At 72.3% G+C, this 57,671-nt stretch carries 48 protein-coding genes; 27 read left to right on the forward strand and 21 right to left on the reverse strand.

The features are described from left to right. Positions 1-153: 153 nt before the first annotated feature. Positions 154-885: a VIT1/CCC1 transporter family protein gene (locus tag QMF80_RS19275; protein ID WP_502962881.1), complete on the reverse strand. Its 732-nt coding sequence runs from the start codon at positions 883-885 to the stop codon at positions 154-156. Positions 886-951: 66 nt separating this feature from the next. On the opposite strand from QMF80_RS19275, the gene QMF80_RS19280 reads away from it, so the two are divergent. Together QMF80_RS19280 and QMF80_RS19285 are read left to right on the forward strand one after the other, a co-directional pair. After that, positions 952-2,079 (forward strand): PP2C family protein-serine/threonine phosphatase, encoded by a 1,128-nt coding sequence (locus tag QMF80_RS19280; RefSeq protein ID WP_283454945.1) that lies wholly within the window; start codon positions 952-954, stop codon positions 2,077-2,079. A 95-nt stretch (positions 2,080-2,174) separates the two neighbouring features. After that, complete coding sequence (locus tag QMF80_RS19285) at positions 2,175-2,534, forward strand: hypothetical protein (RefSeq protein WP_283454947.1); 360 nt, start codon at positions 2,175-2,177, stop codon at positions 2,532-2,534. A 3-nt stretch (positions 2,535-2,537) separates the two neighbouring features. Here QMF80_RS19285 and QMF80_RS19290 read toward each other — a convergent pair whose 3' ends face one another. After that, entirely contained in the window at positions 2,538-2,792 is a 255-nt protein-coding gene (locus QMF80_RS19290; RefSeq protein ID WP_283454949.1) for a hypothetical protein, read from the reverse strand. Between the two features lie 118 nt (positions 2,793-2,910). Here QMF80_RS19290 and QMF80_RS19295 point away from each other — a divergent pair, with 118 nt between their 5' ends. From QMF80_RS19295 to QMF80_RS19315, 5 genes are all read left to right on the forward strand, one after another. Continuing rightward, the gene (locus QMF80_RS19295; protein WP_283454950.1) at positions 2,911-3,282 is read left to right on the forward strand and encodes an ArsC/Spx/MgsR family protein; all 372 of its coding nucleotides are present in this window, start codon (positions 2,911-2,913) and stop codon (positions 3,280-3,282) included. A 423-nt stretch (positions 3,283-3,705) separates the two neighbouring features. After that, positions 3,706-4,110, forward strand: coding sequence for a hypothetical protein (locus QMF80_RS19300; RefSeq protein WP_283454952.1), 405 nt, complete (start codon positions 3,706-3,708; stop codon positions 4,108-4,110). Positions 4,111-4,333: 223 nt separating this feature from the next. After that, positions 4,334-4,759 (forward strand): dihydrofolate reductase family protein, encoded by a 426-nt coding sequence (locus tag QMF80_RS19305; RefSeq protein WP_283454954.1) that lies wholly within the window; start codon positions 4,334-4,336, stop codon positions 4,757-4,759. A gap of 4 nt (positions 4,760-4,763) precedes the next feature. After that, the gene (locus tag QMF80_RS19310; RefSeq protein WP_283454956.1) at positions 4,764-5,606 is read left to right on the forward strand and encodes an alpha/beta fold hydrolase; all 843 of its coding nucleotides are present in this window, start codon (positions 4,764-4,766) and stop codon (positions 5,604-5,606) included. 408 nt (positions 5,607-6,014) lie between these two features. Beyond that, positions 6,015-6,548 (forward strand): hypothetical protein, encoded by a 534-nt coding sequence (locus QMF80_RS19315; protein ID WP_283454958.1) that lies wholly within the window; start codon positions 6,015-6,017, stop codon positions 6,546-6,548. Positions 6,549-6,888: 340 nt separating this feature from the next. Here QMF80_RS19315 and QMF80_RS19320 read toward each other — a convergent pair whose 3' ends face one another. Together QMF80_RS19320 and QMF80_RS19325 are read right to left on the reverse strand one after the other, a co-directional pair. Then, on the reverse strand, positions 6,889-7,203 hold the full coding sequence (locus tag QMF80_RS19320; protein ID WP_283454960.1) for a hypothetical protein: 315 nt from the start codon (positions 7,201-7,203) through the stop codon (positions 6,889-6,891). Next, positions 7,169-7,546: a hypothetical protein gene (locus tag QMF80_RS19325; RefSeq protein WP_283454962.1), complete on the reverse strand. Its 378-nt coding sequence runs from the start codon at positions 7,544-7,546 to the stop codon at positions 7,169-7,171. The genes QMF80_RS19320 and QMF80_RS19325 overlap by 35 nt, the downstream gene beginning before the upstream one ends. A gap of 403 nt (positions 7,547-7,949) precedes the next feature. Here QMF80_RS19325 and QMF80_RS19330 point away from each other — a divergent pair, with 403 nt between their 5' ends. The 4 genes from QMF80_RS19330 to QMF80_RS19345 all read left to right on the forward strand — a co-directional run bounded on the left by QMF80_RS19330 (position 7,950) and on the right by QMF80_RS19345 (position 13,859). Further along, positions 7,950-10,538 (forward strand): helix-turn-helix transcriptional regulator, encoded by a 2,589-nt coding sequence (locus QMF80_RS19330; RefSeq protein WP_283454965.1) that lies wholly within the window; start codon positions 7,950-7,952, stop codon positions 10,536-10,538. A gap of 509 nt (positions 10,539-11,047) precedes the next feature. After that, positions 11,048-11,995 (forward strand): RNA polymerase sigma-70 factor, encoded by a 948-nt coding sequence (locus tag QMF80_RS19335; RefSeq protein WP_283454967.1) that lies wholly within the window; start codon positions 11,048-11,050, stop codon positions 11,993-11,995. An 81-nt stretch (positions 11,996-12,076) separates the two neighbouring features. Next, positions 12,077-13,282 carry an NAD(P)/FAD-dependent oxidoreductase gene (locus QMF80_RS19340; protein WP_283454969.1) on the forward strand — a complete coding sequence of 402 codons (1,206 nt, stop codon included), beginning with the start codon at positions 12,077-12,079 and terminating at the stop codon, positions 13,280-13,282. Positions 13,283-13,319: 37 nt separating this feature from the next. Continuing rightward, positions 13,320-13,859 (forward strand): hypothetical protein, encoded by a 540-nt coding sequence (locus tag QMF80_RS19345; protein WP_283454971.1) that lies wholly within the window; start codon positions 13,320-13,322, stop codon positions 13,857-13,859. Positions 13,860-13,890: 31 nt separating this feature from the next. Here QMF80_RS19345 and QMF80_RS19350 read toward each other — a convergent pair whose 3' ends face one another. Beyond that, positions 13,891-14,865 carry a Gfo/Idh/MocA family protein gene (locus QMF80_RS19350; RefSeq protein WP_502962882.1) on the reverse strand — a complete coding sequence of 325 codons (975 nt, stop codon included), beginning with the start codon at positions 14,863-14,865 and terminating at the stop codon, positions 13,891-13,893. A gap of 210 nt (positions 14,866-15,075) precedes the next feature. Here QMF80_RS19350 and glnII point away from each other — a divergent pair, with 210 nt between their 5' ends. The 3 genes from glnII to QMF80_RS19365 all read left to right on the forward strand — a co-directional run bounded on the left by glnII (position 15,076) and on the right by QMF80_RS19365 (position 18,158). After that, positions 15,076-16,095: a glutamine synthetase gene (gene glnII / locus QMF80_RS19355; protein ID WP_283454973.1), complete on the forward strand. Its 1,020-nt coding sequence runs from the start codon at positions 15,076-15,078 to the stop codon at positions 16,093-16,095. A 102-nt stretch (positions 16,096-16,197) separates the two neighbouring features. Beyond that, positions 16,198-17,208 (forward strand): DUF6891 domain-containing protein, encoded by a 1,011-nt coding sequence (locus tag QMF80_RS19360; RefSeq protein WP_283454975.1) that lies wholly within the window; start codon positions 16,198-16,200, stop codon positions 17,206-17,208. A 347-nt stretch (positions 17,209-17,555) separates the two neighbouring features. Continuing rightward, positions 17,556-18,158, forward strand: a complete 603-nt coding sequence (locus QMF80_RS19365; protein ID WP_283454977.1) for a winged helix-turn-helix domain-containing protein — start codon at positions 17,556-17,558, stop codon at positions 18,156-18,158. A gap of 96 nt (positions 18,159-18,254) precedes the next feature. On the opposite strand, the gene QMF80_RS19370 is transcribed toward QMF80_RS19365, so the two are convergent. Both QMF80_RS19370 and QMF80_RS19375 read right to left on the reverse strand, forming a co-directional pair. Beyond that, positions 18,255-19,733 carry a PepSY-associated TM helix domain-containing protein gene (locus QMF80_RS19370; protein WP_283454979.1) on the reverse strand — a complete coding sequence of 493 codons (1,479 nt, stop codon included), beginning with the start codon at positions 19,731-19,733 and terminating at the stop codon, positions 18,255-18,257. A gap of 60 nt (positions 19,734-19,793) precedes the next feature. After that, complete coding sequence (locus QMF80_RS19375; protein WP_283454981.1) at positions 19,794-20,570, reverse strand: hypothetical protein; 777 nt, start codon at positions 20,568-20,570, stop codon at positions 19,794-19,796. An 87-nt stretch (positions 20,571-20,657) separates the two neighbouring features. On the opposite strand from QMF80_RS19375, the gene QMF80_RS19380 reads away from it, so the two are divergent. From QMF80_RS19380 to QMF80_RS19400, 5 genes are all read left to right on the forward strand, one after another. Next, entirely contained in the window at positions 20,658-21,248 is a 591-nt protein-coding gene (locus tag QMF80_RS19380) for a rhomboid-like protein (protein ID WP_283454983.1), read from the forward strand. Between the two features lie 35 nt (positions 21,249-21,283). Next, positions 21,284-22,078, forward strand: coding sequence for a tyrosine-protein phosphatase (locus QMF80_RS19385; protein WP_283454984.1), 795 nt, complete (start codon positions 21,284-21,286; stop codon positions 22,076-22,078). A 155-nt stretch (positions 22,079-22,233) separates the two neighbouring features. Further along, positions 22,234-24,174: a hypothetical protein gene (locus QMF80_RS19390; protein WP_283454986.1), complete on the forward strand. Its 1,941-nt coding sequence runs from the start codon at positions 22,234-22,236 to the stop codon at positions 24,172-24,174. A gap of 109 nt (positions 24,175-24,283) precedes the next feature. Further along, positions 24,284-25,183 carry a metal-dependent hydrolase gene (locus tag QMF80_RS19395; protein ID WP_283454988.1) on the forward strand — a complete coding sequence of 300 codons (900 nt, stop codon included), beginning with the start codon at positions 24,284-24,286 and terminating at the stop codon, positions 25,181-25,183. After that, complete coding sequence (locus QMF80_RS19400) at positions 25,183-26,229, forward strand: PDR/VanB family oxidoreductase (RefSeq protein WP_283455153.1); 1,047 nt, start codon at positions 25,183-25,185, stop codon at positions 26,227-26,229. The genes QMF80_RS19395 and QMF80_RS19400 overlap by 1 nt, the downstream gene beginning before the upstream one ends. 63 nt (positions 26,230-26,292) lie before the next feature. Here QMF80_RS19400 and QMF80_RS19405 read toward each other — a convergent pair whose 3' ends face one another. Both QMF80_RS19405 and QMF80_RS19410 read right to left on the reverse strand, forming a co-directional pair. Continuing rightward, on the reverse strand, positions 26,293-27,375 hold the full coding sequence (locus tag QMF80_RS19405) for an outer membrane protein assembly factor BamB family protein (RefSeq protein ID WP_283454990.1): 1,083 nt from the start codon (positions 27,373-27,375) through the stop codon (positions 26,293-26,295). A gap of 289 nt (positions 27,376-27,664) precedes the next feature. Continuing rightward, complete coding sequence (locus QMF80_RS19410) at positions 27,665-28,153, reverse strand: hypothetical protein (protein ID WP_283454991.1); 489 nt, start codon at positions 28,151-28,153, stop codon at positions 27,665-27,667. Between the two features lie 108 nt (positions 28,154-28,261). Between QMF80_RS19410 and QMF80_RS19415 the strand changes: the two genes are divergently transcribed. Together QMF80_RS19415 and QMF80_RS19420 are read left to right on the forward strand one after the other, a co-directional pair. Then, complete coding sequence (locus QMF80_RS19415; protein ID WP_283454994.1) at positions 28,262-28,984, forward strand: TetR/AcrR family transcriptional regulator; 723 nt, start codon at positions 28,262-28,264, stop codon at positions 28,982-28,984. 10 nt (positions 28,985-28,994) lie between these two features. Next, complete coding sequence (locus QMF80_RS19420; RefSeq protein ID WP_283454997.1) at positions 28,995-29,531, forward strand: GNAT family N-acetyltransferase; 537 nt, start codon at positions 28,995-28,997, stop codon at positions 29,529-29,531. A 25-nt stretch (positions 29,532-29,556) separates the two neighbouring features. On the opposite strand, the gene pulA is transcribed toward QMF80_RS19420, so the two are convergent. Together pulA and QMF80_RS19430 are read right to left on the reverse strand one after the other, a co-directional pair. Next, on the reverse strand, positions 29,557-34,923 hold the full coding sequence (gene pulA, locus QMF80_RS19425) for a pullulanase-type alpha-1,6-glucosidase (protein WP_283454999.1): 5,367 nt from the start codon (positions 34,921-34,923) through the stop codon (positions 29,557-29,559). Positions 34,924-35,026: 103 nt separating this feature from the next. After that, entirely contained in the window at positions 35,027-36,730 is a 1,704-nt protein-coding gene (locus QMF80_RS19430; RefSeq protein ID WP_283455001.1) for a carbohydrate-binding module family 20 domain-containing protein, read from the reverse strand. A 237-nt stretch (positions 36,731-36,967) separates the two neighbouring features. Here QMF80_RS19430 and cutA point away from each other — a divergent pair, with 237 nt between their 5' ends. Then, complete coding sequence (gene cutA, locus QMF80_RS19435) at positions 36,968-37,294, forward strand: divalent-cation tolerance protein CutA (RefSeq protein WP_283455003.1); 327 nt, start codon at positions 36,968-36,970, stop codon at positions 37,292-37,294. A 9-nt stretch (positions 37,295-37,303) separates the two neighbouring features. Here cutA and QMF80_RS19440 read toward each other — a convergent pair whose 3' ends face one another. Next, positions 37,304-38,548, reverse strand: a complete 1,245-nt coding sequence (locus tag QMF80_RS19440) for a helix-turn-helix domain-containing protein (RefSeq protein WP_283455005.1) — start codon at positions 38,546-38,548, stop codon at positions 37,304-37,306. Positions 38,549-38,849: 301 nt separating this feature from the next. Here QMF80_RS19440 and QMF80_RS19445 point away from each other — a divergent pair, with 301 nt between their 5' ends. Next, complete coding sequence (locus tag QMF80_RS19445) at positions 38,850-39,062, forward strand: hypothetical protein (protein ID WP_283455007.1); 213 nt, start codon at positions 38,850-38,852, stop codon at positions 39,060-39,062. A gap of 117 nt (positions 39,063-39,179) precedes the next feature. Here the strand turns inward: QMF80_RS19445 and QMF80_RS19450 are convergent, their stop codons facing one another. From QMF80_RS19450 to QMF80_RS19470, 5 genes are all read right to left on the reverse strand, one after another. Beyond that, positions 39,180-40,193 (reverse strand): LacI family DNA-binding transcriptional regulator, encoded by a 1,014-nt coding sequence (locus QMF80_RS19450; RefSeq protein ID WP_283455009.1) that lies wholly within the window; start codon positions 40,191-40,193, stop codon positions 39,180-39,182. Continuing rightward, on the reverse strand, positions 40,181-41,806 hold the full coding sequence (locus QMF80_RS19455) for a glycoside hydrolase family 13 protein (RefSeq protein WP_283455011.1): 1,626 nt from the start codon (positions 41,804-41,806) through the stop codon (positions 40,181-40,183). Before QMF80_RS19455 ends, QMF80_RS19450 begins: the two co-directional genes overlap by 13 nt. Positions 41,807-41,850: 44 nt before the next feature. Then, on the reverse strand, positions 41,851-42,684 hold the full coding sequence (locus tag QMF80_RS19460; protein ID WP_283455155.1) for a sugar ABC transporter permease: 834 nt from the start codon (positions 42,682-42,684) through the stop codon (positions 41,851-41,853). A gap of 83 nt (positions 42,685-42,767) precedes the next feature. After that, positions 42,768-43,790 (reverse strand): carbohydrate ABC transporter permease, encoded by a 1,023-nt coding sequence (locus tag QMF80_RS19465; RefSeq protein ID WP_283455013.1) that lies wholly within the window; start codon positions 43,788-43,790, stop codon positions 42,768-42,770. 7 nt (positions 43,791-43,797) lie between these two features. Further along, on the reverse strand, positions 43,798-45,072 hold the full coding sequence (locus QMF80_RS19470; RefSeq protein WP_283455015.1) for an extracellular solute-binding protein: 1,275 nt from the start codon (positions 45,070-45,072) through the stop codon (positions 43,798-43,800). A gap of 616 nt (positions 45,073-45,688) precedes the next feature. On the opposite strand from QMF80_RS19470, the gene QMF80_RS19475 reads away from it, so the two are divergent. Both QMF80_RS19475 and QMF80_RS19480 read left to right on the forward strand, forming a co-directional pair. Beyond that, positions 45,689-46,711: a LacI family DNA-binding transcriptional regulator gene (locus QMF80_RS19475; RefSeq protein ID WP_283455017.1), complete on the forward strand. Its 1,023-nt coding sequence runs from the start codon at positions 45,689-45,691 to the stop codon at positions 46,709-46,711. Between the two features lie 128 nt (positions 46,712-46,839). Continuing rightward, positions 46,840-47,751 carry a phosphatase PAP2 family protein gene (locus QMF80_RS19480; RefSeq protein WP_283455019.1) on the forward strand — a complete coding sequence of 304 codons (912 nt, stop codon included), beginning with the start codon at positions 46,840-46,842 and terminating at the stop codon, positions 47,749-47,751. Here QMF80_RS19480 and QMF80_RS19485 read toward each other — a convergent pair. Next, a complete protein-coding gene (locus QMF80_RS19485; protein ID WP_283455021.1) occupies positions 47,748-48,467 on the reverse strand; it encodes a class I SAM-dependent methyltransferase in 720 nt (239 codons plus the stop codon). The two genes, QMF80_RS19480 and QMF80_RS19485, sit on opposite strands and share 4 nt — an antisense overlap. Before the next feature lie 275 nt (positions 48,468-48,742). Then, positions 48,743-51,730, reverse strand: a complete 2,988-nt coding sequence (locus QMF80_RS19490) for a bifunctional [glutamine synthetase] adenylyltransferase/[glutamine synthetase]-adenylyl-L-tyrosine phosphorylase (protein WP_283455023.1) — start codon at positions 51,728-51,730, stop codon at positions 48,743-48,745. Positions 51,731-52,646: 916 nt separating this feature from the next. On the opposite strand from QMF80_RS19490, the gene QMF80_RS19495 reads away from it, so the two are divergent. Continuing rightward, positions 52,647-54,746 carry a PIG-L family deacetylase gene (locus QMF80_RS19495; RefSeq protein WP_283455025.1) on the forward strand — a complete coding sequence of 700 codons (2,100 nt, stop codon included), beginning with the start codon at positions 52,647-52,649 and terminating at the stop codon, positions 54,744-54,746. An 84-nt stretch (positions 54,747-54,830) separates the two neighbouring features. Here QMF80_RS19495 and cpt read toward each other — a convergent pair whose 3' ends face one another. Beyond that, the gene (gene cpt, locus QMF80_RS19500) at positions 54,831-55,364 is read right to left on the reverse strand and encodes a chloramphenicol phosphotransferase CPT (protein WP_283455027.1); all 534 of its coding nucleotides are present in this window, start codon (positions 55,362-55,364) and stop codon (positions 54,831-54,833) included. A gap of 171 nt (positions 55,365-55,535) precedes the next feature. Between cpt and QMF80_RS19505 the strand changes: the two genes are divergently transcribed. Further along, the gene (locus QMF80_RS19505) at positions 55,536-56,120 is read left to right on the forward strand and encodes a hypothetical protein (RefSeq protein WP_283455029.1); all 585 of its coding nucleotides are present in this window, start codon (positions 55,536-55,538) and stop codon (positions 56,118-56,120) included. A 60-nt stretch (positions 56,121-56,180) separates the two neighbouring features. Here the strand turns inward: QMF80_RS19505 and glnA2 are convergent, their stop codons facing one another. Next, entirely contained in the window at positions 56,181-57,542 is a 1,362-nt protein-coding gene (gene glnA2 / locus QMF80_RS19510) for a gamma-glutamylpolyamine synthetase GlnA2 (protein ID WP_053682889.1), read from the reverse strand. Positions 57,543-57,671: the final 129 nt, after the last annotated feature.

Genomic DNA, 57,671 nt, shown 5'->3' on the forward strand with positions numbered 1-57,671 from the left:
CGGGCCCGGCGCCTCACGCGCCGGCGAGGCTGGGGGCTGGGACGAGGTGGCCCCCGGCCCGCCATGCCAGACGGCGAGGCTGGGGTTGGGCCGAGGTGGCCCCCGGCCCGCCATGCCAGACGGCGAGGCTGAGAGGGCCCCGTCGGGCCGGGGTCAGGTGGAGCCGAGCCAGGTGCCCACCACGTAGGTGACCGCCATGGCCAGCGCGCCGCCGGCGACGTTACGGGCCACCGCCCTCGGCACCGGCGACGCCCCCAACCTCGCACTGACCCACCCGCACAGCGTGAGCGCCCCCAGCACCGCCCCCACCGTCACCGGCACCCGCCACCCCGCATCCGGCAGCACGATCGCCAGCAGCGGCAGCAGCGCCCCCGCCGTGAAGGCGACCAGGCTCGCCAGCGCCGCGTGCCACGGGTTCGCCAGCTCGTCGGGGTTGATCCCCAGCTCCACCCGCGCGTGCGCCCGCAGCGCGTCCCGCGCCGTCAGCTGCTCCGCCGCCTCCCGCGCCACGTCCTCGCTCAGCCCCCGCGCCACCAGCAGCCCGGCCAGTTCGGCCAGCTCCGCTTCCGGTTGATCCGCGAGTTCCCGCCGTTCCAGTTCTAGCGCGGCCCGCTCGGAATCCCGCTGGGAGCTGACGGACACGTACTCCCCCGCCGCCATCGACAGCGCGCCCGCCAGCAGTCCGGCGACCCCGGCCGCCAGGATCGCCGAGCGGCTCGTCGTCGCCCCGGCCACACCCACCACCAGCCCGGCCGTGGAGATGATCCCGTCATTGGCACCCAGCACCCCGGCCCGCAGCCAGTTCAGCCGGGTACTGATCGCCCCGCTCGGCGATCCCGGCCCCGGCCCCGGGGCCGGTCCCGTTCCCTCGTCGTTGTCCGTCACGGGTCCACTCTCGGGCACCCGGCGGCCCGGCGTGCGCTGGCACGCGCCGGGGACCAGGGTGGAGGGGTGAGACGCGGACGCGAGGAACCGGGCTGGCTGCGCGGGGAGCCGCCACCGCGCTGGGCCCGGTTCGCGCCCTCCGTGGCCATGGTGGTGCTGGTCGCCGCCCAGGCACTGACCCCGGGCAACATCGAACTGGGCTTCTTCCTCGCCGGACTCCCCCCGGTGGCGGCGTTCTCGTACGGGGCCACCGGCACCGCGTTCTTCGCCGCCCTCGTCCTGGCCCTGCTCGGGCTGCCCGGCCTCGGCGTCGCCCACCCGCGGGGCGCCGACCTCGCGACGGTGGCCGCGATCTGCCTGCTCAGCGTGGTGATCGCCTGGGTCCGCAAACGCCGGGACGCCCAGCTGGTGAGCGTACGGACCGTGGCCGAGGCGGCCCAGCTGGCGGTACTGCCGCCCGTACCGCCCCGGGTCGGCACGGTGCGCTGCGCCGGGCTGTACCGGGCCGCCCAGCACGGCACCCTGGTCGGCGGGGACCTGTACGACGTACGGGCGGGCCCGTACGGGGTCCGCGCCCTGGTCGGGGACGTCCAGGGCCACGGCCTGGCGGCGGTCGCCACGGTGGCGGCGCTGCTCGGCGCGTTCCGCGAGGCGGTCCTGGACGACGGCGGGCTGACGGCCGTCGCGGCGCGCCTGGACCGCCGGCTGCGCACCGACGCCGAGAACGCCTCGGACACCGAGGTGTTCGCGACCGCCCTGCTACTGGAGTTCACGCCCGCCCTGGACCTCGTACGGATGGTCTCCTGCGGCCATCCCCCGGCCCTGCTGCTGCGCCACGGCACGGTGACGGAGCTGGAGGTGGAACCGGGCCCACCGCTCGGTCTGGGGCTCGCCGACCTCACCCCGCTCCGGGTGAGCGTCGTGGCGATGCGCCCCGGCGACCGGCTCCTGCTGCACACCGACGGCGTGACGGAGGCCCGGGACGCGACCGGGGCGTTCTACCCCCTCGCGGACCGGATCCCGGCGCTGCTCCGGGGTACGGGCGGCCCGGGGGACCTGGCGGGGCTCGCGGAGGCGGTGTGGCGGGACCTGGCCCGGTTCACCGAGGGCGGTCCACGGGACGACGTGGCGCTGCTGGCCCTGTCCGTGCCGGGGGACGGCGCGGCGGCGGTACCGATGACAAGTCAGCTCTGATCGTGTGACCAAACGATGACCACTCCCCTTTTGGCGTATCCGCCGTGATTCCCTCGTGATCACACACCACCGAAGCCGGAAGGCGGGGACGGATCATGAGGGCGCCGCACAAGTACCACCAGCGCATAGCCGCGATCACGGCCGTCGCGGCCGCCGTCGGACTGCTCGCCGGTGCGGTGTTCCCCGACATCGACGGCGCCGACGACCCCGGCCGCTCCGGCGGGAACGCCCGGACCGGCTCGGTCATCGAGGCCCCCGCCACCACCGGCCGGATCTCCTCGGGCCCCGTCCGCACCGGCGGGGACGACGTGGAGACGGTCCACGTCGCCCTCGCCGAAGGCGCCGGGCGCGCCGAGTCCGCCGAGGCCCTCGGAAGGCTGCTGCCGTGGCTCGCGGGCCAGGTGCCGGGCTCCGGCTCCGGCCGCGCCCTTCCGAAGGTCCTCGACGTCGCGTGAGGGTCAGCTCGCGGCGCGGATGAACGAGCGGACCAGCTTGCAGGTGAGGTTGGACGGCCGGTGGATGCCCACCCGAGCGGCCATCGTGCGGATCTTTCGGTTCGTCGCACGCTGAGCGTCGTACGTCCCCGTGTCGAGCAGGGATATCGCCAGCCGCATCGCCTTGAGACGGCGGTTGTGGCTCTCGTACCACTCGCGGGGCAGGCCCGCGGGCAGTGGCTTCTTCTTGGGCATCGAAATGATCGCGGCAGCGGCCATCTACAGCCTCCCAAACGGTAGTTGGCTTCCTGTCGTGCTTCTTTGATTTTACCGGGGACCACTGACAAAAGCCCCTGGCCAGACCCGTCCGCGACCGGACCGGCCTAGGCTTCCGGCCATGGAAATCTGGATCAACCCCGCCTGTTCGAAGTGCCGCGGCGCGCTCACCCTCCTCGACGCCGAGGGCGCCGACTACACGGTGCGCCGCTACCTGGAGGACGTGCCGTCCGAGGACGAGATCCGCACGGTGCTCGGCCGCCTCGGCCTGGAGCCCTGGGACATCACGCGTACGTCCGACCCGCTCGCCCAGGAGACCGGTGTACGGGAGCTGCCGCGCGAGGCGACGGACGCGGCGCGCGCCCGCTGGATCAGCCACCTCGCCGCGCATCCGAAGCTCATCCAGCGCCCGATCATCACGGCCGACGACGGCACGGCGATCGTGGCCCGCACGGACGAGGCCGTCCGCGAGGCCCTCTCCCGCCGCACCTGAGGGCTGCCGAGGAACTGCACTCTGCGGCGGCGCTGGCGGCCGTCGAACGCGGCCACGACCTGACGGGTGTTCACCGGCGCGGGCGGCACGGCGCGGTGGCCGAAGAATACTGTTTCCCCATTCGCATGGGCCCCGAACCCGGCCCTTACACCCAGGGGGGTACGGGGCCGACCCCAGGAGGAGTAGGCGGGGATCAACCCGTGGTCGGTCGCAGGTAATCGGCTGACGCGCATACATTCCCTCTCGTGGCGTACAGCGGGAGACCAGCGCACGACCGGTCCGGCATCTGCCCGAAAGCAGTTCGGGAATAGTTCCCTTCGAGGACAGTTTCGTCACATCAGTCCGAAGTTAATTCGCAGAACAGCCGACTGAATCCACCCGACGCCCGTTCAACTTCTGTTCTGCTCCAACAAAGGCGATCAAGTGACCACACGTTCCACTCTCCTCAAGGCCGGTACGGCCGTGGCAGCACTCGCTTCCGTCGTAGCCCTCGGCGCCACACCCGCGCACGCCGCAGGAACGGACAAATACAAGTCCGCAAGCTGCGGAACGGGCGGCATCAAGGTCTGGTACCGCGACTACGGGACGTCCACCATGCTCAGGGAAATCACCTGGGACGGAGACAAGTTCTCGTTCGCGAACTCCTTCTGGCGCGCTGACGACGGCAAGAAGACGTTCCAGTCCTACGACTCCGTGAACAACCTCAACTGGAAGATCAGCGACCAGCAGACGAGCGACATCGCGGTGGCGAAGACCCGTAAGCCGTACGTGAAGGCGGCAATTCACGGACCCTTCGGCACCTGCGACGTCTACATCAACCTCTTCTGAGCACGAGGGTGTCTATTCCGGCCAGAATAGACACCCTCCGTTTTCCAGCCGAGCAGGCCCTCGGACGCCCCTGCCAGCGGGCATACGCGCCTCTGAGGGACTCGGGGGCGATCGTCCGACGTACGTCCGACGTGCCGCCCCGCCTCGCGCTGTCGAGTTCACATCCGCCACACGCTTTCTGCGTGAGCGATGAGTTCGGGCGGCGGATCGGGTCTGCCCTGGCATGACTCGACTCATCGCTGACATCTCGGTCTCTCCCGACGGCTTCGTCACCGGGCCCGGCCCCAGACCGGACGACGGTCCGGGCACCGGCGGCGAGACCCTGCACACGTGGGCGTTCTCCGACGACCCCGACCGGACGTTCGTCACCACCGGCCTGCCCGACGCCGTCGCCGCCGCGCGCGAGCGGGCCGAGGCGGCGTCGTCGGACACCGGCAAGGACCTCGACGTCATCCACATGGGCGGCGGCGCCACGATCCGCTCGGCGCTCGACGCCGGGCCGGTCGGCGCCCTGACACCGCACCTCGCACCCATCGTGCTGGGCGCCGGGACACCGCTGTTCACCAGCGGAGCGCCACGCACGCTGGTGCAGCCGAGCGTAATCTCGGCATTGACCGCGACGCACCTGACCTACGACGTCTCCCGGTGATCCGATGACCACTGTCCACGCCAATGAGATCGCCTCGGGCATCGAGTCGTTCGGTGACGACGACGCGCCACTCGTCCTGCTCGCGGGCGGGACGACGATGCTCTCCTGGCCCGACGCGCTGTGCGAGCGCCTCGCCGCCGGCGGACGCCGTGTGGTGCGCTACGACCTGCGCGACAGCGGGGAGTCGACGACGACGGACCCGCAGGCGCCCGGCTACACCCTGCGCGGCCTCGCCGCCGACGCGGCGGCCCTTGCTGACGCGCTCGGCGGGGAGCCCGCGCACCTCGCGGGGATCGGGGTCGGCGGGATGGTCGCCCAGGTGGCCGTGCTCGACCATCCGGGCGCGTTCTCGGCGCTCACCCTGGTCGGCACCCGCGCGGTTGCCCCCGGCCCGCCCGACGATGACCTCCCCGGCCATGACCAGGCGACGATGAGCCGCCTGTTCGCGCGTCCGCTGCCCGATTGGACCGACCGCGAGGCGGTCGCGGAGTTCGCCGCCGTCGGCGCGGAGATCCTCGGCGACGACCCGGTCGCCGCGCGAGCCGTCGCCGCGCGCGTCTGGGACCGAACCCCCGGCACCGCGCCCCCGGTCCAGATGGCCAACCAGATGGGCATGGTCTTCTCCCGGCTCGACTGCAATCCCCGCTGGCGCGAGCGCCTGCCCGAGATCGAGGTCCCCACGCTCGTCGTCCACGGCCGCCGCGACCGGTTCTTCCCCGTCGGCAACGGTGAGGCGATCGCGCGCGAGATCCCCGGGGCACGGCTGCTCGTCCTCGAAGGGGCCGCCACGGCGATCCCCGATGCGGCGGTCGGCGAGGTCACCGAGGCGATGCTGCCGCTCGGGTAAGGGGACGACGGGCGCCGTGCGGGTCTGGCCTCCACGCAGCAGTGGCGTCGGAGGCCCGATCCGGCCGCGCGCCCGCGATCGGCACATCGTCTGGCAACTCCTGCCGTTGGCGCTCGAGTCGGTCTCCGGACAGGCCTGTCGGCGCCGTCTGGAGTGGTGGCAGAGGGCTGAGGCTTCGGCCGGCTCCACCGATGCCCGGAAGCCCTGCTCGGTGACAACAGTTACGACCCCGCCCTAGATCGTTTCAGGAACTGGTACGCAACCCGACGGACCACGCGAAGTTCTGGGGCTGTACGGGGGAAAAGGCAGCCCCTTCAGCGTGCCTGATGATCGTTCAACCCCTGCCGTCGCCATCCTGTCGACTGGGTCTCAAGATCCGGAATCCAGGGACGACGAAAGGTCGGTCGAGTGAAGCTCACCAAGCGATTTGTTGCGATCAGCACCGCTGCGACGGCAGTGGTTCTCTTCAGTGCCGGCGGCGCCCAAGCTCAAGACCACGGGGAATTCCTCTCGTTTCTCGGCACCACGACATTCCAACGTGTCTCCTACGCGGTGCAGGTCGGCGACGGCAACACCTACATCGGCACGCAGAACATCAACACCAACAACAACACGGGCGGAGGCACGAACAACAACAATAACAATAACGGTGGAGGTGTGAACAACAACAATAACAACAACAACGGCGGCAAGGGCCCGAACAACAACAACAACAATAACGGTGGCGGAGCGGCGAACAACAACAACAATAACAACAATGGCCTGAGGGGTGGAGGCACCCACCCTCACGACGACGCGCAGATTCCGGGCGACGGAGAAGTCCTCTCGCTCCTGGGCAACGCGGCGCTCACTAACCTTCAGACCTGCTACCCGGTGGCCCCCGTCGGACAGAGCAGCACCTTCGTCACCGAGGCCCTGAAAATCAGCTGCAATCAGAACTGAGGGTGACGGCCTGGCGGTAAGCGACGGAAATGGCGCGGCAGGCGTAACAGACGCCGGGCAGGCGCCGGACCTTCCCCCGGGATGGCAGCGCAGGAACCGCGGTCAGATCTCTAGGCGTCCCAACGTCGGGAGGGCCGCCCACTGTGCGGACAGTGGGCGGAATCCATGGCTGCCGGGAAGCCGCGATGCCGCTCGCAAGCGTTTTCCGTCGATGCCGCCGATCAGCCCGAGGGCGTACGAGCACTGAGCCGCGGGCAACCGCCTCCGTCCACCGCAGGGCGCGCACGTGAAAGTCCGGCGGCCAGGTGACTTCGAACCACCGACCGCCGGACTTTGACGTTCAGTTGTTATTGTTGTTGTTGTTGGCTCCGGTCCCGCCACCGTTGTTATTGTTGTTGTTGTTGGCTCCGGTCCCGCCACCGTTGTTATTGTTGTTGTTGTTGGCTCCGGTCCCGCCACCGTTGTTATTGTTGTTGTTGTTGGCTCCGGTCCCGCCACCGTTGTTATTGTTGTTGTTGTTCGCTCCGGTCCCGCCACCGTTGTTATTGTTGTTGTTGTTGGCTCCGGTCCCGCCACCGTTGTTATTGTTGTTGTTGTTCGCTCCGGTCCCGCCACCGTTGTTATTGTTGTTGTTGTTGGCTCCGGTCCACGCCACCATTGTTATTGTTGTTGTTCGCACCCTTGCGGCAGTTCTTGCTGCTGCTGTTGTTATTGTTATTGTTGTTATTGCCTCCGCCACCGCCGTTGTTGTTATTGTTATTGTTGTTGTTCGCACCCTTGCGGCACTTGTTGTTGTTGTTATTGTTGTTGTTGTTTCCTCCTCCGCCTCCGTTGTTATTATTGTTGTTATTATTCCCGCCATTGTCGCTCGGCACCGCCGCGTGAGTCACTGCGGGCGTCGGGGCAGCAAATGCGACGGAGGGCACCACGGCGCCTCCCACGGCCAGAGCAGCCGATGCGGTCAGGATGGCCGCACGCTTGGCGACTTTGTTGAGCATGACGATTCCCTTCCATCTAAACCCTGCCGATTCGCAACCCCATTCCGGCGCCGGAGACGACTCGACGGCAACCCGATCAGATGCTCCTTGCGCTCTCTGACCTGGATTCGTTGCCGGCGTCATTTCGGAGGCGCGGGGGTGGACAGCGTGCTGGGCACGGGGCCGGTTTGTACCGCGAACCAGAGAGATCCCGAGTTCTGAGCTCTGCCACCAGGGTGCGCCGCCGTAGCCGGGGGCACATCGGGCGAACACCCCAATTTCCACCCCGGCCCACCCCAAATTCCCCTGCGCCACGCCCCACATCCCACCTCGGCCTCCTGCGACACCGGCGCAGCGGCCGCACCCGTCGCGGTCGCTATGGATCTTTTGCACGGCCCCGGCCCAGGGGGGAAAATGGCGGGTGATGGACCTGCTAGAGCGAGAGGTCGTGCTCCAGGCCCTCGTCGGCCACCTGCAAGCGGCCGTGAGCGGCCCTGGACGTCTGGCCCTGTTGCGCGGCGAAGCCGGAATCGGCAGGACCACCGTCGTCCGCCATCTGGCGCAGCTGGCCGATCCGCACATCCGGGTCCTCGTCGGCTCGTGCGACCCGCTGACCACGCCCCGCCCGCTGGGCCCGCTGATGGACTTGGCCCCGGACCTGGGCCAGGCCGTACGCACTGCCCTGGCCGGAGTACTGGCCGGCTCCTGCCGTACGGATGAGGTCTTCGACTGCCTGCTCGCCGACCTCCGCACCTGTCCCAGCCTGCTGGTCGTGGAGGACGTCCACTGGGCCGATGAGGCCACCTTGGACCTGCTCCGTTACCTGGTCCGGCGCCTGCCGAGCGTTCCGGCCCTGATGGTGGTCACCTACCGCGACGACGAGATCGGCCGCACCCACCACGTGACCGGCCTCCTCGGCACCCTGGCCGGCTACCCGTGGGTGTACCGCCACGATCTGGCTCCCTTGAGCCGCCGGGCCGTGGCCCGGCTCGCCACCGGACACGCCATCGACGCCGAGCAGCTCCATCACGTCTCCGCCGGGAACCCGTTCATCGTGACCGAGGTCCTGGCCGCTCCCGCCGATCCCATCCCGGCCACGGTGCGCGAGGCCGTCGCCGGCCGGCTGGCCGGCCTGTCGGCCGCCGCGCGGACGGTCGTCGACGTGCTGGCCGTCCTGGGGCGCCGGGTCTCGCTGCAGCTGCTGGCCAGCATCCTGCCGGCCCCGGAGGAGGCCCTCGACGAGGCCGTGGCCTGCGGAATCGTGTGCACTGACGGGCAGCGCACCGAGTTCCGCCACGAACTGACCCGGCTGGCGGTGCTGGATGCCGTCCCCGCCGCCTCCCGTCTGCGGGTACACCGGCGGGTTCTGGAGGTCATGCGGTCCGGTCCGGTCGCCGCGCAGGATCTGGCGCTGCTGGCCGATCATTCCGAGGGCGCCGGTGATCCGACCGCCGTGTTGGAGTACGCGCCCGCGGCGGCCGCCCACGCCGCCTCCTCGGGCGCGTACCGGGAAGCAGCCGCCCAATACGCCCGCGCCCTGCGGTACGCCGACCGCCTGCCACCCGATCGGTTGGCCTCCCTGCTGGAGGGCCATTCCCGGGCCTGTCTCCTGTCCAGCCGACTGGACGAGGGGATCGCCACCCGGCGTACCGCCGTGCGGCTGCGCCGGGAGCTGGGCGACCAGCTGCGCGAGGGGGAGGACCTGCGCTGGCTGTCGTGCTGGCTGTGGCCGGCGGGCCGGGGCGCCGAAGCCAGACAGACCGGCCTGGACGCCGTACGGGTGCTCGAAGGGATGGGGCCGAGCCAGGAGCTGGCCCAGGCGTACCTGAACCTCTGTCAGCTGGCCTGCTACGGCCACGAGAGGGTAGAGGTGACCGCCGCCTACGCCGAGAAGGCCATCGTTGTGGGTGAGCGCTTCGGCGATGCGGCGGTACCGGTCCAGGCACGCTTCCATGCCGCGGCGGCACGCATGCTGGGCGAAGGGTGCGGCTGGGAGGACTGCGAACACGCGCTGTCCAGCGCGATGGCCCAGGATCTGCCAGTGGACTCGGGGCTCTTGGCACTCGTCACGTGCTGGTTCGCCGCGCTGCGGCGTGATGCCGCCCGCACCACCGCGGCCGTGAGCCGGGCGGAATCGTATTGCCTCGATCGTGACCTGCGGTCCTACCTGCTGTGCGCGAGGGCCTGGGGCAGCTGGGGGCTGCTGAACCAGGGCTTGTGGATCCCGGCCGCCGACGCCGCACAGGCGGTCCTGTCCCATCCCGGCTCACCACCGGTCGCCCGGTCCGTGGCCCTGACCGTCCTGGGCCTGGTGCAGGCCCGTCAGGGCAAGGCCCGGGTGTGGCCGCTGCTGGAGCGAGCGGCGAGCCTGGCCGACTCGGACTGCCTGCTGGACACGGGCCTGGGGTGGGAGGCACGGGTCGAGGCTGCCTGGCTGGTCGGTGATCACGAGCTGGTGCGGACGGAGGCCGGGCGCGGTCTGGCGGCGTTGGCGGATCGCACCCACCCCTGGCTGTCCGGACCCTTGGCCTGCTGGATCCAGCGCGCCGGAGGAACACCGCCGCAGGTGCCGGCGGCCGGGCCCTACGCGCTGGAGCTGGCCGGCGACTGGGCCGGCGCCGCGGCGCAGTGGGACCGGCTCGGCTGCCCCTACGATGCCGCGCTGGCCCGGCTGGCCGGCGACACCCCCGCGCTGCACCAGGCCCTGACCGCCTTCGAGGCCCTCGGCGCCCGGCCGGCGGTGGTGCGCACCCGCGCCCTGATGCGTACCCGCGGTGTCCGCCCGGCCCAGGGTGGTCCCCGGTCGGCGACCCGGGCCAATCCGTACGGGCTGACCAACCGTGAGCTGGACGTCCTGAAGCTGCTGGATGAGGGCCTGTCGGATGCCGAGATCGCCGCCCGCCTCTACATCACCCCCAAGACCGCCGGACATCACGTGGGCGCGGTACTGACCAAACTCGGCGTCCACACCCGCCACGAAGCCGCCCGCAAGCTCCACCCTTCCGAGCACTGACAGGGCTCAGGTGATGAGGATGAAGAAAACAGCCTTCAGGCGTACCGGCCTCGCGGCCGCCGCTTCCTGCTGCATGACACTCGGCGCGTGGGGCGCGTCGGCGAGTGACGCGGGCGCCGTGTCACAGACGTCGCGGGCCGCGCCTGCGGCGTCGGCGCCCCAGTGCTATGCGGCGCGGGGCGACCCGGGCCGGGTCGTGTGCTACCGGACGTCGTGGAAGGCGGAGTACCGGAACGGCGACATCGTCTACATCCCCAGGCTCATACAGGTGCCCACCCCTTCACCTCCACCGCCCGTCACCGCCGTGGACAGCCTCGACGACATTCGTCCGGGCGGCGGACCCGGCAGCGGCCCCGACCCCGGGAGCAGCGGGTGATGTCGCCGGTCAGCGGGAGCGCGGGGTGCGACACCCGCGGGGGCACGCCGAGCACCGCGCCCGGCCGAGCACCGCGCCCGGCCGGTCACGGCGCGGGTGGACGCGGCCCGCACGCGTGACCGACCATGGCCCGATGTCACTGAGCACGCACCAGGCCGAGCTGTTCGAGAGTTCCCGGGGCCGCCTGGAGGCGATCGCCTACCGGCTGCTGGGGTCGGCCGGTGACGCCGAGGACGCGGTGCAGGACACGTACCTGCGGTGGCACGCTGCGGACCGGCGACTGATCGAGACGCCCGAGGCGTGGCTGACGAAGGTCCTCACCAACCTCTGCCTCAATCAGCTCACTTCGGCGCGGGTCAGGCGGGAGAGCTACGTCGGGCACTGGCTCCCGGAGCCGGTCCTGGCCGGGGACCCGATGCTCGGTCCGGCCGACACCGCCGAGCAGCGCGAGTCGGTCTCCCTCGCGATGCTCCTCCTGATGGAGCGGCTGTCGCCCAATGAGCGCGTGGTGTACGTACTGCGCGAGGCGTTCGGGTACGCGCACCGCGAGGTCGCGGAGATCCTCGAACTCACCGAGTCCAACTGCCAGCAGATCTACCGGCGGGCCAAGCAGCACCTCGCCACCGACCGGCCCCGCACCGAGATCGACGCGGCCGCCGCGCGCAAGGTCGTCGAGGAATTCCTCGCCGCGGCCCTCAGCGGCGACACCGAGCCGCTGATCCGGCTGCTCGCCGACGACGCGGTCAGCGTGGCCGACGGCGGCGCCCGGGTCCAGGCACTCAGGATCCCAGTCATCGGTGCGCTCCGCATCGCGCGTTACCTGCGCGGCCTGTTCCGTCCGACTCCCGCCAAGCGCGCCAGTATCGGCGGCACCGCCGCCGCCCTGCACATCGCCGTCGTCAACGGCGCTCCCGCCCTGCTGATCGCGGCGGGCGAGCGGATCGTCGGCGTCATCTGCCTCGACGCGACCCCGGACGGCGTCGGGGCGATCCGCATCCAGGTCAACCCCGACAAGCTGGAGCGCATCACCCGCCGGTGGGCGGCCGAAGGCACCCATCAGGCCCTGGCAGAGATCTGGTGACCCACGTCACCATCGGATCCTGTCAGGGATCGCGCGGCTGTCCGGTTCAGGAGGTGAGTCCAACCGGATAGGGAGCCAGCCATGAAGCACCGCATCGTTGTCCTCGGAGCCGGGTACGCCGGAGCCATCACCGCCGGCCGCCTCGCCAAGCGCCTGCACCGCGACGACGTCGAGATCACCCTGGTCAACGGCGAGGCCGACTTCGTCGAGCGGGTGCGTCTGCACCAGCTCGCCGGCGGCCAGGACCTGCCGCGCCGCCCGCTCCGCGACGTGTTCGCGGGCACCGGCGTGCGGGTCCGGACGGCGTGGGTCACCGCGGTCGACGCGGACGCCAAGACCGTCGGCCTCACCGGCGGGGACGGCGAAGCCGAGACCCTCGGCTACGACACCCTCGTGTACGCCCTGGGGAGCGCCATCGCCGACCACGGCGTCCCCGGTGTGGCCGAGTACGCCCACGACGTCGCCGGGAAGCACGGCGCGCTGCGGCTGCGGGCACGGCTGGGCGAGCTGGAGCCGGGCGCGGCCGTACTGGTCGCGGGCGGCGGCCTGACCGGCATCGAAGCGGCCACCGAGATCGCCGAGGCGCACCCGCACCTCAGGGTCGCCATCGCCGCCCGCGGCGGCGTCGGGGACTGGCTCAGCGACAAGGCCCAGCGGCACCTGGGCGCCGTCCTCGACCGGCTCGGCATCACGGTCCACGAGCAGACCGAGATCACGCGCGTCGCGGCGGACGGCGTGGTCACCCGCGGGGACGGGGAGATCCCGGCCCGAGTGACCGTGTGGGCCGCCGGTTTCACCGTGCACCCGATCGCGGCCGCCACCACCCTGGAGGTGTCCGGCACCGGACGGATCGTCGTCGACGCCACCATGCGCTCGGTCTCACACCCCGATGTGTACGCCGTCGGGGACGCCGCGTTCGCCGAAGGAGCGGGAGGGGAACCGCTGCGGATGGCCTGCGCGACGGCGAACCCGATGGCGTGGCGGGCCGCCGACGCCCTGGCCGCGCGGCTGACCGGCCGCAGGGTTCCCGAGACCACGATCGGCTACTCGGCCCAGTGCGTCAGCCTCGGACGGCGCGACGGGATCTTCCAGCGCGTCACCCGTGCGGACCGGATGACGTCCAGCGTCGTCACGGGCCGGGCCGCCGCCCGCATCAAGGAGTTCATCTGCGCGGGCACGGCCTGGGGGATCGCCCACCCGACCATGATGCTGCCGAGCCGCCGCCGCCACGTCGTGGCGAGCGCAGCCGCCACCCACCGGCTTCCTGCACCCCATCTCGTACGCTAACCGCTCAAAGGGGGCCTCTATCCCACAAAGGAGACCCATGAGCGAGAGCACCACCCCCGCCGCACCCCCGCCCGCATCCCCGTCCCCGCTCCCCCGGCCCCGCCGGGGCGCCGACTGGATGTTCGGCGGGGTGTACGGGACCGTGCTGGCCAGTGGGCTGTTGGCGGCGCTGGACCACAAGGGGGGTCCGTACACCCCCTACTACGACGCCAGCTGGGTGCTCGTGACCGCCGCTACCGCCGGGCTCGCGCACGGGTACTCGCACCACATGACCACCCACCAGGACGGCTCGGCCAAACACCGGTGGCGGCTGCTCGTGCGGGCGTTGTACAACGAGTGGCCGATGATCGCCGCCACCCTGCCCACCGTGCTGCTGCTGGTCCTGGCCGGGCTGGCCGACTGGGACTCCCCCGGGGTGACGGCCGTCGGGCTCGGGGGGAACACCGCGCTGCTGTTCGCGTGGGGGTCCACGGTCGCGGTGCGGGTGGGTTACCGGCTCACCTCGGCGCTGCTCATCGGCGCGGCGGACGCCACGATCGGGCTGGTGATCATCGTGGCGAACGCGCTCATCAAGTAGCCGGGGCACACGGCCCCGCACCGCCCCGGGGCTACCCCTGCGCCCGGCTCGCCTCCCCCGGGCCCTCCTCCCCCAGGCCCGCTTCCGCTTCCGCCAGGATCTCCGTCAGCCGGGCCCCGAACGCGGCGTCCCGGGCGTCCGGGACGCCCGTGCGCGCCGAGGTCAGGAGGGCGTCGAGGGCGCGGCCGTACGCGCCCGGTACGTCGCTCCAGTCCGGGAGGCTGAAGACGCCGGCCGCGCCGCGCAGCTCCAGGCCGACCCCGGCGGCGGCCGTGGGCGCGCCCAGGCCGAGGGTGGCGGTGCTGGCCGCGCCGGAGGTGTGGCGCAGGGTCAGCTGGACGACGTCGGAGGGGCCGCGCGTGGCGCTGACCCGGACCACGTCGCCCAGGACCGGGATGAGGACGGACAAGGCGTGGGGGCCCACGTCCCACAGGCCGCCCTTCTGCTTCCGCCACGGCGAGTCGGCGTACTCGTTGGGCGCGCCGTCCGGCGGGAAGAGGGCGCCGAGCCAGTAGGCGTTGGCGGTGAACCAGCCGTCGCGGGCGGCCTGTTCCTCGACCCATCCGGCGGTCGGCCGGGCGAAGCGCAGGGTGAGGAAGACGATGGAGGCGACCTGGTGGCGGGCGGCGGCGTCGGCGACGGCGCGGGCCCGGGTGACGTCGGTGGCCACGGGTTTGTCGAGCAGCAGGTGGCATCCGGCGGCGGCCGCCCGGACGGCGAGCGGGGCCTGGACGTCGGGGGGCAGGGCGAAGGCCACGGCGTCACACTCAGCGAACAACTCGTCGGGGTCTTCGTACACCTTCACCCCGTACTGGCGGGCCAGTTCGGCGGCGGCCTCGGGGCGTCGGCCCCAGACTCCGGCGAACTCGGAGCCGGTGTGGGCGGTGAGTGCGGGGGCGTGGGTGCGGCGGGCCCAGGGGCCCGTACCGAGCAGCCCCACGCGGGGCAGGGGCCCGTCGGGCCGGTCGGAGGCGCCCGCGGAGGGGTCGTCACTGGCTGAAGTCAAATCATACGAAATGCTCACGCACTCAGTCTGCCCCACGCGCGGCCCCACCGGTCGGGCGCGCCACCCTCTCCCGCACAACCCGCCCGACCTGCGACGCGAACTCCGGTAACACGGGGTTCACACACGGGCAACGGAAGAGAAATCGCGAGCGGGCACGCTGCGGTCATCACCGCAGTCACCGCAGTACCCGCAGAGTCTGAGGACGGTCCCGTGAGCTACAAGGCTGAGTACATCTGGATCGACGGCACCGAGCCGACGGCCAAGCTTCGCTCCAAGACGAAGATCATGACGGACGGCGACGCGCTGCCGATCTGGGGCTTCGACGGATCGAGCACGAACCAGGCCGAGGGCCACGCCTCCGACCGGGTGCTCCAGCCGGTGTTCTCCTGCCCGGACCCGATCCGCGGCGGCGACAACATCCTCGTCATGTGCGAGGTACTGAACATCGACATGACTCCGCACGAGTCGAACACCCGCGCCCTGCTGCGCCCCGTCGCCGAGAAGCACGGCGCGCAGGAGCCGATCTTCGGCATCGAGCAGGAGTACACCTTCTTCGACGGGATCCGCCCGCTCGGCTTCCCCGTCGGCGGTTTCCCGGCCGCGCAGGGCGGCTACTACTGCGGCGTCGGCTCGGACGAGATCTTCGGCCGTGAGATCGTCGAGAAGCACCTCGACCACTGCCTCGCGGCGGGTCTGAGCATCTCCGGCATCAACGCCGAGGTCATGCCCGGCCAGTGGGAGTTCCAGGTCGGCCCGGTCGGCCCGTTGGAGGTCTCCGACCAGCTGTGGATCGCGCGCTGGCTGCTCTACCGCACGGCCGAGGACTTCAACGTGTCCGCCACCTTGAACCCGAAGCCGGTCAAGGGCGACTGGAACGGCGCGGGCGCGCACACCAACTTCTCGACCAAGGCGATGCGCGAGGACTACCGCGCGATCATCTCGGCGTGCGAGTCCCTGGGCGAGGGCTCGAAGCCGCTGGACCACGTCAAGCACTACGGCGCGGGCATCGACGAGCGGCTGACCGGTCTTCACGAGACCGCCCCGTGGAACGAGTACAGCTACGGCGTCTCCGACCGCGGCGCCTCCGTCCGCATCCCGTGGCAGGTGGAGAAGGACGGCAAGGGCTACATCGAGGACCGCCGCCCGAACGCGAACGTCGACCCGTACGTGGTCACCCGCCTGATCGTGGACACCTGCTGCACCGCCCTGGAGAAGGACGGTCTGGTCTGAGACCGGCCCCCCCACCGCCCCCGCAGCACTGACGACGGCGCCCGAACTGCCCCCGGAGGCAGGCCGGCGCCGTTGTCAGTCGGACGTGCCACTGTGGTCCCCATGACAGCGATCAGGATCCAGACGGAGCGCGGCGAGACCTACAGGCCGTCCGCGCCCGGTGCGGCGGCCCGACTGGCGGAACTGGCGGGGCGCATCGGCGCGGACGGGGACCACTTCCTCGTCGTCGAGCGGATCCCGAGCGACCCGGACTTCTTCATACAGGTCTGGCACGACGCTGACGAGGCGCCCGAGACGGACGGCGCTGACGAGGCGAACGGCGAGGACGCCCGGGGCGGCTACCAGTTGGAGTACCGCGACGGGGGACCCGACCGGCACTTCCGAACCTACGCGCACACCGCCGCCGAGGTCGGGGAGTTCATGGCGGGCTGGGCGCGGCGCGACAAGGGCTGGGAGCTGGGCCGGGACGGGTCGGCGGCGCCGGTCTGGGAGGTGGCCCGCTTCGCCGCGGAGGAGGAGCCGCCGCCGCTCGCGGACGACCTGCGCGAGCAACTGGAGGAGCGGGTGCGGCTGTCGCTGCGCTGCGGCTACGCCGACCGCGCGGAGCTGGCCGAGCTGGCCGAGGACTACCTGGTGAAGGACGGGGTCCACCCGGTCTCGCTCGCGCAGGCGCAGCAGTTGGCGCTGCGGCTGTGGCGGGAGCGGGTCGCGGAGCAGGCCGGATGGGGGGACGGGGAGACCGGTCCCGACCGGCTGGCGCGGGCGTTCGCGGCACTGGAGGCCTCGGGGATCACCGCGCGGGAGAACTTCACCTGCTGCCAGCGCTGCGGCCTCGCGGAGATCCGGGGTGACGGGGCGGCGGACGCGCGCGGGTTCGTCTTCTTCCACAGCCAGTCCACCGAGGGCGCGGCGCAGGGCGGTGACCTCTACCTGTACTACGGGGGCCACGCGCCGGAGGGGCAGGGCGAGCCCGCCCCGGAGCTGATGAGCTCCGTGGGCCGGGAGGTGGTCGCCGCCCTGGACGGGGCGGGCCTGAGCTGGGAGTGGGACGGATCTGCCCACGATGCGATATCCGTGACCGGCCTGGACTGGCGGAAGAGACTGACGAATTGAGAGTTTGTCCCAGATTGCCCGGGGTTTATATCTCCATGATCACGGAATGTGAGATTCCGATCCACTAAGTGAGACGGGGTCTGCCCCGGGCGCGGGACATCTGCTTGAATGGCCGCATGGCCGGCTATCCGCACAACTCCTCGACAGGTCGCAGCGACCTCGAGCCGTTCTGGCCTTCCCGTCAGGATCACGATTTCGACCGGGTGTGTTGCCGCGCGAAGAACGCGCCGGCCCTCTAAAGCCTTCCGGAACCTCTGCACCAGACCTTCCCGAAGGCCTTCGGTCCGCGCGGTACGACACAGACGTACGTCTCCTGCCGACACTCCGCGTGAAAGAGCTGACCACTCATGGCGAACACCCGTTCCCTCATCACCGCCGCCTCCGCCGCGACCGCCCACCGCCCCTACCCGCCCAGTACGAGCCCCAGCCCCCGCCACCGGCTGCGCGCCGTCGACCGGGACGAGGTCGCCCGCGTGGTGGACCTGCTGCCGCCCGGTGCCACCTGGATGCCCGCGCCCCAGCACACGCTGCCGACGCTGCCGGGCCAGCCGCCGATGATCGGCTACCTGGTGCTCGTACCGGCCGACCAGCAGCCGCCGGTCTCGTTCGCGCCCCCGTTCGGCACGGCGCCCCTCGGCTCGGCGGCGCGGGCGTCGACGATCACGGGCGACGCGCTCGTACGGATCGACTCCGAGCAGCGCACGGCCGAGGTGGACGGCGAGGTGCTGGACCTCACGTACCTGGAGTTCGAGCTGCTGGCGCACCTGGTGGCGCACCCGCACCGGGTCCACAGCCGTGACCAGCTGGTCACCACCGTGTGGGGCTACGGACACGTCGGCGACGGCCGGACCGTGGACGTCCACATCGCCCGGCTGCGGCGGAAGTTGGGCGTGGCGCACCGCGGTGCGATCCAGACCGTGCGCCGGGTGGGCTACAAGTACGCCCCCTGAGCGCTCGTGCGCAGTCGGCGGAAGTGAACTGAACTGGTACCGACGGTGGGCCCGTGCTTCGCGAGGGGAGGCACGGGGCCACCGTTCGGCGTCGTCTCAGCGCGTGCCGGAAGACCTCGCGTCGGCGGGCTCCGCACCGGAGGCGCCCGTCCTGCGGCGGCCCACCGCGCCGAGCACCATGTCCACCGCCAGGAAGCCCAGCAGGCTGATCCCGAGCATCGGCACGAACCACCCGACCACCGCGGTCACCGCGGCCAGCGGCAGCAGCACCGTCACCGGCGCCTTGCGCCAGGCCCCGCGCGGCTGGACCCGGCCGACGGACAGCGCCCGGTCCTTGGTGGGCCTGCGCAGCCACCACATGCGGTAGCCCAAGAACACCAGGAGCATCACGGCGAGGGCGAGCGCGGCCAAGGCGAGCTGGTTGACCAGCCCGAACAGCAGCCCCATGTGGCCGTCGATGCCGAACCGGGTCAGTTTCGCGAGCACCGGGTAGTCGGCGAAGCGCAGTTCGTCCATGACCGCGCCGTCGGCCGGGTCGACCGAGACCGCGTCGAGGTGGACGGGGGCGGTGCGGTCCCGCTCCTTGACGACGTACCCCTTGCCCTGGGCGGGCACGGTCACCTGGAGCTGCTCGGTGACCCCGGCCGCGCGGGCCGCGGCGACAGCCGCGTCGATCCCGACGTCGGGCCCGACCGGCATGATCATCTGACCGTTGGCGTCGATCTGATGGTTCGCGTGCTCGTCACCGCCGTCGTCGGCGCCGCCCTTGACGTTGGCGGAGACGGACGGGGTGGCGCCGCCGAGCCGGTCCTGGAGCTGCCCGATGTTCTCACCGGCGTACTTCGACCAGGTCAGCCCGGTCGCCGACAGGGCCACCAGGCCCACCGCGGCCCACAGTCCGACGGTCCCGTGCCACGACCGCGTCCGGCGCCGCCCGCTCGCCCCGCGGTCCGGAAGGACGAGGTCCGCCCGGCGCTTGCGGGCCCGGCCGATCCACAGGGCGAGGCCGCCGAGTGCGACGACCCAGAGCCAGCTCGCCGCCAGTTCGCTGTAGTTGCGCCCGATCTCGCCGAGCTGGAGGTTGGAGTGGAAGGCGCTGAGCCAGGCGCGCAGCGGGAGCGCGTCGCCGACGGTGGCGAGGCTGCCGCGTACGTCCCCGGTGTACGGGTCGACGAAGACCGTGAGCGTCTCGCCGTCCGCGAGCCCGGGGCTCTTCATGACGACGCGGGTGGTGGCGTCCGCCTCGGGGGCGGGCCAGACGCTGGTGACCTCGCCCTTCGGCGCGGCGCCCCGGGCCGCGGCGACCTGCGCGCTGAGCGGCAGCACGCTCTGGCCGACGCGGTCGACGGTCAGCTCCTGGGAGTAGACGATCTTCTCGGCCTGGAAGGAGAGGGCGTACATCAGCCCGGTCGTGGCGGCGACGAAGAGCAGCGGGGCGATGAGCAGCCCGGCGTAGAAGTGCGTGCGCAGGACGAGCGGGCGCAGGGCCGCCCAGGCGCCGCGGCGCGGTGGGTGGGGAACGGGGGCAGGGGTGGGCGCGGGAACGCGGGCGTCCCTGATGTCCTCAATGGACATGACGGTCCTAGGGGTTGGCGAGACAGGGGAAACCGGCCCCAGGTCTCGCCGGACCGCCGGTCAGGCGCGGGCAGGACGGCCGGGGGCCGTGGCGCGGACGTGCGGCATCCCGGGCGGACCCCGCCGGACGACGTCATAGGCGTGCACGGCCCCGCGCGGCACGCGCGGCGGCTCCGGCGCGCGACGGCGCGCGGGGCGGGCGGGGGTGTGCGGGCGGTGCGCCCGTAGGATCCCCAGCGCCCGGCGCAACGGCGCGGCAGCAACCACGGCGAGCGCCCCCAGCGCGCGGGCCAGCCGGAAGACGGCGGCCTCGCCCCGGGCCAGCCAGAGCGCGCAGAAGAGCGCGGCGAGGACGTGGGCGGCGATCATCCCGAGCCCACCGTGCCCGCCGAGGGCGGCCATGGCGCCCATCCCCTCCATGCCGCCCATCCCGTCCACGCCGGGCATGGAGCCCATGCCCGGCATGGCGTCCATCGTGGCCATCGGGTCCGCGGCGGTGATCGGGGCGGCGGCGGTCAGGGCGCCGTGGTCCATGCCGGACATGTCCGTGGGAGCGTGGGCCGTCGGCGGCGGCGCGTGCGGCTCGCCCACGGCGGAGAACAGCAGGTGCAGCGCCCCCTGTACGACGAGCAGCGCGCCCCCGATCGCCGCGCTCCCCCGCCGCCGACCGGCGGCCCACCAGGCGAGGGCGCCGGTCACGCCGAAAGCGGCCAGCAGGCCCGGAACCGGAAGGTCGTGGCCGGACATGTACGCGTGTCCCAGCGCGGCCAACGCCACACACACCGCCGCGAACATCGCGGCCCGCGTGCGGCGCAGCGGCGCCGGGGCTGGTGACATGGTCCGCTCATGGTCCCACCCGGTGGCCCGCACGCGAACGCCGGTACCGGTTGCGCGGGGCACCGGCCCATGGCTGATCATGATCCGGTGAATCCACTACTGCTGGGGCCGGTCTACACCGGCGGGGTGCAGCTCGGGGCGTACGCGTTGGAGCGCCTCGGCGAGCGCGAGCGGGAGCAAGTGCTGCGGGGCTGCTCGACCAATGTCGACAACCTCGCGGCCGGGCGCTGGGAGACGTTGCTGAGCAGCGCGTTCGTCATGGAGGAGCCCATGCCGCTGCCCTACGCGCTGCTGCTGCTCGCCGTGCTCGGGTACGCCGAGTACGCGTACGGCGCCTGGTGGACCGCCGGGGTGTTCCTGCTCGGGCACGCCGGGGCGACGCTGCTCGTCTACGGCATGCTGCGGGCGCGGCGGCCCGGGTCGGACACACGGCGGGCGGTCGACGTGGGCACCAGCTACGGCTTCAACGCGGTGCTCGGGACCCTCACCTCGGCGCTGCCGCGCGGCGCGGTGCGGAACGCGGCCCGCGCGGGACTGCTGGCGCTCGCGCTGCGGCCGGTGCTGCGGCGGGAGCGGACGTTCACCGACGCCGGGCACCTGGTGGCACTGGGGCTGGGCGTCGGGATCTCGCTGGCCGTCGATTACCTTTCACCGGCAAAACATTCGAAAATATACTGAAGCCGCCCATCCGTTCGACGCTGGAGTTGCCCACGATGACCGCCACCTCGTCCACCACCGTCGCCAACCTGCGCGACCTCGGCGGCACCCCGCTCTCCGGCGGCCGTACGGTCCGTCCCGGCCTGGCCCTGCGCTCCGGTCAGCTCGACCGGCTCGACCTCGTCGCGGATCCGGTGATGGCGGCGCTGGGGGTGCGCACGGTCATCGACTTCCGCACCGACGCCGAGCGGCTGGACCACCCCGACGTGGTGCCGGAGGGGGCGCGGGTGCTGGTGGGCGACGTACTCGCCGACAAGGTGAACTCGGGTGCGATGCCGGCGGCCGCGCAGCTGAAGGACCTGCTGTCGGACCCGGTGGTGGCGGAGCAGCACCTGGGCGGGGGCAGGGTGGAGGCGCTGTTCGCGGAGACGTACCGGTCGTTCGTCAGCTCCGGCTCCGGGCGGGACGCGTACCGGATGCTGCTGACGGAGCTGGCGGACGAGGCGTCCGGGCCGGTGCTGTTCCACTGCACGGCGGGCAAGGACCGTACGGGGTGGGGCGCGACGGTGGTCCTGTCCCTGCTGGGGGCGGACGACGACACGCTGATGGCGGAGTACCTGTCGGTGAACCCGGCGGTGCGGAAGGCTTTCGCGCCGATGATCGAGGGCTTCACCGCGGCGGGCGGCAACCCGGACATCGCGATCGCGCTGATCGGGGTGGTGCCGGAGTACCTGGGGGCGGCGCTGGACGAGGTCGCGGTGCGGTACGGGTCGATGGAGAAGTACGTCCGGGAGGGCCTGGGCGTCCCGGACGACACGGTGGCCGCCCTGCGCACCCGCCTCATCGCCTAGCGGCGAGCCGTCGCAATGTCCGGGGGCGCCGGCTCCCCGCGGGGCTGAAATGGCCCGGCCGGGGCGAGGTGGCACCCGGGGCGAAACGGGGTCGGCGCTCGGACGGGGGGCCGCCGGGTGGGTGACCTGGCGGGGATTCGCTCGTTCTGCTGAATGTGACTGCGCCGGACACCGCCACCCGTACCCGCCCGCATCCCCTCGACGCCGGAGTCGACGTCGAGCGGGCCGAGGCCGCCATCGTCGAGCACTACCCGCGGCTCGTGCGGCTCGCGTACCTCGTGCTGCCGCCCTCCCTCGGGCGCAACCGCCGCGTGCTCACCGCCCACTCGCTCACCCAGCGGGCCCTGCCCCGGGGCCGGGAGGGGGCCGGGGCCACGCACGGGCTGGTGCCGTTCCAGCGCGGGGCGCAGGACGCCGACCCGGGGTCCGACGCCGGATACGCGTACGTCCGGCTGCGGGTGCTGCGCGCCGCGCTGGAGGCCGGGCTGCCGCTGACCTTCCGCGCCCTGCCCCACCGCGCGCAGCTGCCGCCCGCCCTGCCGCAGGTGTGGGGGCTGCGGCTGTTCCCCCGTTCCGGCGGGGCCGAGGAGCTGGCCCTGGACCAGTGGCTGGCCACGCTCGACGGGCCCGCCCGGGCCGCCTGCGTGCTGCGCGCGCTGGAGCGGCTGTCCGAGGTGGACGTGCTGTGCGTCCTGGCCGAGGCCGGGGTGGTGGACCCGCAGGCCGCGCTCACCGCGGCCGGGGGGCCGGAGAACGACGCCCTGTTCGGCTCCGCCGAGTTCGACCCCTGCGTACTCCAGGCCCGCCCGACCGATCTGCTGCGCCGCCGCCGCTGGGTGCGCGGGTCGCTCGCCGCGGGCGCCGCGCTGCTGGTGTGCGGGGCGCTGCTCGGGCTGCCGGGCGGAGGCTGGGGTTCCGACGGGGCCGCCGCGCCCTCGTACGCCCGCAACGCCGCCGCCGAACAGGCCCTGGATCCGGCCGAGGTGACCCGCGCGGCCGCGACCGCCTGGCGTACGTCCGACCGCGCCGACTTCGCCGGCTGGCCCGCCCGCGGCGGCCGGGTGGACGACAAGGAGCTGCTGCGCCGGGCGCTGGCCGTCTGGGCCCGGCCGGGCGCCTCGGTGATGGTGTCGGCCACCCCCGGCACCCCCTCGGGTCCGCCGATGGGCCCGCCGCAGCTGCTGTTCGCGGGCGCGGTGGACCAGGCGGTGGTGGTGCTGATGTACGACGGGCTGCGCGTGGTGCGGTACGCGGAGCCGGTCTCCGGCACCTCCGGCGCGGCCCTGGACTTCGCCCGTACCGACGGGGCTTCGGCGGAGACGGCCACGGCCCTGGTGCTGAGCCGGGTGGACGGCAACGTCCGGTACCTGACGGCGCCGTGGGTGACGGGGGCGTCCGTACGGGACCTGCTCAAGCCCGCCGAGGCCCCGGCCGTGCTGCGGCTGACCCCGGAGGGGATCACCGCGCCCGTGCCGGGTCCGGCTCCGGCGGGCTCCTGCACCAGTTGGAACGCCCTGGCCCTGGACACGGCGGCCGGGCCCCGGCTGGTCACCGACCTGGGCGAGCTGACCCCGGCCCGGCTGACCTCGGGCGCACCGGGCGCAGCCAAGGACGTGACGCAGACGGCCGAGCTGAGCGAGTGGTCGCGTATCGCGTGCCTGCTGCCCTCGGTCCGCTCGCACGGCGTGCGTACGGTCAACTCGTGGCCGTACGCCCGCCAGCCGCTCCCGGAGGGCAACGGCACGGCGGCCTGGCTGTGCACCCGGGCGGAGACCTGGCGGGGCACGGCGGACCGGGTGCAGGCGCAGTTCCTGGCCCCGGGCGCGCAGGTGGCGGCGCAGGCGGCCAAGGCGGAGGGCTCCCCGGCGTGCGGGCCGCGGGAGCCCCGGGTCCTGGCGGGCGTGCTGTGGAAGTCGCAGGGCGGCCACTGGTACGTACTGGCGGCGGGCACGGCCCAGTTCACCTCCCTGTCGGTGACGGGCGGGGCGACCGGGACGGCGACGGGCACCCGGCTGGCGGTGAAGGCGCCGGAGGGCGCGCAGGTGGAGCTGTCCGGGAAGCTGACGGACGGTACGAAGGCGGGTGTCCTGCGGTAGGACCCCACGACGGCCCGCCGGGGGCCCGGCAGTGACCCGGCGGGCCCCCGGCGCGGGAATCCGTGCACAGGGGTGTTGCGCGGGCGCTACCCATCAGTACATTGACGCCATGTCTAATACGCCGTCCGCACCTGCACCCGCACCCGTGGCGTCGGAGCACATAGGGCTCAAGGCCCGGAACGTGTCCTTCTCCTGGGAGGACACCCCGCTGCACTGGCTCCCCGGCGACCCCTTCGCCGGGCACACCATGAACGTGCTGCACCTGCTGCTCCCGGCGGGCGAACGGTGGTTCGTCCACGTGTACAAGCAGGTACTGCCATACATCACGGACGAGCGGCTGCGGACGGACGTGATCGGCTTCATCGGCCAGGAGGCCATGCACGCCGCCGCGCACGACGACGTACTCCCCCACCTCAAGCGGCTGGGCCTGGATCCCACCCCCTACACCGCGCAGGTGGACTGGCTCTTCGAGAAGCTCCTCGGGGACCGCACCCTGCCGCCGGGCCGGGCCCGCGAGTGGTGGCTCAAGGAGCGGGTGGCGACGATCGCGGCGATCGAGCACTACACCGCCTTCCTCGGGAACTGGATCCTGAACGCCGACGAGCTGGACCGGCGGGGCGCGGACCCGGTGATGCTGGACCTGCTGCGCTGGCACGGGGCGGAGGAGGTCGAGCACCGGGCCGTGGCCTTCGAGCTGTTCATGCACATCGACGGCAGCTACCGCCGCCGGGCCAGGACCTGGGCGACCGCCTTCACCGCGCTGGTGTTCCTCTGGCAGCGCGGCGCCCGCTTCTTCATGGAGAACGACCCGCACCTGCCGCACGCGAAGGCCTCCTTCGCCCGGTTCTTCCAGGCCGGGCAGCAGGGCGTACTGCCGTCCACGGGCGCGATGCTGAAGTCGATCCCCTCCTACCTGTCCCGTTCCTACCACCCCTCGCAGGAGGGCTCGACGGCCCAGGCGGAGGCCTACCTGGCCACCTCGCCCGGCGCGAACGGCGGCGCCCGGTGATGCGGCGCGCGGCCACCGCGACCGCCGTGGCGGGGGCGGCCTGGCTGGCCAAACGGGCCCTGCGGCGGCGGATCGAGCGCTCGCCCCTGTGGCCGCTCCCGGCCCTGGAGCGGCCCGTCTCGGGGCACTCGCCGCGCCGGACCCTGCGCGCGCTGATCGTCTCCCGTACGGAGCCGGTCGAAGGGGTGCTCCACCTGGTCCTGGAATCCGCCGAGCTGCCGCCGTGGAGCCCGGGCGCGCACATCGACATCACGCTCCCGTCGGGGCTGGTGCGCCAGTACTCGCTGTGCGGGGACCCGGCCGCCTCCGGCCGCTACACCCTCGCGATCCGCCTGATCGAGGACGGGCGCGGGGGCTCGCGCGAGGCGCACGAGCAGCTGACGGAGGGCTCGGAGCTGGAGCTGCGGCCGCCGCGCAACCGGTTCGAGCTGGTCCCGGCCCGCTCCTACGTGTTCGTCGCGGGCGGGATCGGGATCACCCCGGTCCTGCCGATGCTGCGCGCGGCCACGGCGGCGGGCGCCGGGTGGACCCTGCTGTACGGCGGGCGGTCCCGGGCCTCGATGCCGTTCCTGGACGAGCTGGCCGAGTACGGGGAACGGGTCACGGTGGTCGCCGAGGACGAGGCGGGCCTGCCCGACCTGGCCTGGCTGGGCGGGCTCCCGGCGGGCACCCCCGTCTACTGCTGCGGGCCGGACCCGCTGATGGCGGCGGTCACGGCGGCGGCCGGGCCGGGCGTGGAGGTCCGGCTGGAACGGTTCGCCCCGGCCGCCGCGTCCGGGGCGGAGCAGCCGTTCACGGTGACCCTCCAGCGCTCGGGACGCACGGTCGAGGTGGCGGCGGACAGCACCACCCTGGCGGCGGTGCGGCGGGCGCTGCCCCACACCCCGTACTCCTGCGAGCAGGGCTTCTGCGGGACCTGCCAGCACCGGGTGCTGGCGGGCGAGGTGGACCACCGCGACGACCTGCTCACGGACACGGAGCGGGGGACGTCGATGCTGCTGTGCGTGTCCCGGGCCCGGGGCGGGCACCTGACCCTGGACCTGTAGCGGGCGGCGTTCACCGCCCCGTCGCCCCAGGCCGACGGGGCTCACCCCGGGGATCCGCCCACGTCAGCCCGCGGCGCGATGGAAACTGGATCCCACGACACCGCCGTACCGATCGATCTCGTAGGGCGGCGCGCCGGCCGACGTCTGACGATCCTGTCCCGTCGCGCCGTCCAGCACGATCGGCTCGTCGCCCACCTCCCCGTACACGGCGCCGTGCCAGAATCCGTCGACCTTCGCCACCTTCCGTCCGGAACCGTCGGGCAGGGCCCACCGCTTCTTAACCGAAGCGGCGTCGAACACCGTGATCCCGCGGTCCGCCGCCCCGTATCCGTACCTGGAGCACAGGACCAGGGACTGTGCGTCGTAGCGGCAGCGCCAGCCCCTGCCGTCGAGCGCCACTCGCTGCTCACCGCTGACGGCGTCCACGACGAGCGTCTTGTCCGTGAGGGTCGCGCTCAGCAGCCGGGGCGCGGCCGCGGCCGGCTGCCGCGCCCCGGCCACGGTCCACCGCTGTTCGCCCGTGGCCGCGGCGAGTCCCAGCAGCCTTCCTTCGCCGTACCCCGTCTCCTCACCGCCGGCGACGACGCCGTCGGCCAGGGCCACGGCGCGAAAGGCAGACTTCTTCCAGCGGACGGTGCCCGCGGCGGGTTCGACGGCATACGTCGTATCAGCCGCGGTGACGAGCGCCGTGACGGCGTCGACTCCCACGATCTGCGGCGCGAGGATCTCGTCGGCCCCGATGGGCGCGGCGCCGAGCCCGGTGGCGCTGGGAGCGGCCGCGATCTCGGCCGACCACGCCGTCCTGCCGCTGGCCGTATCAACGGCCAGCACCTCGATCACGGCTCGATCCGGCGTCGTCCCCGCACCCTTCACCTCCCTGTTCCAGGCGGCGTACACCGTTTTGCCGTCGGCCGAGACGAGGGGAGCGGCGCGGTTGCTTCCGAACCCGCCCTTCTCCGCGGGGTACTTCGTGCTCACGTTCCATCGAGGCGCACCCCCCTCGGTGTCGATCGCCTCAAGCCCCTCCTCGGCGGTGACGTAGGCGACCCCGTCGGCGAGCGTGACCGCGGGCCGTGCCGCTCCGCCGCTCGTCGTACTCGGCTGGCGCGCATGCGGCAGTTCGACCGCGGGCCCGCCGAAGCGCACGGGCGGGTCGAACGCCGGACGGATCGGTTTCCCCGTCGTCGCACGGGACGGTTCCGCGGACTCGCCGGACGACTTCGCGTCCGATGAGCCACCGTCTCCACAAGCGACCAACGCCGTTGCCCCCAGCGCGACTCCCGCCGCGGCAACGGCCCATCGTCGCATCCTGCCTGTCCGGCCCATCGCTCCCCCTTCTCACAACTCTCATGGTCACGGCGACCATAACGGTTGGCCTCCCGGGGAAACCGAAGAGTTCTCCGACCACCCGACCGCGACCCTGTACGGGAGAGGGTCAGGGCGCGCCGCTGACGGCGGATCCGCCGCCGGCCCCCGTGGCGGTGGAGTGGCTCCACGCGGCGGAGCCGAGCCACCACAGCGTCACCGCCAGCACGAGGAAGCCGATGACTGTCAGGAGGGCCGCGGTCACGGGCCGGCGGTAGCCGTCGGCGACGGCGGCGAGCAGGAGCAGCACGCCGCAGGGCAGGAAGAAGACCAGGCCCAGCATGAAGCCGAACACGCCGAAGAAGAGGTAGAGGGCGCCCACGATCAGCGCCGCCAGGCGGAACTCCGCGCGACGGCGGAACACGAGGACCGGCAGCACCAGCGGGGTCGCGGGCACGAGGCACACGATCCCGACGTCGAACTCCAGGCACCCGAGGAAGGCCACGAACGCCCCGAAGAACGCGGCGCCCAGCGCCAGCGCGCGCTGCTCCCAGGAGGCCCCGTTCCCGCCCTCCCGGATCCTCCGGGCCCACCCCGCGGCTCCCGGCATGCCGGTCATCGCCGTACCCCCGTTCCGGACGCAAGAGCATGAGTGTTGAACGCGTTCAGTTGAACGCGTTCAAGATAGCGGATGCCAGCTGGGACGCACTACCCGTAGGGTGTTCGCATGACAACCGGGGTGCGACGCAGAATGGGTGTCGAGGAGCGGCGGCAGCAGCTGATCGGCGTGGCGCTGGAGCTGTTCAGCCACCGGTCCCCCGACGAGGTGTCGATCGACGAGATCGCCGCGGCCGCCGGGATATCCCGGCCGCTCGTGTACCACTACTTTCCGGGCAAGTTGAGCCTGTACGAGGCCGCGCTGCGGCGCGCCGCCGACGAGTTGGCCGCCCGGTTCACCGAACCCCACGAAGGCCCGCTGGGAGCCCGGCTGCTGCGGGTCATGGGGCGCTACTTCGCCTTCGTGGACGAGCACGGCCCCGGCTTCTCGGCCCTGATGCGCGGCGGCCCCGCGGTCGGCTCCAGCCGGACCAACGCCATGATCGACGAGGTCCGGCAGGCCGCCTACGAGCAGATCATCGGCCACCTCGGCGTCCAGCGGCCGCCCGCCCGGCTGGAGCTGGTCGTGCGCTCATGGGTCTCGCTCGCGGAGTCCACCGCGCTGATCTGGCTGGACGGGCGCAGGATCCCGCGCGCCGAGCTGGAGTTGCAGCTCGTGCACGATTTCGCCGCGCTGGCCGCGGTGAGCGCGGCCTACGACGAGGAGATGGCCGGGCTGCTGGTGCGCATCCTGACGGACGAGCCCGCCGACGGACCGTTCGGTGAACTGGTGCGGCGGCTCACGGCGTTCGTCCCCGTCACGCCCGCGCGACCGGTCCCGCACCCGCGGTGATAATGACCGCGTGATCATTGATGACGGGATCTTGTTCCGGCAGGCCGAGGAGAAGGACGCGGCCACGCTGGTGGCGCTGTACGACCGGGCCGCGCGGTGGATGCGGGCGCAAGGGATCGACCAGTGGAAACCGGGAGAGAAGGACACCTCGCACTTCCGCGCCCGGATGCGCGACGGCGAGGTGTGGATCGGCGCCGACACCGACGGGCGGGTGTGCGGGGCGTACGAACTGTGGTGGTCCGACGAGGAGGCCTGGGGCGTCCAGCCGCCGGTCGCCGGGTACGTGCACCGGCTGATGGTGGAGCGCGAGGCCGCGCCCGCCGGGGCCGGGCGGCGGCTGCTCGAACACGCGGAGCGGCGCATCGCCCGGGCCGGGCTGGAACGCGTACGGCTGGACTGCGTCTCCACCAACCCCCGACTGCTCGCGTACTACCAGGGCGCGGGCTACCGGGTGGTCGGGGAGTTCCCGTCGAAGCAGGCCTCGGACGGGCGACTGTACGGGGTGATCCTGCTGGAGAAACGGCTGGACCGCCTCACCGTGGTCTGACCCCGCGGGAGTCACGTCATGCGGCTCAGCGGGCCCCCTTCGCCGTGAAGACGGCCACCGTGCGGGCCGGGACGGTGAACTCGCCGGTCGTGGCGTCGTACGCCGAGGACTTCACCACCGGATCGGCGCCCGTGGCCTGGCGCGGATGGAGGACGTACGGGCGTCCCGCGAGGGCGCCGGCGCGCTGGTGCTGGGTGGCGGGCGTGGCGTTGAAGACCACCACCAGGTCCCCGAGGGTCATGGTGATCACCCCGGGGGTCTCCGCCGGGCCCGCGAGCGGGAAGGCCAGCTGCGACTGGACCGCCGCCGTGCTGGTCAGGGCGAAGGCGGGTTCCGTGGTGCGGATGCCCAGCAGGTCACGGTAGGCGGCCGAGGCTCCCGTGGTGTCCGCGCAGGACGGGGCCGGGGCCGTCAGCAGGGGCGCGGCGTAGGGCCACTTGGCGCGGTTGTCGGCGGCGGGCGGCAGGCCCCGGCCGAAGCCGTTGCCGTCGCGGCAGTCCCAGTGGATGGCGTTGAACCAGTCGCCGCTGTCGAAGGAGTTGCGGTCCAGGGACTTCGATCGGAGCAGGTCGGTCCCGGCCTGGGAGAGCGAGGGGCCCTGGGAGAGGGTGGCCGTGGCCATGGCGAGGACCTGCGCGCGGGCCTGGTCGGCGGTGGAGGTGGCGGGCGGGAGCTTGAACTTCAGGGCGTCGTACAGCGATTCGTTGTCGTGGGCGTCGGCGTAGGCGAGGGCGTCGCCCGGGGCCGCCGCGTATCCGGCGCCCTGGCCGTTGTAGTCCAGCTGGGCGCCGGTGATCCGGCGCCCGGTGCTGTCCGTGAAGGCGTACCCGGCGAGGTTGCCGGTGAGGCCGACCTTGATCAGGTCCTGGGCGTGCCGGAGCCGGCTGAGCTGCTGTTCCGGGGTGCCGTTGGCGGGGCTTGCGTTGGGGTCGGTGTACAGGCCGGAGGCGAAGCCCTGGACGCGCGGGTCCTCGTCGAAGGGGCCGCCGCCGCGGACGGCGTCGCGGGCGCGGTCGGAGAAGGTGGCGATGCCGGTGCCCGCCATGTTCTTCTGGGTGGCCTGGACGAAGCGGGCGTCGTCGGCGACCTCGCCGAAGTTCCAGCCCTCGCCGTAGAGGACGATCTTCTTCCCGTCGACCCCGTCCTTGGCGGGGGTGAGCGCGTCGAGGGCGGCGCGCACGGCGAGGATGTTCGCCTTCGGCTGGTGGCCCATGAGGTCGAAGCGGAAGCCGTCGACCTTGTACTCCTTGGCCCAGGTGACCACCGAGTCGACGACGAGGCGGCCCATCATGGCGTTCTCGGTGGCGGTGTTGGAGCAGCAGCTGCTGGTGGCGACGGAGCCGTCGGCGAGCAGGCGCTGGTAGTAGCCGGGGACGACCCGGTCCAGGACGGAGAGGTCGGACTGGCCGGAGGCGGCGGTGTGGTTGTAGACCACGTCCATCACGGTGCGCAGGCCGGTGCTGTTGAGGGACTGGACCATGCGGCGGAACTCGACCGTACGGGCGGTGCCGTTGGGGTCGCTGGCGTACGAGCCTTCCGGGACGGTGTAGTGGAGCGGGTCGTAGCCCCAGTTGTAGGCGTCCTTGGCGGCGGCGGCCGCCACGCAGGCCTGCTGCTCCTGGGAGTCGGGGGCGTAGACCGTGAGGTCGCAGGCGGGGGTGGTGCGGTCGGCCGGGTTCTCGGGGATGGTCGCGATGTCGAAGGCGGGCAGGAGGTGGACGTAGGAGGTTCCGGCGGCGGCGAGTGAGCGCAGGTGCTTCATACCCGCCGAGTCGGCGTCGGTGAAGGCCAGGTACTGGCCGGGGTGCTTGCTGGTGGGGTCGGCGACGGAGAAGTCGCGGATGTGGAGTTCCTGGATCTGGGCCGAGGTGAAGGGGACGGGCGCGGGTTTGCGCAGCTCGCGCCAGCCGGGCGGCTGGAGCGCGGGCGCGGCCAGGTCGGTGACCAGGCTGTAGGTGGAGTCGGTGGTCAAGCCGGTGGAGTAGGGGTCGGTGACCAGGTTGCGCACGACCCGCTGGACGCTGGGGGCCCAGACGGTCACCGCGTAGCGGTAGCGCTTGCCCGCCCAGGAGCGGTCACCGTCCACCGACCAGACGCCGGTGGCGTCGTCGCGGCGCATGGGGACCGTACGGGCGCCGCCGTCGAGTTCGAGGGCGACCTGCTGGGCGGTGGGGGCCCAGAGCGCGAGCCGGGGGCCGCGGGCGGAGAAGGTGGGACCGAGCGGGGTGGTGTTGGCGTACAGGTCGTCGAGTACGCCCGCCAACTGGACCCCGGTGGCGGCGAGTACGGCGCCGCTCGCGGCCCGGGCACTGGCGACGAGCTGGCCGCGCGGGGCGTCCCGGACCCGGTCGCGGTCCCGGGGGTCGACGGTGAAGGCGGGGTACGCCGCCAGGTGCGGGAACTTCTGCTTCTGCGCGTCGGTCAGTGCGGCCGGGGCCAGTCGCAGCCACTGCGCGCGCTCGGCGCCGGTGAGGGCGCCGCCCGCGGCCTTGACCGTGCCCTCGCGGGAGGCGAGGAGCTGGACGGAGGCGGCGGCGGGCGGGGCCTTCCAGGCGAGGGTGTCCCGGTCGATCCAGACGGCCTCGGCCTTGGTGAGGTCGAGGGCGGCGGCGGATCCGGCGGGCTGCGGCAGCAGGTACTTCTGCCGGCCGGCGAGCAGCCAGGCCTCGTGGCCGGTGGCCTTGAGGTCGAGGGACTGGTCGGTGGGCAGGTCCTTCTCGTCGCCCTTGTGGAGGATGTAGCTGAGCGAGGTGGCGCCCGGGGCGAGCGGGACCTCGTACACCGCGCCGTAGGAGTCGGTGCGGACGGGGAGCAGCGGCTTCGACCAGTCGGTGGGGGTGGCGGCGCCGGTCCAGACGTGCAGGCCCCAGCCGTCGTAGGCGCCGTCGGCGCGCTTGAGGTGGAGGACGGCCTTGTCCTGGTCCTGCGGCGGGTAGCCGGGGCGGTCGGTGCGGGCGGCTTCCTTGCCCTGCTCCAGCCAGATCTCGCCGGTCTTGCTCACCTCGATGGTGCGGTCGGCGGCGACGTCCTTGGCACCGCCCTTGTCGATGACCAGGTAACTGACGCTGCTGGCGCCGGGCTTGAGCTTGACGTAGGCGAAGGCGCCGTAGGCGTCGCGACCGGTGAAGTCGTGCCCGGCGGGCCAGGTGGTGGTTTCCCCGTCCGCGAGGTCGCCCCAGGCGTAGAGCCGCCAGTTCGTGTAGTCGCCGTCGGGGCGGTTGTAGTGGACGACGGCGTAGTCGCGCTGGGTGGCGGCGGGGACCTCGGGCGGCGGGGCCTGCCCGGCGACGGAGGCGGCGAGGGCGCTCGCGGTGCGGCCGGAGGCGTCGATGACGACGGCCTTGTAGCGCAGCGGGGTGCCCTGGGGGGCGGTGACGTGCTGGGTGACCTTGTACGGGGCGTGGTCGGCGGAGCCGAGGACCTGCCAGGGGCCGGTGCCGCTCTGGGCGGCGAAGACGACCCGGTTGAGGCCGCCGCCGCTGACGGTGGCGGACAGGTCCACGGCGCCGGTGGCGCCGGGGGCGGGCGGGGTGAGCGTGACCGCGGGGCGGGTCGTCGGGGCCGGGAGCGGGGCGACGCCCTTGAGGACGACCGAGCCGAGGGCGGGCACCGAGACGGTCAGCTTGCCGGTGGAGGAGGCCCACGCGGTGGTGGTGCCCGCGCCGCCGTAGAGGGCGGTGTAGGCGGCGCCCGCGGGGGTGTCGAGTTCCACGGTGCGCGGGGCGGCGCCGTTGTTGGCGGCGACCAGGTACTCGGTGCGGGTGCGGGCGTCCGTACGGGCGAAGGCGTAGACGGAGCCGTCGGCGAGGCGTTCGCTCTGGATGCCGTCGCGCAGGGCGGGGTGGGCCTTCGTCAGCTTCGAGAGAGCACTGATCTGCTGGTAGAGCGGGTGCCCCGGATCGTAAGCGTCGCTCTCGTGGGTGCGGGCCGTGCCGAGCTGGTCGTCGTCCAGGTAGTCGGGCGTCTTGGAGGCGAACATCGACTGCCGGGCGTCCTTGTCGCCGCCCGCGCCGGTGAAGCCCTGCTCGTCGCCGTAGTAGATCACCGGGTTGCCCCGGGAGAAGAACATCAGCTCGTTGGCGAGCCGGTAGCGGTCGAGCAGCTCCTGCTCCCCCGCGCCCGGGCGGTCCTGCTTCAGGAAGGACCCGAAGCGGCCCATGTCGTGGTTGCCGAGGAAGGTCACCTGCTCGTAGGCGTTGGCCTTGTCGCTGGTGTAGCGGTAGTCCTCGCCGAGTACGGAGGCCAGCCGTCCGGCTCCGGCGCCCTGGGCGGCGTACGCCCGGATCGCGTCCTGGAGCGGGAAGTCGAGGGTGGCGTCGAGGCGCCCCTGGGTGACGTACGGCGACGTCACGGCCGTGTCGGCGGAGTACACCTCGCCGAACATGAAGAACTTCGGCCGTCCCTGCCGGGCGGCGTACGCGTCGAGGGCGGTCGCCCACTGCGTCCAGAACGGCAGGTCGACGTGTTTGACGGTGTCGATGCGGAACCCGTCGATGTCGAAGTCCCGCACCCACTTCTCGTAGATCTTCTCCATCCCGCCGACCACCTCGGGACGCTCGGTCCACAGGTCGTCGAGCCCGGAGAAGTCGCCCTGCTCGGCGGACTCGCCCGCGAAGGTGGAATCACCCCGGTTGTGGTACATCTGCGGGTCGTTCAGCCAGGCGGGGACCTTCGCCTTCTCCTTCCCGGCGCCCACGACCGGGGTGCGGGGGAAGGAGGCGGGGCTGGTCTGGGGGAAGGCGCGCTTGCCGTCGGCGTAGTCCGAGTCGTCGAACGGCACCCCGTCCTTGGTGAGGTAGGGGAAGGCCCCCTTGGAGAGGTAGGAGGAGGACTTCTCCTTGTAGTCGACGACGTCGGCCGTGTGGTTGGTGATGACGTCGAAGAAGACCTTCATCCCCTTGCCGTGGGCCTTGTCGATCAGCCGCTCCAGGTCGGCGTTGGTCCCGAAGTGCGGGTCGACCTGGGTGAAGTCGGTGATCCAGTACCCGTGGTAGCCCGCCGACTGGCTGGCCCCCGCCCCCTGCACCGGCTGGTTCTTGAAGAGGGGCGCCATCCAGATGGCGGTGGTGCCCAGCCCCTTGATGTAGTCGAGCCGGTCGGTCAGCCCCTTGAGGTCGCCGCCCTGGTAGAACCCCTTGTCGGTGGGGTCCAGGCCGGTCTGCGAGCGGCTGCCGGTCAGGCCGCCCCGGTCGTTGCGCGGGTCGCCGTTCGCGAACCGGTCGGGGAGGACGAAGTAGAACTGCTCCCGGGTCAGGTCGTGCCGGGCGGGCTGCGCCGCCATGGTGGCGTCCGAGGGCGGGGCGGGAGCCTTGGCGGCGGCCGCCGCGGGGAGGGCGGGCAGGAACGTCACGGCCAGGGCGGCGGCGACGATTCCTGCGGCTGGGCGTATCAAGGCAGGGTCTCCTCGGGTACGACGGGTACGGGGTGAGGGCCGCCCGGCGGTGGCGGGGCTGATGGTGCCGGGCGGCCCCGGATCATGGGGGGCGAAGGCCGGGTCAGCCGCGCCAGGTGTCGTTCAGCGTGACCATGCCGCTCGCGGGGACGGTGGCCGTGCGGTTGGCGCCGCTCTCCCAGGTGACGTTGCCGCCCGCGTCCTTGCGGACGTACTTGTACGCGAAGGTCGCGCCCGCGGGCAGGGTGACGTCGAGCTTCCAGACCGGGTAGGCGGCGGGGTCGAGCTTGAGCGCGGAACCGGCGTTCCAGTTCCCGAGCGCGCCCTGGTCCCCGGTGACGTAGATGTTCTGACCCGGGACGGTGTCGGCGTTGACGGCGAAGGACGCTCCGGCCGGGGCCGAAGGGGCGCCACAGGTCCGGGCATTGACGTGCAGCGCGAGGGCGGTGTCCGCGCCGAGGGTGGCCGTGAACTGGCCGGAGCCGTTCACCGTGACGGCCCTGCCGCTCTGCACGTCGCAGTAGTCGCCCGCCGGGAGCGAGGTCTGGAAGGTCCGGGTCAGGGCCGAGGCCTCGTGGTTGATGGCCACGTACGCCGCGGAGCCGCGCCCGAAGGCGATCTGGTCGCCGCCGTTGTCCCACCAGTTGGTGACGGCCTGGCCGCGCGCGGCGTTGTGGAAGCCGACCATGGAGGAGATCTCGCGCCAGGCGTGCTGACACTTCCAGCCGTCGGCGTAACAGGCGTTCACGGCGCCGCCGTTGGGCGGACCGGCGTCGCGGTCGGTGAACTCGTAGCCGGAGTGGACGTCCGGGGAGCCGTAGGGCCAGGCCAGTAGGAAGACGCTGGCGAGGGTGTAGCTCGCGCCCGCCTTGTAGTTGAGGGTGTCGCCGCCGCGCTCGGTGTCGTGGTTGTCGACGAACACCGCGGCCTGGCCGCTGGGCAGGTAGCCCCAGGACTCGCCGATGGTCTTCAGGGAGGCCAGGTTCTCGTTCTGGAAGATCCGCTTGAGGTCACGGGCGTAGCGGAACTCCTGGACGTCGCCGGTGCCGAGGTACTCGTTGGGCGAGACGGCCTCGCCCGCGCCGTAGATCGCCTCCTGCTTCCAGTACGCGCCGGGGTTGGTGAGCCGGGACTTGATGTTGGCGAGGTCGGCGGCGGGCATGTGCTTGGCGGCGTCGATCCGGAAGCCGTCCACGCCGAGGGAGAGCAGGTCGTTGAGGTACCCGGCGATCCGGCCCCGTACGTAGTCCTCGCCCGTGTCGAGGTCGGCGAGCTGCACCAGCTCGCAGTTCTGGACGTTGGCCCGGTCCTGGTAGTTGGAGATGGTGGCGCGGCAGTCGTCCATGTCGGCGCCGGAGTAAAGGCCGGGGTAGTTGTACTTCGTGTACGAACTGCCGCCGGTGCCGGTGCCGTCGGCGGAGGCCATGTGGTTGATGACGGAGTCGGCGACGACCTTCACCCCGGCGGTGTGGCAGGTGTCGACCATGGCCTTGAAGGCGGCCCGGTCGCCGAGCCGCCCGGCGATCTTGTAGCTGACGGGCTGGTACGAGGTCCACCACTGGGGGCCCCGGATGTGCTCCTGGGGAGGCGAGACCTGTACGTAGCCGTAGCCCGCGGGGCCGAGAGTGTCGGTGCAGGCCCTGGCCACGGAGGCGAAGTTCCACTCGAAGAGGACGGCGGTGACGTCGCGTGCGGCGGGCGGGGCGGCGGCGGCCCGGGGCGCCTGCCACGTGAGGGTGGCGGAGGCCGCGGCTACGGCAGCCAGCGTGGCGGTGATCGCGACCACGGCTCTGTGGGTGCGGGACATGGGGGCCTCCTGGCGGAGAGGTGGGGAAGTGAAGAGGTGGGGATTGCCGCGACCGTAGGGGGCAGCCAGGAGTGTTGCAAGACCTTGCGCAAGAGATTGCAGAATTGTTTCTTCCGAGCGGCTCTCGCACCCGTGACGCGCTGCCGTGCCGGGACGTGCGAGGGCCGCGCCGGGCGCCTCCCGCCGGAGCGGCTGGGTAGGGTCCACCAGGGCAAACCGACACGCAGGAGGAGCGACATGGCAACGGACATCGTGATCGCACAGACAACCATCGACGACGAGCGCGCCGCCCGGGAGTTGGCGCGGGGCGCGGTGGAGGCCCACCTGGCCGCCTGTGCGCACATCGACGCACCCATCACCGCCGTCTACCGGTGGAAGGGGGTCGTTGAGACGGCTACCGAATGGCGCGTCTCCTACAAGACGACACGAGACCGTCTGCCCGCCCTGGGCGCGTGGGTCAGGCAGCAGCACGGCTACGACGTACCGGAGTGGATCGTGCTTCCGGTGGACGGCGGCTCGGATGCCTACCTGTCGTGGGTCATGGAGGAGACCGCCCCGGAGTAGTCGCAACAGTCAGGCGGCACAGGCCTCCAGCCGCGCTCTCAGTTCGCCCTCGCGGTCGGGAAGCCGGGCAGCGATACCCAGTGCACGCGCGCGGCCCATCGTGTTCGGCCGGGCATCGGCCGCCGTGACGAACCGACGGGCGACATGCACGCCCTGATCGATGTCGCCACCTGCGAGAAGAGCCGCCGCCAGGTCTCCGAGGACGACGACTCCCGCATCCGCAAGCTCGCCGCCCAGCCGCCGCGTGGCGGCGGCGGCCGCCTCGGCGAGTTCGGGGCGGCCGAGCCGTCCGTAGACAGACAGCACAAGGCAATCCATCCGGGCCGGAGTCATGAACCGCACCCACGCCTGTTCTGCTGTGTGGTCGGCGTAGTCGTAGGCGGTACGGGCGCGATCGAGTGCGCGCAGGGCGGCAGTCGCATCACCGGTGGCGGCTGCTTCCTCGGCATGACGCGCGTGGATCCACGCTGCAGCCGTGGCGTTGCCGGGGCCGCGAACGTCGTCGACTGCTCGTGTCAGGAGTTCGAGTCCGCGGGGTCGACCGGCCGCGCCATAACTCGCATAGGCCAGGGCGAGGGCACGCAGTGGGGGATGACCTGACGCGTCAGCACAGGCGACGGCAACGCGATAGTAAGAGCGGGCCGCCGGATGGTCGCCCAGGTCCCAGGCGATCCACCCGGCCAGAGCCGCGGTCTCGCCGGCCGCGATGCCAAGGTCCCTCTCGTAAGCGGGCGCACGAGGCAAGGCAGCGGTGAGGGCATCCAGATGCGCCTCGACGTGCCCTCGTAGTTGGCGTGCCGTCAGGTGGTTCTCGCTGGTGTGGAGTGCGTCGGCCCGCTTCGTCAAGGCGTCTACGGCGTGGGCGTCGACGCGGCTGCCTTTGGCGAGGGCGTGAGCCAACCGCCCCCACGGCTCACTGGCCACAGCAGCGCCCATGACCACGCCCCCGATCAGCTTCCGTCGCTCCATGTCGTCCCACTCCGGATCTTCCCGGTTCGTTGGATACCTACGCCGTGCGCGCGCGTCGGCCGCTTCCCGCTGGAGCTGGGCGGGCGGGAATCCGCAGGCCACAGCGATATGTGTGAGGGTATGGGCGGTCGGGATGTTCTCGCTGTTCTCGTACCGGCTGATCTCCCGGCGCGTCACCGTATCCCGGCCCGAGACCGTGTTGATCGCGGCTGCCTGCTGTTCCTGAGTACGTCCGGCCTCCATGCGAAGCCGGAGCAGCAGGTGGCCGAACGGGTCCGCTGGCACGAGTGTGACCCCTGTCCGTCGGTGTGGCTCCATAATCGCCCCGGGTTTCCCCACCAGTTCCCCCTTGACAGGTTTTTCCCCCGAAGGGTTTCCCTGGGAAGAGGACGTGCAGGGCGCTGTCATGGGCTCATGACCACATATCGAAGGACCATCGAGACATTGGCGGAGACACTCCACCCCTCCGATGCCCCGCACAGCTCATGTCCGGCCCTGGAAGCCAGGACCGAGCTCAGCCAGGATCTTCTGGACCGCGCTCGTATCGGTTGGGAGCGTTTCCTCTCCACCCTCGATGACGCGTCCGATGGCTGAGGGGTACTCGTACGTCCCTCATCGCCTTCTGCGCCGCCGTGTGCGCGATGTCGCGTCCGGCGTGGAGGGCGAGCTGATGGCAGTGATCAACGAAGACGTGTCGGCGGCGGACTCCTTCCGCCGACACTGGATGAAGCTGGCCCATATCCGGGGGGCGTCCGGCCGCGAGTTCACCACAGCGGTCGACAACGTCGAGCCTGCCTGACGGCCGGCCACGGGCCTGCCGCGGATGCCGGGGCGCTGGAGCGAGCGGCGCCCGAGACCCCCTCGGGCGGCCTGCCCCGGTTCCGGACGGGAGGGGACAGGCGGCACCCCGCAGGGGTCAGGCAGGGGCTTCGGCGGTGGAGCCTCGGACCACCAGTTCCGGTTGGAAGACGAACTCCGTGCGCTGGACCGGCGTACCGCCCACCGCCTCCAGCAGCGCCCCCACCGCCGCCGTCGCCATGGCCCGGACCGGCTGGCGGACCGTCGTCAGCGGCGGGTCCGTGAAGGCGATCAGCGGCGAGTCGTCGAAGCCGACCACCGACACGTCCTGCGGCACCCGCAGCCCCCGCTCACGGACGGCCCGGATCACCCCGAGCGCCATCGGGTCGCTGCCGCACACGATGCCGGTGCACCCACGGTCGAGCAGGGCGATGCCCGCCGCGTGGCCGCCCTCGACGGTGAACAGGGTGCGCTGGATGAGCCCTTCGGCCGCCGCCGACGGCACGGCAGCGGTGAAACCCTGCTCCTTGCGGGCCGAGGGGACGTACCGGGTCGGCCCGATGGCCAGCCCGATCCGCCGGTGGCCGAGGTCTTCGAGGTGGCGCACGGCCATGTCCGCCGCCGCCCGGTCGTCCGGGGAGATGAAGGGCGCCTGGATCCGCTCGTTGAAGCCGTTGATCAGGACGAACGGAACGCCCCGCGCGGCCAGCCGCTGGTAGCGGGACGGGTCGGCGGAGGAGTCGGCGTGCAGACCGGACAGGAAGACGATCCCGGTGACCCCCCGTTCCTCCAGCTGCTCGACCAGCTCGTCCTCGGTGGCCCCGCCCGGCGTCTGCGTACACAGCACCGGCGTGTACCCGTGCCCGGCCAGGGCCTGCTCGATGACCTGGGCGAACGCCGGGAAGATGGGGTTGGTCAGCTCCGGGATCAGCAGCCCGACCAGCCCGTTGCTGCGCCGCCGCAGCCGTACGGGCCGTTCGTACCCCAGCAGGTCGAGCGCGGCCAGCACCTTGTGCCGGGTAGTGGCCGCCACCCCCGCCTTGCCGTTGAGCACCCGGCTGACGGTCGCCTCGCTGACCTGGGCCTGCGCCGCGATGTCCGTCAGCCGGAGGGGGGACGTCACCCCTGCCACCACACCGCCGTGTCGGCGGGCAGCATGCCGGGGTCCGACGGGTCCGCGAGCGGCCCGCTGGCCAGCAGTACGGTCCCGGGCGCGGGGATCCGTACCGCCTCGCCCCCCGTGTTCACCGTGCAGACGAACTCTCCGCGCCGGAAGGCCAGGACCCCTGCCGGGGCGGCCAGCCACTCCACCGCGTCGCCCGCGCCCAGTTCCGCGCGCTCGCGCCGGATCCGCAGCGCGGCCCGGTACAGCTCCAGCGTCGAGGCGGGGTCGCCGGTCTGGGCGGCCACGCTCAGACCGGCCCATTCGGCGGGCTGCGGCAGCCAGCTGCCACCCGAACCGAAGCCGTACGGAGCCTCCTCGCCCGACCACGGGATCGGCACCCGGCACCCGTCGCGCAGCCCGTCCTGCCCCGCGCTCCGTGCGAACGCCGGGTCCTGGCGGACCTCGTCCGGCAGCTCGGTCACCTCGGGCAGACCGAGCTCCTCGCCCTGGTAGACGTACGCCGACCCCGGCAGCGCCAGCATCAGCAGCGCCGCCGCCCGCGCCCGCGCCAGCCCCCGCACCCCGCCGCCGTAGCGGGTGACGTGGCGCACCACGTCGTGGTTCGACAGCACCCAGGTCGTCGGCGCCCCCACCGGGCGCATCGCGTCGAGCGACTCGTCGATGGTCGCGCGCAGCGCCTCGGCGTCCCATCCGGTGTTCAGGTACTGGAAGTTGAAGGCCTGGTGCAGCTCGTCGGACCGCAGGTACATCGCGGTGCGCTCGGCGCTCGGGGTCCACGCCTCGGCGACGCCGATCCGGTCACCGGCGTACTCCTCCAGTACGGTCCGCCACGAACGGTAGATCTCGTGCACCCCGTCCTGGTCGAAGAAGGGCAGGACCTGGTTGCCCAGCAGCTTGAGCTGCTCGTCACGGCCGAGGTCGGGCAGGCCGGGGGCCTTGACCAGGCCGTGCGCGACGTCGATGCGGAAGCCGTCGGCGCCGAGGTCGAGCCAGAACCGCAGGATGGAGCGGAACTCGTCCTGGACGGCGGGGTGGTCCCAGTTGAAGTCGGGCTGCTCGGGGGCGAAGAGGTGCAGGTACCACTCGCCGTCCCGGCCGTCGGCGCCGCTGACCCGGGTCCAGGCGGGGCCGCCGAAAATCGACTCCCAGTCGTTGGGCGGCAGTTCCCCGGCCGCCCCGCGCCCGGGACGGAAGTGGAAGCGTTCGCGCAGCGGGGTGCCGGGGCCTTCGCGCAACGCCTGCTTGAACCATTCGTGCTGGTCCGAACAGTGGTTGGGGACGAGGTCCACGATGATCCGCAGACCCAGCGCGTGGGCCTCGCGGATCACGGCGTCGGCGTCGTGCAGGGTGCCGAACATCGGGTCGATGGCCCGGTAGTCGGCGACGTCGTAGCCCGCGTCGGCCTGCGGGGAGGCGTAGAACGGGCTGAGCCAGACGGCGTCGACGCCCAGCTCCTTGAGGTAGGGCAGCCGGGTACGGACGCCTTCGAGGTCGCCCATCCCGTCCCCGTTGCTGTCGGCGAAGCTGCGCGGATAGACCTGGTAGATCACCGCTTCTCTCCACCAGCCGGGCTGCGTCACGGTCGGGGTGGGGAGAGCGTCGGCGAGGTGCTGGGTCATGTCGTCCTTGGAGAGATCGGGCCGGAAGTACGGGGCGCGGGTGGTCAGCCCTTGGTCGCGCCCGCGGTCATTCCGGCGACGAGGTGGCGCTGGGCGAAGACGAAGAAGATCGCCGCGGGGATGGCGATGAGGACGGAAGCCGCCGTCATCGGGCCCCAGTTGGCGGTGTACTGGGTGACGAAGGTCTGCAGACCTCCGGCCAGCGTGAGGTTGTCGTCGCCGACCAGGAAGGCGGAGGCGTACGCGACCTCGCCCCAGGCGGTGATGAAGGAGTAGAAGGCGGTGACCGCGAGGCCCGGCCGGGCCAGTGGGAGGATCAGCCGCCAGAAGGTCCCGAAGGGGTTGAGCCCGTCGACCCGCCCGGATTCGTCGATCTCGACCGGGATGGTGTCGAAGAAGCCCTTCATCATCCAGGCGCAGAACGGCACCGCGATGGTGAGGTAGGTGATGATCAGGCCGAGCGGCTGGTTGAGCAGCCCCAGCTCTCCCATCAGGTTGTAGAGCGGGACGATGAGGATGGCCATCGGGAACATCTGGGTGATGAGCAGGGTCCACATCAGCGGCTTCATGCCGGGGAACTTGAACCGGCTGACCGCGTATCCGGTGGTCGCGGCGATGAACACGCCGAGGACGGTGGTGATGCCCGCGACCAGCACGGAGTTGCCGAACCAGGTGAAGAAGGACGTGGAGTCCACCAGGTAGCGGTAGTTGTCCAGGGTGGGGTTCTTGATGAAGTCGGTACTGACCGCCTGCTGCGGCGGCTTGAGCGAGGTCAGCAGGATCCACAGCACCGGGAAGACGGCGATGACGGACGCCACGACGAGGGTGGCGTGCAGCGCCACGGAGGCGAGCGGTCCGCGCGTGCCGCGCGGCCGCACCGCCTTGACGGCGCCCCCGGGGGCGCTGTGGGTGACGCCCTTGCCCTTGGTGACGTTCTGGGTGGCGTTGGAGGTGGTCACGGTCACCACACCTCTCCCTGCTTGCGCAGCGCGCGCCGGTAGACCAGCGCGAAGATCATGAGCAGGGCGAGGATGAGCACGCCCCAGGTCGCGGACCCGGCGAAGTCGCGCGGGCTGTTCACGAACGCCTGCCGGAAGGCCTGGGTCACCAGGATCTCGGTGGAGTCGCCCGGGCCGCCCCGGGTGAGCAGGAAGATCACCGGGAACATGTTGAAGGTCCAGATGGTGGAGAGCAGGATCACCGTCATGCTGACCGTGCGCAGCCCCGGCAGGGTGATGTACCGGAAGCGCTGCCAGGGGCTCGCGCCGTCCATCTCGGCGGCCTCGTACAGCTCGCCGGGGATGGACTGGAGGCCGCCGAGCAGGGCCACCATCATGAAGGGGATGCCCAGCCAGACGTTGACGGTGATGACGGCGAGCTTGGCCCAGGTGGGGTCGTCGAGCCACGGCACGGCGGAGATGCCGCCGCCTTCGAGGACCTTGTTGAGGATGCCATTGTCGCGGTTGAAGAGGAACCGCCAGGCGAAGACCGAGACGAAGCCGGGCACGGCCCAGGGCAGGATGAGCGCCATCCGGTAGAAGGCGCGGCCCCGGAAGTTCCGGTTGAGCATGGTGGCGAGGCCGAGCCCGAGCGTGAAGGTGATGGACACGCACGCGAGGGTCCAGATCACCGTCCACAGCAGCCGGTCCAGGAAGACCGGGTCGCTCAGGGCGGCGGTGTAGTTGTCGAACCCGACGAACTCGTACGTCGCGGGAATGGTGTTGGCGCCGATGGTACGGGCGACGTTGCGCTCGTTGGCATCGGTCAGCGACAGGTAGATCCCGCGGACCAGCGGCCACCCGATGATCACACCGAGGACGAGCACCACGGGGGTGATCATCGTCCAGGCGTACCAGTGGGTGGCCAGCGCGCGCCGGAGCCTGCCCGGGCGGGCCCCGGGGTTGCGGTCGGCCGTGCGGCTCCGGCCGCGGGTGACGTCGTCACCCGCGGCCTTCACCGCGGACCGGCTGGTCTCAGCAGCCATCGTCTCGTTACTTCCAGCCCTTGAGGATCTTGCGGAACTCGACGCCGGCCGCCTTCGCCGCGTCCTCCGGGCTGGAGGTCCCGGTGACGGCCTTGGTGTACTGGAGCTTCAGCGGCTCGAAGAGGGAGCCGTTCTCCGGGATCCAGGCGCGCTCGACGGCCTTGTCCACGGCGGGCTTGAAGAAGGCGACCATCTCGTTGCCCTTGACCTCCGGCGCCTCGTAGGCGGCGGTGCGGGTCGGGAGCAGGCTCAGCTCCTTGGTGGCCTGCACCTGGACCTCCTGCGAGGTCATGTACTCGACGAAGGCGTGCGCGGCGCCGCGGTTCTTGGACCCGGCGTAGACGGCCAGGTCGTGGCCGCCCTGGGGGGCGCCCGCCTTGGCGGAGCCGGCCGGGACCGCGCTGACGCCGAGGTTGGTCTTGTCGGAGAACTGCGCTCCGGCGAGGGTGTCCTTGACGGCCCACGGGCCGTTGACCATCATCGCGACCTCGCCCGTCTTGAAGGCGGTCTGCCCGTTGTCGTAGCCGTCGGTGGCGTTGGTGACGGCGGCGCCGGAGGTGATCAAGTCGCGGGCGGCCTTGAAGGCCTTGACCCCCGCCGGGTTGTCGACGGTGACCGTCTTGTTCTTGGCGTCGACGAGGTCGCCGCCCTCGCCGTAGATGAAGGGGAGGAACCAGTAGGAGTCGTCGCCGCGCAGGTAGAGGCCGGTCTTGCCGGTCTTGGCCTTGATGGCCGCGGCGGCGGTCTTGACCTCCTCCAGGGTGGTCGGGGGCTGGACGCCCGCCTCCGCCAGCATCTTCTTGTTGTAGAAGAGGCCGAGGGAGTCGATCACCTGCGGGACCGCGTAGAGCTGGTTCTCGTACGTGCCGCTGGCGGCGGCCTGCGGCAGGAACTCCGCGCCGACCTTCTTGGCCGTGTCGGCGGGGACCTTGTCCAGGTAGCCGAGCGAGGCGAAGTCGGCGACCCAGCCGACGTCGGCGCGAATGACGTCGGGGGCCTCGGCGCCGCTGCTGAATGCGTTCTTGACCTTGTTCTGCGCGTCGCCGTACGGGACGTTGACGTACTTGACGGTCACCTTCGGGTGCTTGGCGGTGAACGCCTCGGCGATCTTCTGGAAGGTCGCCTTCTCCGTGTCGTTGGAGGTGTCCCACCAGGTGACCGTGCCGGAGATCTCGCCACCGGCGCTGTCGCCGCCGCCGTTGTCGTTCTTGTCGCCGCCGCAAGCCGTCGCCGCGAGCGCCAGAGCCGCGACCAGCGCGGTGGCCGCTATGCCACGCCGCATATGAACTCCTTCGATGATCCCGGCCGCGCCTCGCGGTCCCGAGTTGCCGAGAACGTAACAAGCCTGAAAGCCGACCGAAAGACCTTGCGGCGATTTTCTGCAAGTCCTGGTGATCGTTACATCCGTGTGTCCGTACGGTTGCCGCAGCTTGCTGTTGGTTCGAACCCTCTTCGGGTGAAAGGCCCCGCAACCAGGGGCCCCTTCGCGGCGCCGGCCCCGACGTGACCCGCGAACTGACCGCGTCGCGGCTTGCAAGCGCTTCCAGCGAGGCCTCCGCGAACGGCGGCTGGTGGCGCGAAGTCATCCACCGGGTGGCCGGGAGCCGATGCCGGCATGGCGCACGGCATGGTCGAGGCGCCCGGCCCGTCCGACCGGGTGCGGCGCGCGGGCCACCCCGATCCACTCAGGCCCGCTCCCCTTCTTCGAGCGGGACGGGATGCGCGGGTTCCACCGCTCCTGGCGCCGTCCGCCCGTCGCGTGGCGGTGGAACCGCCGGCGCCCGAACGGCCCGTACCGTCCGGCTCTCCGGCGGGCTCGGACAGCCGGGGCGTCCCGCTTCACCCCGCTCCGTGCACGTGGTGGGCAATGCGACGCGTGACCGGTACAGTCCACTCCCATGACCGCGCGGCTTGCCGACATCGCAGCTCAGGCGGGGGTCAGCGAAGCCACAGTCAGCCGGGTCCTCAATGGCAAGCCCGGCGTGGCCGCGGCCACCCGCGAATCCGTGCTGGCCGCGCTCGACGTCCTCGGTTACGAGCGCCCCGTGCGGCTGCGCCAGCGCAGCGCCGGTCTCGTCGGGCTGATAACGCCCGAGCTGGACAACCCCATCTTCCCGGCGCTCGCCCAGGTCATCGGACAGGCCCTCACCCGGCAGGGGTACACGCCGGTGCTGGCCACCCAGACGCCCGGCGGATCCACCGAGGACGAGCTGACCGAAATGCTCGTGGACCGCGGGGTCTCCGGCATCATCTTCGTCTCCGGTCTGCACGCGGACACCACCGCCGACATGGGCCGATACGACCAACTCCGCGGCCAGGGCGTCCCGTTCGTCCTCATCAACGGCTTCTCCGACAAGGTGCGGGCCCCCTTCGTCTCCCCCGACGACCGGGCCGCCATGCAGCTCGCGGTGACCCACCTGACCGCCCTCGGCCACACCCGGATCGGGCTGGCGGTCGGACCCAAGCGGTTCGTGCCGGTGCTCCGCAAGATCGAGGGGTTCCGGGCCGGGATGCGCGAGCGGCTCGGGCTGAGCGGAGCCGAGACCGAGGAACTGGTCCAGCACTCCCTCTACACCCTGGAGGGCGGGCAGGCCGCGGCCACCGCGCTCATCGCCCGCGGCTGCACCGCGATCGTGTGCGCCAGCGACATGATGGCGCTCGGCGCGGTACGGGCCGCCCGCCAGCAGGGGCTGCGGGTACCGCAGGACGTCTCCGTGGTCGGCTTCGACGACTCGCCCCTCATAGCGTTCACCGATCCGCCGCTGACGACCATCCGGCAGCCGGTGCAGGCGATGGGGCAGGCCGCGGTCCGCGCGCTGCTGGAGGAGATCGGCGGAACCCCTGCGCCGCACAGCGAATTCGTGTTCCTGCCGGAACTGGTGGTGCGCGGCTCCACCGCTTCGGGCCCGGCCCGCAAATAGCGCCTGACCTGGCCGTACGCGGCCGGGTGGAGCGGGCGAGGCCTCGTCCCCCGGGGGGAGACCGCGCGCCGAAGACCGTCCGGAGGGATGATCGGAGGCAGGCACGCCATCTGACAGACTCTTTCCCCATGGGTGAAGCGAGCGTGAAGACACTGGATACCAGGACGGATGTCTCGGCGCCCGCTGTGGGCGAAAGCGACAGCCCACAGGGGCATCAGGAGGCCACCGGCCGGTTCCTGGGCGGACTGCGCGCGCCGCGCCGTCCGCGGATCTGGTTCGAGGTCCTGCTGCTGGCCGTGAGCTACTGGACGTACTCGCTGATCCGCAACTCCGTGCCCGAGCAGAAGGCGGCCGCGCTCGCGAACGCCGACTGGATCTGGGACGTCGAGAGCACCCTCGGCATCGCCGTGGAGCGGAGCGTCAACCACGCCGTCGATTCGGTGACGTGGCTGATCGTGGGCATGAACTACTACTACGCCACCCTGCACTTCATCGTGACAATCGGCGTACTGGTGTGGATCTACCGGTACCACCCCGGCCGGTACGCGGCCGCGCGCCTCGTCCTGTTCGCCACCACCGGTGTCGCGCTGGTGGGTTACTACCTGTTCCCGCTCGCGCCGCCGCGGCTGATGAACGGCAGCACGTTCGTCGACACCGTGCTCAAGCACCACACCTGGGGCTCGATGGCCTCCGGCGACCTCAAGCACATGTCGAACCAGTACGCGGCCATGCCGTCCATGCACATAGGGTGGTCGCTCTGGTGCGGGCTGACCGTCTTCGCGGTCGCCTCGGCGCCCTGGGCCCGGATCCTGGGCCTGCTCTACCCCACGGCGACCCTCGTCGTCATCGTGGCCACCGCCAACCACTTCTGGCTGGACGCGGCGGGCGGCGCGATGTGCCTGGCCTTCGGGTACGCCGTCTCGCGGAGCTGGTACGGGGCCATGCCGCACCGGCTGCCCCGGCACCCCGCGCACGCCGGGCCGCACCCGGCCTCGGCCGCGCTGGTGCGGGGCCTGCGCCGGGTGCGCTCGCGCGCTTAGGGTTTCTCCGCTGTTCCGCGCGCGGCGACGAACCAGCGGGCGGGGAGCTCGACCCGGGTGCCGTCGGCGTGTACCTCGCTCATGGTGAGGCTGGTCTCCCCCTCCGCCAGGACCGACAGTCCCGCCGCGCGCAGCAGGCCCGCGACCTCACCGTCGGCGACCCGGCCGGGGCGCAGGTCGTGTTCCCTGACCCGCAGCAGTTTCGGCGTCGGCCCGAGCGAGCCGAGGACGGCCGCCGCCCCGTCGGTGGGTTCCAGCACCAGGGCCCGGCCGGTCGCGCCGAGCAGGGCGGCCACGGAGGCGGCCACGGCGGGCCGGTCCTCGGGGTCGCTCTGGTGCAGGACGGCGCGCAGGTAGACGTTGGTGTCGCCGATGCGGCCGTGCAGGGCGTGGGCGCCGGGGGCGTCGGCGAGGTCCAGCTGCTCGTACTCGGCCACGCCGCCGGGGTCGGCGCGGCGGGCGTGCGCGACGGCGGCCCCGGCCAGGTCGACGCCGATGGCCCGGGCGAAGCGGGTGGCGAGGAACCGGGTCTGGGTGCCGTTGCCGCAGCCGAGGTCGGCGATGGGGAGGCGGGGGTCGGCGTACGGCTCCAGCAGGGCGAGGTCCCGCTCGGCGGTGAGCGCGGGGGCCGCGTCCCAGAAGGGCTCGCCCTGCGTGCCGTCGCTCTCCTCCCAGAAGCCGTCCCAGGCCTTGCGGTAGCGGTCGGAAAGCGCCATGCGGGTCTCCTCGGGGCGGGGGCCGTGCCGTGCCTGCCTGTCCCTACCCCGCCTCCCTCGCCCGAACTCCCCCGCCCCCGGGGGACCACCCCTCCGGGGGCGCCTCACACGCCTGCGGTGCTGATTTCGGCGGCGCGGCCGGGTCCGCCGGGCACCGTCCAGCCCGCCCGGCGCTTGAGGGCACCGTCCAGCCCGCCCGGCGCTTGCGGGCGTTTCCCAGCCCCGCCGGCGCTTGAGGCGTCCCCGGAGGGACGGGGCCGCGGCCCCCGGCAAGGTCAGGCTCCGTAGAAGAGCTCCTCCACCACCGCCCGGGCACGCCGCGTCGTGCGGCGGTAGTCGTCCAGCATCTCCCCCACCTTCCCCGGCCCGTACCCCAGGTACCGCCCCACCGCCGCAAGCTCCCGCGCGTCGGAGGGGAAGGTGTCCCCGGCCCGCCCCCGGACCAGCATCACCGCGTTGCGGACCCGGGTCGCCAGGACCCACGCCTCGTCCAGCGTCTGGGCCTCCTCCGTCGGGATCAGCCCGGCCGCGTGCGCCGCGGCCAGCGCCTCCCGGGTCCGGGTGGTCCGCAGCCCCGGTTCGGCCCACGCGTGCCGCATCTGGATCAGCTGGACCGTCCACTCGACGTCGCTCAGCCCGCCCCGGCCCAGCTTCGTGTGCAGGGTCGGATCCGCCCCGCGCGGCAGCCGTTCCGTCTCCATTCGCGCCTTCAGCCGCCGGATCTCCCGCACGGCGTCGTCCCCGAGCCCGTCCACCGGGTACCGCAGCGGGTCGATCAGGTCGATGAAGCGGCGACCCAGCTCGGCGTCCCCCGCCACCGGATCGGCCCGGAGCAGCGCCTGGCTCTCCCAGGTCAGGGACCAGCGGCGGTAGTAGGCGGCGTAGGAGGACAGGGTCCGTACCAGCGGCCCGGAACGGCCCTCCGGCCGCAGATCGGCGTCGATCAGCAGCGGCGGGTCGGCCGTCGTCAGCTGGAGCAGTCTGCGCATCTCGGAGATGACGGTCTGCGCGGCCTTGGCGGCTTCCTGTTCGTCGACGCCCTCGCGGGGCTCGTGGACGAAGAGCACGTCGGCGTCGGACCCGTAGGCCAGTTCGTGGCCGCCGAACCGGCCGACGCCGATGACCGCGAACCGGGTGGGCAGCTCCTCCCCCCACTGCCCGCGCACCGCGGCCCGCAGGGCGCCCGCGACGGTGGCGGCGGTGAGGTCGGAGACGGCGCTGCCGACCCGGTCGACGAGGGCTCCGGGGTCCTCCCCGGCCGGGTTCTCCTCGGTGCCGTAGGAGCCGATGATGTCGGCCGCGGTGGTGCGGAAGAGTTCGCGCCTGCGCACCCCGCGGGCGGCGGCGACCCCGGCCGCGGGGTTGGCGGCGCGGTTGACCGCGGCCAGTACCTCCTGGGCGAGCGCCTCGTACGTACGGGGTTCCAGTCCCCCGGGGTCACCGAGCAGGGACACCGCTTCCGGCGCCCGCATCAGCAGGTCGGGGGCGAGGCGCCCGGCGGACAGGACCCGGGCCAGGTTCTCGGCGGCGGCCCCCTCGTCCCGCAGCAGCCGCAGGTACCAGGGGGTCTTGCCGAGGGCGTCGGAGACCTTGCGGAAGCCGAGCAGTCCCGCGTCGGGGTCCGCGGAGTCCGCGAACCAGCCCAGCAGCACCGGGAGCAGGGTCCGCTGGATGGCGGCCTTGCGGCTGACCCCGGAGGAGAGCGCCTCCAGGTGCCGCAGGGCGGCCACGGGGTCGGCGTACCCGAGGGCTTCGAGGCGCTGTCCGGCGGCGCGCGGGGAGAGCCGGGTCTCGCCGGGGGCGAGCTGGGCGACGGCGTCGAGGAGCGGCCGGTAGAAGAGCTTCTCGTGCAGACGGCGCACCACGGAGGCGTGGCGGCGCCAGGCCTTGTGGAGTTCGGCGACGGGTTCGGTGCGCAGGCCCATGGAGCGGCCGAGGCGGCGCAGGTCGGCGTCGTCCTCGGGGACGAGGTGGGTGCGGCGCATCCGGTAGAGCTGGATGCGGTGTTCCATGGTGCGCAGGAAGCGGTACGCGTCCCCGAGCTGGACGGCGTCGGTGCGGCCGACGTAGCCGCCCGCGGCGAGGGCCTGGAGGGCGTCGAGGGTGGTGCCGGAGCGCAGGGTGGCGTCGCTGCGGCCGTGCACGAGCTGGAGGAGCTGCACGGCGAACTCGACGTCGCGCAGTCCGCCGGGGCCGAGTTTCAGTTCGCGCTCGACCTGGGCGGCGGGGATGTTGTCGACGACGCGGCGGCGCATCTTCTGGACGTCGGTGACGAAGTTGTCGCGTTCGGCGGCCTGCCACACGAGCGGCGTTATGGCGTCGATGTACTGCGCGCCGAGGTCGGGGTCCCCCGCGACGGCGCGGGCCTTGAGGAGGGCCTGGAACTCCCAGGTCTTGGCCCAGCGCTGGTAGTAGGCGAGGTGGGAGGCGAGGGTGCGGACGAGGGGGCCGTTGCGGCCCTCGGGGCGGAGGTTGGCGTCGACGGGCCAGATGGTGCCCTCGACGGTGGTCTCGGAGCAGATCCGCATGAGGTGGGAGGCGAGGCGGGTGGCGGCCTGTACGGCGTCGCCCTCGTCGGCGCCGGGGGCGGTGTCGCCGACGAAGATGACGTCGACGTCGGACACGTAGTTCAGCTCGTGGCCGCCGCACTTGCCCATCGCGATCACCGCGAGGCGGCACTGGGCGGCGTCCTCGGGGGCGGCGGCGCTCGCGATGCGCAGGGCGGCGCGGAGGGTGGCGGTGGCGAGGTCGGCGAGTTCGGCGGCGGCCTGGGCGACGTCGGTGGTGCCGCACACGTCACGGGCGGCGATGGAGAGCAGGCAGCGGCGGTAGGAGACGCGCAGCGCGACGGGGTCGGCGGCGTCGGCGAGGCCGCGCTCGAACTCGGCGAGGCCGGGGTGCAGGTCGGCGGACTCGTAGGTGACCAGGGCCCGCCAGTCGTGGGGGTGGCGGGCGAGGTGGTCGGCGAGGGCCTCGGAGGCGCCGAGTACGCCGAGCAGGCGGTCCCGCAGGGGTTTGGCGCTGACCAGGGTGTCGAGGAGCAGCGAGAGGTCTTCGGGCGGCTGCGCCTCGGCGAGCCGGACGAGGCCGAGGAGGGCGAGGTCGGGGTCGGCGGTCGCGCCGAGGGCGTCGAGGAGCACCGGGTCGTGGCGTACGGAGTCCAGCTCGGCGGAGTCGAGCAGCCGCGCGGCGGCCGAGGGGTCGGTGAATCCGCTGCGCACCAGCCGGATGAAGGTGCTGCTCCTGCGTCCGGGAACCGTCATCCCGCCGCCTCCCGCTCCTGCCGCGACGCAGAGTCTGCCCTGGCTCTGCCTCGGTCGACCTTAGCCGGATCGGGGCGTCGGCTCACCGGTGCGTACCCCGCGGCCCCGGCGCCTCCCGCCGGGCCCCGGACTCGCCCGCTCCGCCGCGGGCACTCCCTCCCCCATCGGCCCGGGTGCGACGGCGCCCACCCTCCCGAGGACCGGAGCGCCGTCGTCCAGCGCGCCCCGGGTGCGGCGGAGTTCGGCCCGTGGCAGGCGCCCGGCAGCAGTGGTTCCGGCCACGGCGGGGTCCGTGAGCCGATGCGGCGTGTCCGGGGTCACAGGGCCGGGCGGACCGCGGGGCTCCGGGACGGTGACGACGGCCGGGCACGTGGGGGCGGGGCGTCCGGCGAGCGGGGAGCGGGGTCCGGACACCGGGACGGGCCGGGCGTGGCGGCGTTCGGCGCCGCCGTGCGCCGGGCCCCCGTCCGCCCCCCGTCCGCCCCCGTCCGCCCCCCCGTCCAGCGCTCCGGCCAGTCCTCCGACCAGCCGGAACCCGCTCGGACCGGCGGCCGCGGGGGCGGGACGCGCGGCTCCGCCCGAGCGTGGCGACGGGCGCCACCGACGCGCGGCACGCGCCGTGGCGGCCGGTCGTCCGCCCGGCCGGTCCGGGGACGTACGTCCCCTGCCCGGGCCGTGATACCGCCCACTCCGCAAAACGGGCAATTCGCCATGAGTTGGGATCATCTCGGCGGACTCTCCACGTCCGCATTCTGGTCATCCCCCACCCGCCGGAGCGGGCAGGGCACAATCGGATCCGGTCGCGCTCGGAAGCAGTGGAGTCATCGGTGAAAACGGTGAACCAAGTTCGCCGTATTGACCTCTATCTGACTACACGGCGGATTTTCCGCACCCGAACGACCTCAAGGCGTGACCGATGCCCGTTTCCCGCCGCATACGCCTGGCGACCCTGCTGACGGTGCTCACCGCAGGTGCCACCGGCGTGTTCGCTGTCGCCCACGGCGAGGACAGGGCCCCGGGATCGGGGCCCGGCGGAGCGACGCCGGTCGAGCGGACCTCCGTCGTGCCCCCGAGCACCACCGCCGGATCGGTCGTCCAGTTCGTCGCCCACCCCGACGACGACCTCTTCTTCATGAACCCGGATCTGAGCCGCTCGCTGCTCTCCGGCCGCAGGGTCACCAGCACCTACCTCACCTCCGGCGAGGCCGACGGAAAGAACGAGGCCGCGACCCCGCCGTTCAACGACCCGGTGCAGCCCGCCAACATGGCCCGCTACGCCGAGGCGCGGCAGAACGGCATACGGTCCGCCTACGCCGAGATGGCCACCGGCAGCCGCACCAGCGCCTGGAAGCGCTCCGTGATCCCGACCGCCGGGGGCGGCTGGGCCGAGCTGGACGTGCTGGTCGCCAAGCCGCAGATCAACCTGATCTGGATGCAGCTCACCGAGGCCCGCTCCACGGCCGACGACCGGCCCCAGAGCCTGCGCGGCCTGTGGAACGGCAAGACGCCCACCCTGCCCTCGCTCCTGGCCTCCGGCACCCCGGTCAAGCAGACCTACGCCTACACCAAAGACCAGGTCATACAGGCGATATCCGGCATCTTGGAGCAGTACCAGCCGACGACGATACGGATGCAGGATCCGACGCCGGGCCGGTACACCAAGGACGGGAAGATAACCGACCACCAGGACCACATGTACGGCGCCCGCTTCGTCCAGGCCGCCACCGAGCGCTACGCCGAGGTCGCCGCCCGCCCGCACTTCTCGGTCCAGAACTACCTCGGCTACGGCAACAGCGCGCTGCCCCACAGCCTCGACCCCGAGACGGCCGAGGCGAAGATCAACTCGATCAAGACCTACGCGTGGCTGGACCGCACGGACTACTGCGGCAGCCCCTCCGGCTGCGGCGACCGCAAGGTCGCCCCCCGCCCCGCGGGCCACAACTGGGCGCAGAGCATCCGCTACTCCCGCGGCGAGGAGACCTCCTGGCTCGCCGAGGGGGTCGGCGGCCGGCTCTGGGCCTTCTCCGCCCTCGACGGCCGGATGGCGTACTGGACCCGCACCGGGCCGCAGGCCGAATGGGCGGGCCCGCAGCTGCTGCCCGGCTCCGGCATCGATCCGGGCGCGACCGCCGCCCGCCTCCCGGACGGCCGGATCGCCGTCTTCGGCACCCGCACCACCACGGGCACGCCGTCACAGGGCTACCGGCGCGAGGCGGTGTACGCCGTCCAGGGCTCCCCCGACGGCACGTTCGGCGCCTGGCAGGTGCTGGGCACCCCCGACGGCCCCGACGACAGCAGCACCTCCGACCTCGGCGGCCCGGCGGTGACCGTGGGCGCGGACGGCCGCCTGAGCGTGTACGTGCGCGACTCCGACCGCACCCTGCGCATGAGCGAGCAGCAGAGCCCGGGCGGCGCCTTCGGCCCCTGGGAGAAGCTCGGCGGCTCGGACCTCCAGGGGGATCCGGTGGCGGTGACCGACGCGGCCGGGCGCCACCAGGTGTACGCCGCCACCGCCAAGACGGTCCTGGCGTGGACCCAGCAGACCCCGGGCGGCCCCCTCCAGGGCCCCTTCGCCACGGACCTCCCGGCCACCACCGGTCCCCTGTCGGCCACCGCCGAGGGGGACCGCGTACGGCTGTACTTCCGCCGCCCCGACTCCGGGACCGTGCGCAGCGCCCTGATCACGGCGGGCGGGCCGAAGCCGGTGGTCTCGCACGTCGTCGAGGTGGGCGGCCGGGCCGGGTACGGCGCGGTGAGCGTGGCGGGCAGGCTGCTGACGGGGCGCGCCGACACGGGCACCATCAGCACCACGGGGCTCGGCGGGGCGCCCGCCTGGACCGAGTCGCAGATGCTCTACGCGGGTGCTCCGGCCAGCGTCCTGGACGCGGCGGGCGCGACGACCACGGTGGTGCTGGGCCTGGACGCGGAACTCCACGCCACGACCACCCTCCCGGACATCGCCGACCTCAGCCGCTCCACCCGCCCCGTCTGGCGCCTGGCCGTCTCCCGCCCCTGACGCGACGCGCTGCCACGGCTGAACCCCCGTGCGGGAAGCGGGCAGTTCGCACCACGCGGCCCGGCCCGCACCGCCGCCCACGGCCTACGGGACGTGCGCCGCGATCAGCCGCGCGCACTCCAGGGCCTCGGCCCGCGCGGTATCCACTTCCAGGTCGTAGACCACGCCCCGGTGGACCAGCTCCGCCTGGGCCGCGGCCATCCCGGCGACCCGGTCGCCGCGCGCCATCTCGCGGCCCGCGGCGACCTCGGCGTCACACCTGACTCCGACCCACAGCACGGGCAGCCCCGCCAGCGCCGTCCGCCAGCGCTCCTGCGAGGCGGCCCCGCCGAGGAACACCTCGTCGACGATGACCCGGGCACCGGCCCGGACCATCGCGGCGACCCCCTCGATCCAGGCCGCTTCCAGCTCCCGGAACCCGGCCCCGACACTCACCGCCCCGTCCGCGCCGAACCCGATGCCCGCGCCCCCGTCCCGCATCGCCGCGGGCATGGCGTCGACCAGCGTGTCGACCCCGACCGCCAGCCACGCCTGCGCCAGCACGCCCTGCAGACACCGCACGATCCCGGACTTCCCCGAGCTGGACCCACCATTGAGCACGATCACCTGAGCCGTCACCGGCCCACCCTAGACCGGCCGCCCGGAACCCCCCTCCGATCGCGCCACCCCTCGGGCGTGCGCGCCCCGCGCCCCCCGCGCGCCCTTGCACGACGCCGGCCAGAACGTCACCGTTTCCCGGAAGACCGCTGCTCGGCGCCTCGGCGCCACCTGGGGAGAGGGCGTTGTGCGGTGGGCGCCACGGCATGGGCACGGACCACCTTCGGCGATGCGGCCGACGCGCTGACGGACATCGTCCCGGCCTGCCTCGCACGGGCCCACGAGAGGGCGCGCAACGGCCACGAGAGCGTCCACACGCAGACGTTGGAAGCCTACGGGCACGGGCTGTACGCGGCGCAGTACGAGGAACTCGTCTCCGGACTGGAGCCGGTCGCGGGCGCCGCCCCGGTACGCCTGCAGGGCCGCACGGTGATGGTCCTCGCCGACCACGTGATCTACCCGATCCGCTACGCGAAGAAGGACGTCCCGGTCACCGCGGCCCGCCTGCGCCATGCCACGGGCTTCCGCGCGGACCTCATCCGACGCCACGGTCCGGAGCCCATGCAGCAAGTGCTCGACCTCGGCCTCGACGAACTCGATCCCCCCGAACCCCACCCCGACCTCGGCCTCCTGCCGCAGGACGTCCGCCTGGTCCTGGTGGCGTACGCCTGCGCCATGGACCGCGGCGTGATGCGCGCCGAATGGGGCTCCGCGGAACTGCGCCGAGAAGACCGCTACCTCGTCTGGCACCACCACGAGCCCCTGCCCCGGGGATGAGACACCGCGGGGCCGACAGCCGAACGCCGCCGGCCCCGGGGTGGTTCGGGCTCGCGGTGCTTACAGCACCGGCATCATCTTGCGGAGTTCGAAGGCCGTGACCTCGGAGCGGTATTCCTCCCACTCCTGCTTCTTGTTGCGCAGGAAGAAGTCGAAGACGTGCTCGCCCAGGGTTTCCGCGACCAGCTCGCTGCGCTCCATCAGGGAGATGGCCTCGCCCAGGTTCTGCGGGAGGGGTTCGATGCCCATCGCGCGGCGTTCCGCGTCGGAGAGGGCCCAGACGTCGTCGTCGGCGCCCGCCGGGAGTTCGTAGCCCTCCTCGATGCCCTTGAGGCCCGCGGCCAGCAGGACCGCGTACGTCAGGTACGGGTTGGCGCCCGAGTCGATCGAGCGGACCTCGACGCGCGAGGAGCCCGTCTTGCCCGGCTTGTACATCGGGACGCGGATCAGGGCCGAGCGGTTGTTGTGGCCCCAGCAGATGTACGAGGGGGCCTCGCCGCCCGAGCCCGCGGTGCGGGAGGAACCGCCCCAGATGCGCTTGTAGGAGTTCACCCACTGGTTGGTCACCGCGGCCGTCTCGGCGGCGTGCCGCAGCAGGCCCGCGATGAAGGAGCGGCCGACCTTGGAGAGCTGGTACTCGGCGCCCGACTCGTAGAAGGCGTTGCGGTCGCCCTCGAAGAGGGACAGGTGGGTGTGCATGCCCGAGCCCGGGTACTCCGAGAAGGGCTTCGGCATGAAGGTGGCCTGCACGCCCTGTTCGAGGGCGACCTGCTTCATGACCAGGCGGAAGGTCATGATGTTGTCGGCCGTGGAGAGCGCGTCCGCGTAGCGCAGGTCGATCTCCTGCTGGCCCGGGGCGCCCTCGTGGTGGCTGAACTCCACCGAGATGCCCATGGATTCGAGCATGGTGATCGCCTGGCGGCGGAAGTCCATGCCGACGTTCTGCGGCGTGTGGTCGAAGTAGCCCGAGTTGTCGGCCGGGACGGGCCGGGTGCCGTCCAGCGGCTTGTCCTTGAGCAGGAAGAACTCGATCTCGGGGTGGGTGTAGAAGGTGAAACCCAGGTCGGAGGTCTTGTTCAGGATGCGCTTGAGGACGTAGCGCGGGTCCGCGTAGGACGGGGAACCGTCGGGCATCAGGATGTCGCAGAACATCCGCGCGGTACCGGGGGCCTCCGCCCGCCACGGCAGTATCTGGAACGTGCTCGGGTCCGGCTTCGCGATCATGTCCGACTCGTAGACCCGGGCGAAGCCCTCGATCGCCGAGCCGTCGAAGCCGATGCCCTCGTCGAAGGCCTGCTCCAGCTCCGCGGGGGCGACCGCGACGGACTTCAGGAAGCCCAGTACGTCGGTAAACCACAGGCGCACGAAGCGGATGTCGCGCTCCTCGAGCGTCCGGAGGACGAATTCCTGCTGCTTGTCCATGCCTTCATCCTCGCAGTTCAGACGGCCTGTGCACCACTATCCAGCGTCCGTGGGCACGGTCGGGCAGGACCCAGTATCGCGAGCGGTGGTTTCCGCCAGATTACGCACCCCGACGAGCTCGCGGCACCC

This window comes from Streptomyces sp. G-G2, from assembly GCF_030063135.1.
In the GTDB taxonomy this organism is placed as follows: domain Bacteria; phylum Actinomycetota; class Actinomycetes; order Streptomycetales; family Streptomycetaceae; genus Streptomyces.

Coding starts and splice junctions, on each gene's coding strand:
- QMF80_RS19370 (WP_283454979.1), bottom strand. CDS start 19,733: ATGTCCATTGAGGACATCAGGGACGCCCGCGTTCCCGCGCCCACCCCT.
- QMF80_RS19480 (WP_283455019.1), top strand. CDS start 46,840: ATGGGTGAAGCGAGCGTGAAGACACTGGATACCAGGACGGATGTCTCG.
- QMF80_RS19415 (WP_283454994.1), top strand. CDS start 28,262: ATGACAACCGGGGTGCGACGCAGAATGGGTGTCGAGGAGCGGCGGCAG.
- QMF80_RS19385 (WP_283454984.1), top strand. CDS start 21,284: ATGACCGCCACCTCGTCCACCACCGTCGCCAACCTGCGCGACCTCGGC.
- QMF80_RS19470 (WP_283455015.1), bottom strand. CDS start 45,072: ATGCGGCGTGGCATAGCGGCCACCGCGCTGGTCGCGGCTCTGGCGCTC.
- QMF80_RS19430 (WP_283455001.1), bottom strand. CDS start 36,730: ATGTCCCGCACCCACAGAGCCGTGGTCGCGATCACCGCCACGCTGGCT.
- QMF80_RS19340 (WP_283454969.1), top strand. CDS start 12,077: ATGAAGCACCGCATCGTTGTCCTCGGAGCCGGGTACGCCGGAGCCATC.
- QMF80_RS19410 (WP_283454991.1), bottom strand. CDS start 28,153: ATGACCGGCATGCCGGGAGCCGCGGGGTGGGCCCGGAGGATCCGGGAG.
- QMF80_RS19360 (WP_283454975.1), top strand. CDS start 16,198: ATGACAGCGATCAGGATCCAGACGGAGCGCGGCGAGACCTACAGGCCG.
- QMF80_RS19305 (WP_283454954.1), top strand. CDS start 4,334: ATGACTCGACTCATCGCTGACATCTCGGTCTCTCCCGACGGCTTCGTC.
- QMF80_RS19335 (WP_283454967.1), top strand. CDS start 11,048: ATGTCACTGAGCACGCACCAGGCCGAGCTGTTCGAGAGTTCCCGGGGC.
- QMF80_RS19310 (WP_283454956.1), top strand. CDS start 4,764: ATGACCACTGTCCACGCCAATGAGATCGCCTCGGGCATCGAGTCGTTC.
- QMF80_RS19445 (WP_283455007.1), top strand. CDS start 38,850: ATGGCTGAGGGGTACTCGTACGTCCCTCATCGCCTTCTGCGCCGCCGT.
- QMF80_RS19365 (WP_283454977.1), top strand. CDS start 17,556: ATGGCGAACACCCGTTCCCTCATCACCGCCGCCTCCGCCGCGACCGCC.
- QMF80_RS19325 (WP_283454962.1), bottom strand. CDS start 7,546: ATGCTCAACAAAGTCGCCAAGCGTGCGGCCATCCTGACCGCATCGGCT.
- QMF80_RS19345 (WP_283454971.1), top strand. CDS start 13,320: ATGAGCGAGAGCACCACCCCCGCCGCACCCCCGCCCGCATCCCCGTCC.
- cutA (WP_283455003.1), top strand. CDS start 36,968: ATGGCAACGGACATCGTGATCGCACAGACAACCATCGACGACGAGCGC.
- QMF80_RS19330 (WP_283454965.1), top strand. CDS start 7,950: ATGGACCTGCTAGAGCGAGAGGTCGTGCTCCAGGCCCTCGTCGGCCAC.
- QMF80_RS19485 (WP_283455021.1), bottom strand. CDS start 48,467: ATGGCGCTTTCCGACCGCTACCGCAAGGCCTGGGACGGCTTCTGGGAG.
- QMF80_RS19395 (WP_283454988.1), top strand. CDS start 24,284: ATGTCTAATACGCCGTCCGCACCTGCACCCGCACCCGTGGCGTCGGAG.
- glnA2 (WP_053682889.1), bottom strand. CDS start 57,542: ATGGACAAGCAGCAGGAATTCGTCCTCCGGACGCTCGAGGAGCGCGAC.
- QMF80_RS19495 (WP_283455025.1), top strand. CDS start 52,647: ATGCCCGTTTCCCGCCGCATACGCCTGGCGACCCTGCTGACGGTGCTC.
- QMF80_RS19290 (WP_283454949.1), bottom strand. CDS start 2,792: ATGGCCGCTGCCGCGATCATTTCGATGCCCAAGAAGAAGCCACTGCCC.
- QMF80_RS19375 (WP_283454981.1), bottom strand. CDS start 20,570: ATGTCACCAGCCCCGGCGCCGCTGCGCCGCACGCGGGCCGCGATGTTC.
- QMF80_RS19400 (WP_283455153.1), top strand. CDS start 25,183: ATGCGGCGCGCGGCCACCGCGACCGCCGTGGCGGGGGCGGCCTGGCTG.
- QMF80_RS19475 (WP_283455017.1), top strand. CDS start 45,689: ATGACCGCGCGGCTTGCCGACATCGCAGCTCAGGCGGGGGTCAGCGAA.
- QMF80_RS19295 (WP_283454950.1), top strand. CDS start 2,911: ATGGAAATCTGGATCAACCCCGCCTGTTCGAAGTGCCGCGGCGCGCTC.
- QMF80_RS19465 (WP_283455013.1), bottom strand. CDS start 43,790: ATGGCTGCTGAGACCAGCCGGTCCGCGGTGAAGGCCGCGGGTGACGAC.
- QMF80_RS19285 (WP_283454947.1), top strand. CDS start 2,175: ATGAGGGCGCCGCACAAGTACCACCAGCGCATAGCCGCGATCACGGCC.
- QMF80_RS19490 (WP_283455023.1), bottom strand. CDS start 51,730: ATGACGGTTCCCGGACGCAGGAGCAGCACCTTCATCCGGCTGGTGCGC.
- QMF80_RS19455 (WP_283455011.1), bottom strand. CDS start 41,806: ATGACCCAGCACCTCGCCGACGCTCTCCCCACCCCGACCGTGACGCAG.